Annotated in this window: 35 protein-coding genes; 22 read left to right on the top strand and 13 right to left on the bottom strand. The window is 73.4% G+C overall.

From position 1 onward, the window contains the following. Positions 1 to 3039, bottom strand: a 3039-nt coding sequence (gltB, locus tag GCL84_RS25815; RefSeq protein WP_235926721.1) for a glutamate synthase large subunit, incomplete at its 3' end; no start/stop codon positions are given. 565 nt (positions 3040 to 3604) lie between these two features. On the opposite strand from gltB, the gene GCL84_RS25810 reads away from it, so the two are divergent. Both GCL84_RS25810 and GCL84_RS25805 read left to right on the top strand, forming a co-directional pair. Beyond that, complete coding sequence (locus GCL84_RS25810) at positions 3605 to 4075, top strand: FxsA family protein (protein WP_235926720.1); 471 nt, start codon at positions 3605 to 3607, stop codon at positions 4073 to 4075. Between the two features lie 51 nt (positions 4076 to 4126). Next, positions 4127 to 4642 (top strand): superoxide dismutase family protein, encoded by a 516-nt coding sequence (locus GCL84_RS25805; protein WP_156758155.1) that lies wholly within the window; start codon positions 4127 to 4129, stop codon positions 4640 to 4642. A 22-nt stretch (positions 4643 to 4664) separates the two neighbouring features. Here the strand turns inward: GCL84_RS25805 and GCL84_RS25800 are convergent, their stop codons facing one another. Continuing rightward, positions 4665 to 5504: an NUDIX hydrolase gene (locus GCL84_RS25800; protein WP_156758154.1), complete on the bottom strand. Its 840-nt coding sequence runs from the start codon at positions 5502 to 5504 to the stop codon at positions 4665 to 4667. Beyond that, complete coding sequence (locus GCL84_RS25795; RefSeq protein ID WP_156758153.1) at positions 5505 to 8015, bottom strand: DEAD/DEAH box helicase; 2511 nt, start codon at positions 8013 to 8015, stop codon at positions 5505 to 5507. Positions 8016 to 8082: 67 nt separating this feature from the next. Between GCL84_RS25795 and GCL84_RS25790 the strand changes: the two genes are divergently transcribed. Together GCL84_RS25790 and GCL84_RS29520 are read left to right on the top strand one after the other, a co-directional pair. Beyond that, entirely contained in the window at positions 8083 to 9660 is a 1578-nt protein-coding gene (locus GCL84_RS25790) for a carboxylesterase/lipase family protein (RefSeq protein WP_156758152.1), read from the top strand. Between the two features lie 136 nt (positions 9661 to 9796). After that, the gene (locus GCL84_RS29520) at positions 9797 to 10009 is read left to right on the top strand and encodes a hypothetical protein (protein WP_197523508.1); all 213 of its coding nucleotides are present in this window, start codon (positions 9797 to 9799) and stop codon (positions 10007 to 10009) included. Positions 10010 to 10059: 50 nt separating this feature from the next. On the opposite strand, the gene GCL84_RS25780 is transcribed toward GCL84_RS29520, so the two are convergent. The 4 genes from GCL84_RS25780 to GCL84_RS25765 all read right to left on the bottom strand — a co-directional run bounded on the left by GCL84_RS25780 (position 10060) and on the right by GCL84_RS25765 (position 14109). Next, a complete protein-coding gene (locus GCL84_RS25780) occupies positions 10060 to 10896 on the bottom strand; it encodes a metallophosphoesterase family protein (protein WP_197523507.1) in 837 nt (278 codons plus the stop codon). A 56-nt stretch (positions 10897 to 10952) separates the two neighbouring features. Then, positions 10953 to 11417, bottom strand: coding sequence for a (2Fe-2S)-binding protein (locus GCL84_RS25775; protein ID WP_156758150.1), 465 nt, complete (start codon positions 11415 to 11417; stop codon positions 10953 to 10955). A 2-nt stretch (positions 11418 to 11419) separates the two neighbouring features. After that, positions 11420 to 13579, bottom strand: a complete 2160-nt coding sequence (locus tag GCL84_RS25770; RefSeq protein ID WP_156758160.1) for a molybdopterin cofactor-binding domain-containing protein — start codon at positions 13577 to 13579, stop codon at positions 11420 to 11422. Between the two features lie 131 nt (positions 13580 to 13710). After that, the gene (locus GCL84_RS25765) at positions 13711 to 14109 is read right to left on the bottom strand and encodes an ATP-binding protein (RefSeq protein ID WP_156758149.1); all 399 of its coding nucleotides are present in this window, start codon (positions 14107 to 14109) and stop codon (positions 13711 to 13713) included. 203 nt (positions 14110 to 14312) lie between these two features. Between GCL84_RS25765 and GCL84_RS25760 the strand changes: the two genes are divergently transcribed. Then, on the top strand, positions 14313 to 14675 hold the full coding sequence (locus GCL84_RS25760) for an STAS domain-containing protein (RefSeq protein ID WP_156758148.1): 363 nt from the start codon (positions 14313 to 14315) through the stop codon (positions 14673 to 14675). Here the strand turns inward: GCL84_RS25760 and GCL84_RS25755 are convergent. Beyond that, on the bottom strand, positions 14666 to 18430 hold the full coding sequence (locus tag GCL84_RS25755) for a SpoIIE family protein phosphatase (protein WP_156758147.1): 3765 nt from the start codon (positions 18428 to 18430) through the stop codon (positions 14666 to 14668). The genes GCL84_RS25760 and GCL84_RS25755 overlap by 10 nt on opposite strands. A gap of 158 nt (positions 18431 to 18588) precedes the next feature. Here GCL84_RS25755 and GCL84_RS25750 point away from each other — a divergent pair, with 158 nt between their 5' ends. The 3 genes from GCL84_RS25750 to GCL84_RS25740 all read left to right on the top strand — a co-directional run bounded on the left by GCL84_RS25750 (position 18589) and on the right by GCL84_RS25740 (position 20653). Then, complete coding sequence (locus GCL84_RS25750) at positions 18589 to 19692, top strand: sensor histidine kinase (protein ID WP_156758146.1); 1104 nt, start codon at positions 18589 to 18591, stop codon at positions 19690 to 19692. An 89-nt stretch (positions 19693 to 19781) separates the two neighbouring features. After that, complete coding sequence (locus GCL84_RS25745; RefSeq protein WP_156758145.1) at positions 19782 to 20249, top strand: hypothetical protein; 468 nt, start codon at positions 19782 to 19784, stop codon at positions 20247 to 20249. After that, the gene (locus tag GCL84_RS25740; RefSeq protein WP_156758144.1) at positions 20246 to 20653 is read left to right on the top strand and encodes an SRPBCC family protein; all 408 of its coding nucleotides are present in this window, start codon (positions 20246 to 20248) and stop codon (positions 20651 to 20653) included. The genes GCL84_RS25745 and GCL84_RS25740 overlap by 4 nt, the downstream gene beginning before the upstream one ends. Positions 20654 to 20656: 3 nt before the next feature. Here GCL84_RS25740 and GCL84_RS25735 read toward each other — a convergent pair whose 3' ends face one another. The 4 genes from GCL84_RS25735 to GCL84_RS25720 all read right to left on the bottom strand — a co-directional run bounded on the left by GCL84_RS25735 (position 20657) and on the right by GCL84_RS25720 (position 25280). Then, positions 20657 to 21163 (bottom strand): FBP domain-containing protein, encoded by a 507-nt coding sequence (locus GCL84_RS25735; RefSeq protein WP_156758143.1) that lies wholly within the window; start codon positions 21161 to 21163, stop codon positions 20657 to 20659. A gap of 140 nt (positions 21164 to 21303) precedes the next feature. Beyond that, entirely contained in the window at positions 21304 to 23139 is a 1836-nt protein-coding gene (gene recQ / locus GCL84_RS25730; RefSeq protein WP_156758159.1) for a DNA helicase RecQ, read from the bottom strand. A gap of 256 nt (positions 23140 to 23395) precedes the next feature. Beyond that, complete coding sequence (locus tag GCL84_RS25725; RefSeq protein ID WP_235926719.1) at positions 23396 to 24247, bottom strand: glycoside hydrolase family 16 protein; 852 nt, start codon at positions 24245 to 24247, stop codon at positions 23396 to 23398. Between the two features lie 25 nt (positions 24248 to 24272). Continuing rightward, a complete protein-coding gene (locus tag GCL84_RS25720; protein ID WP_156758142.1) occupies positions 24273 to 25280 on the bottom strand; it encodes a DNA polymerase domain-containing protein in 1008 nt (335 codons plus the stop codon). A gap of 372 nt (positions 25281 to 25652) precedes the next feature. Here GCL84_RS25720 and GCL84_RS25715 point away from each other — a divergent pair, with 372 nt between their 5' ends. The 6 genes from GCL84_RS25715 (at position 25653) to GCL84_RS25690 (ending at position 31128) form a co-directional block, all read left to right on the top strand. Next, entirely contained in the window at positions 25653 to 26561 is a 909-nt protein-coding gene (locus GCL84_RS25715; RefSeq protein WP_156758141.1) for an alpha/beta hydrolase family protein, read from the top strand. 101 nt (positions 26562 to 26662) lie between these two features. Next, positions 26663 to 27826 (top strand): PucR family transcriptional regulator, encoded by a 1164-nt coding sequence (locus tag GCL84_RS25710; RefSeq protein ID WP_156758140.1) that lies wholly within the window; start codon positions 26663 to 26665, stop codon positions 27824 to 27826. A gap of 13 nt (positions 27827 to 27839) precedes the next feature. Further along, positions 27840 to 28220 carry a YchJ family protein gene (locus tag GCL84_RS25705; RefSeq protein ID WP_156758139.1) on the top strand — a complete coding sequence of 127 codons (381 nt, stop codon included), beginning with the start codon at positions 27840 to 27842 and terminating at the stop codon, positions 28218 to 28220. 169 nt (positions 28221 to 28389) lie between these two features. Further along, a complete protein-coding gene (locus GCL84_RS25700) occupies positions 28390 to 29769 on the top strand; it encodes an MFS transporter (RefSeq protein ID WP_328618791.1) in 1380 nt (459 codons plus the stop codon). Continuing rightward, on the top strand, positions 29766 to 29978 hold the full coding sequence (gene rpmE / locus GCL84_RS25695) for a 50S ribosomal protein L31 (protein WP_156758137.1): 213 nt from the start codon (positions 29766 to 29768) through the stop codon (positions 29976 to 29978). Before GCL84_RS25700 ends, rpmE begins: the two co-directional genes overlap by 4 nt. A 238-nt stretch (positions 29979 to 30216) precedes the next feature. Then, a complete protein-coding gene (locus GCL84_RS25690; RefSeq protein WP_156758136.1) occupies positions 30217 to 31128 on the top strand; it encodes an NADP-dependent oxidoreductase in 912 nt (303 codons plus the stop codon). On the opposite strand, the gene GCL84_RS25685 is transcribed toward GCL84_RS25690, so the two are convergent. Beyond that, entirely contained in the window at positions 31092 to 32294 is a 1203-nt protein-coding gene (locus GCL84_RS25685; protein WP_156758135.1) for an MFS transporter, read from the bottom strand. The genes GCL84_RS25690 and GCL84_RS25685 overlap by 37 nt on opposite strands. A gap of 292 nt (positions 32295 to 32586) precedes the next feature. On the opposite strand from GCL84_RS25685, the gene GCL84_RS29515 reads away from it, so the two are divergent. Genes GCL84_RS29515 through GCL84_RS25650 form a run of 8 tightly spaced genes read left to right on the top strand, consistent with a single transcriptional unit; the run spans position 32587 to position 40759 of the window. Beyond that, entirely contained in the window at positions 32587 to 33603 is a 1017-nt protein-coding gene (locus GCL84_RS29515) for an isopenicillin N synthase family dioxygenase (RefSeq protein WP_197523506.1), read from the top strand. Continuing rightward, positions 33600 to 34886 carry an O-acetylhomoserine aminocarboxypropyltransferase/cysteine synthase family protein gene (locus GCL84_RS29510; RefSeq protein WP_197523505.1) on the top strand — a complete coding sequence of 429 codons (1287 nt, stop codon included), beginning with the start codon at positions 33600 to 33602 and terminating at the stop codon, positions 34884 to 34886. The genes GCL84_RS29515 and GCL84_RS29510 overlap by 4 nt, the downstream gene beginning before the upstream one ends. 4 nt (positions 34887 to 34890) lie before the next feature. Then, entirely contained in the window at positions 34891 to 36423 is a 1533-nt protein-coding gene (locus GCL84_RS25675; protein WP_156758134.1) for an ABC transporter substrate-binding protein, read from the top strand. Continuing rightward, positions 36420 to 37385, top strand: coding sequence for an ABC transporter permease (locus GCL84_RS25670; RefSeq protein ID WP_156758133.1), 966 nt, complete (start codon positions 36420 to 36422; stop codon positions 37383 to 37385). Before GCL84_RS25675 ends, GCL84_RS25670 begins: the two co-directional genes overlap by 4 nt. Continuing rightward, a complete protein-coding gene (locus GCL84_RS25665; RefSeq protein ID WP_156758132.1) occupies positions 37382 to 38212 on the top strand; it encodes an ABC transporter permease in 831 nt (276 codons plus the stop codon). The genes GCL84_RS25670 and GCL84_RS25665 overlap by 4 nt, the downstream gene beginning before the upstream one ends. Continuing rightward, positions 38209 to 38994, top strand: a complete 786-nt coding sequence (locus tag GCL84_RS25660; protein ID WP_156758131.1) for an ATP-binding cassette domain-containing protein — start codon at positions 38209 to 38211, stop codon at positions 38992 to 38994. The genes GCL84_RS25665 and GCL84_RS25660 overlap by 4 nt, the downstream gene beginning before the upstream one ends. Beyond that, complete coding sequence (locus tag GCL84_RS25655; protein ID WP_156758130.1) at positions 38994 to 39767, top strand: ABC transporter ATP-binding protein; 774 nt, start codon at positions 38994 to 38996, stop codon at positions 39765 to 39767. Before GCL84_RS25660 ends, GCL84_RS25655 begins: the two co-directional genes overlap by 1 nt. A gap of 2 nt (positions 39768 to 39769) precedes the next feature. Beyond that, positions 39770 to 40759 carry a P1 family peptidase gene (locus GCL84_RS25650; RefSeq protein ID WP_156758129.1) on the top strand — a complete coding sequence of 330 codons (990 nt, stop codon included), beginning with the start codon at positions 39770 to 39772 and terminating at the stop codon, positions 40757 to 40759. Positions 40760 to 41185: the final 426 nt, after the last annotated feature.

The raw sequence follows: 41185 nt of genomic DNA, 5'->3' as shown, positions 1-41185 counted from the left end.
GTTGGCGTTCTTGAGGTCGTGGATGAGCTGGGCGAGGTCCTCGATGGAGTAGATGTCGTGGTGCGGCGGCGGGGAGATCAGCCCGACGCCCGCGGTGGAGTGCCGGGTGCGGGCGATCCACGGGTAGACCTTGTTCGGCGGCAACTGCCCGCCCTCGCCCGGCTTGGCGCCCTGGGCCATCTTGATCTGGATGTCGTCGGCGTTGACCAGGTACTCCGAGGTCACCCCGAACCGGCCGGAGGCGACCTGCTTGACCGCGGACCGGCGGCGCGGGTCGTAGAGGCGCTCGGGGTCCTCGCCGCCCTCGCCGGTGTTGGACTTGCCGCCCAGGTGGTTCATCGCGATCGCGAGGGTCTCGTGCATCTCCTTGGAGATCGACCCGTAGGAGATCGCGCCGGTGCCGAACCGCTTGACGATCTCCGAGACCGGCTCGACCTCGTCGACCGGCACCGGCGGGCGCACACCCTCCTTGAACGCGAACAGGCCGCGCAGCGTCTTGAGCGACACCGACTGGTCGTCGACCAGCTTGGTGTAGTCCTTGAACACCTCGTACCGGCCCGAGCGGGTGGAGTGCTGGAGCTTGAACACCGTCTGCGGGCTGAACAGGTGCGGCTCGCCCTCGCGCCGCCACTTGTAGTCGCCGCCCACCTGCAGCTCGCGGTGGTCGGGGTGCACGCCGTCGCGCGGGAACGCCGTGGCGTGCCGCTGCGCGACCTCCTCGGCCAGCACGTCGTAGCCGACGCCGCCGAGCTTGGAGGTGGTGCCGGTGAAGCACTCGTCGACGACCTCGGCGCCCAGGCCGAGCGCCTCGAAGATCTGCGCGCCGTGGTAGGAGGCCACGGTGGACACGCCCATCTTCGACATGGTCTTGCGCACGCCCTTGCCCAGCGCCTTGATCAGGTTGCGGGCCGCGGTGTGGCTGTCGACGCCGCCCTGGACCAGGCCGCGCGCGGCCAGGTCCTCGACGGTGGCCATGGCCAGGTACGGGTTGACCGCGGACGCGCCGTAGCCGATCAGCAGCGCCACGTGGTGCACCTCGCGGGCGTCGCCTGCCTCGATGATCAGCGACACCTGCGAGCGGGTCTTCTCGCGCACCAGGTGCTGGTGCACCGCGCCGACGAGCAGCAGCGACGGGATCGGCGCCTGGTGCTCCTCGACGCCGCGGTCGGACAGCACCACCACGCGCGCGCCGTCGCGGATGGCCTGGGAGACCTCGGAGCGGATCTCGGCGAGCTGCTCGCGCAGCGCCTCGCCGCCGCCGCGCACGTCGTAGCGGCCGTGGATGGTCACCGACTGGAACTCGGGCAGGTCGCCGTCGTCGTTGGCGTGCGCGAGCTTGGCCAGCTCGTCGTTGTCCAGCACCGGGAACGGCAGCGCGATCCGGCGGCAGGTGTCCGCGTCGCCGGTGAGCAGGTTGGGCTCGGCGCCGATCAGGGTGCCCAGCGAGGTGACCAGCTCCTCGCGGATGGCGTCCAGCGGCGGGTTGGTCACCTGGGCGAAAAGCTGCGCGAAGTAGTCGAACAGCGAGCGCTGCCGGGTGGACAGGGTCGCCAGCGGGGCGTCGTTGCCCATGGACCCGATCGGCTCCGCGCCGGTGCGCGCCATCGGCTCGAGGAGCAGCGTCAGCTCCTCCTCGGTGTAGCCGAAGGTCTGCTGCCGGGTCACCAGCGAGTCGTGCGAGGGGACCTCGCGCTCGCGCGCGGGCAGCGTCTCCAGCGGCAGCAGGCCCTGCTGGACCCACTCGCCGTAGGGGTGCTCGGCGGCGAGCCCGCCCTTGATCTCGTCGTCCTCGACGATGCGGCCCTCGGCGGTGTCCACGAGGAACATCCGGCCCGGCTCCAGCCGTCCCTTGCGGACGATCGTGGTCGGGTCGATGTCGAGCACGCCGACCTCGGAGGCCAGCACGACCAGGCCGTCCTCGGTGACCCAGTAGCGGGCCGGGCGCAGGCCGTTGCGGTCGAGGACCGCGCCGATCTGGGTTCCGTCGGTGAACGACACCAGCGCCGGGCCGTCCCACGGCTCCATCAGCGTCGAGTGGAACTCGTAGAACGCGCGGCGGGCCGGGTCCATCTCGGCGTGGTTCTCCCACGCCTCCGGGATCATCATGAGCACCGCGTGCGGCAGGCTGCGCCCGCCCAGGTGCAGCAGCTCGAGCACCTCGTCGAAGCTGGCCGAGTCGCTGGCCGAGCGGCCGATGATCGGGAAGACCCGCTTGAGGTCGCCGGGGATCAGGTCGCTGGCGAGCATCGACTCGCGCGCGTCCATCCAGTTCCGGTTGCCGCGCACGGTGTTGATCTCGCCGTTGTGCGCGATGTAGCGGTACGGGTGCGCCAGCGGCCACGCCGGGAAGGTGTTGGTGGAGAAGCGGGAGTGCACCAGGCCGATGGCGCTGGTCACCCGCTCGTCGGCCAGGTCGGGGAAGAACGCCTCGACCTGGGGCTCGGCCAGCATTCCCTTGTAGATCACCGTGCGCGAGCTCAGGCTGGCGAAGTACAGGCCGGTCTCGCCGTAGGCGTGCTCGGAGCGCTTGCGCACGCAGAACGCCAGCCGCTCCAGGGCCAGGCCGGAGCAGCCGTCGGCGGCGGCGAGGAAAAGCTGGGAGAAGTGCGGCATGACCTCACGGGCCGTGGCGCCGGTGTGCTCCGGGCGGATCGGCAGCTCGCGCCAGCCCAGGACGACCGCGCCCTCCTCGGCGGCGACCTCCTCGACGATGGCCACCGCCCGCGCGCGCTCGTCGGCGTCGACGGGCAGGAAGGCCGTGCCGACCGCGTAGGCGCCCGCCTCGGGCAGGTCGAAGTCGACCACGTCGCGGTAGAACGCGTCCGGGACCTGGATCATGATGCCCGCGCCGTCGCCGGTCTCGGGTTCGGCGCCCCGGGCGCCCCGGTGCTCCAGGTTGCGCAGGGCGACGAGTGCCTTGGCCACGGTGTCGTGGGTTCTGCGGCCGGTCAGGTCGGCCAGGAAGGCGACGCCGCAGGCGTCGTGCTCGAAGCTCTCGTCGTACAGGCCACCGCGCAGGTGGTCTTGGCGGGTCGTCACAGCTAGCGGCCCTCCCATTGGTCTGGAGCGCGCACACGGGTTCTGGGTACAGCTCGAGCGCGGGAGGGGGCCGTGCGGGCGCCTCTCACCGGCTCGCCCGGTGTCGCGGTGTCGGTGAATCCGGCGACGGATCGATGCCCGGGGCTGGGCGGTGGAGCGCACCTCGTCGTGCGGGACTTCGTGGGTGGCGGTGCTGCCTCGGAGCACTGCCGCGGAGCAGGGTGTTGTTGTGGCGCACCTCGTCGTGCGCGGGTCGTGCGTGGCAGGGACCTGCCAGGATCGCGGGCGGCGGCACCGAAGGGGTCGGTGCTACGGACCGTCGCCGAGCGTAACCTCAAGCCCGGGTTCGCCGAGCGGTCTCATGACCATAGTGTGAACGCGGCGTTATCGGGATAGTCCGTTACCCGCTCGTGGTGAAGGCCACGTCACCTTGACGGGTGACACGATCGGGTGCAGCTGGCGCTGACCAGCGGGTTTGTCCGCCCGGGGACGATTCGCGGTCCCCGCACGTTGTCAGGACATCCGATGAAACACCGGGGCCGGGTGTCGACCGAGGAGCGTAATCGTGCCGATACTGTTGTTGATCCTGTTCGCCGTGGTCGCGGAGGTCACCGTCGTGGTGACCGTGGGCGGCCTGATCGGGCTGCTGCCGACCCTGGCGCTGCTCGTGGCGGGCACCTTCCTCGGCGTGTTCCTGTTGCGGCGCGAGGGGACCAAGGCCCTCGAGGCGCTGCGCCAGGCCGCTTTCGCCCGCCGCCAGCCAGAGGGCGAGCTGGTCGACGGCATGTTGATCACCGCTGCCGGGATTCTCGTGTTCCTGCCGGGGTTCCTGAGCGACATCGTGGCGATCTCGTTGCTGCTGCCGCCTTCGCGGGCGCTGGTCCGGCGCTGGGTGCTGCGCCGGGCCCAGCGTGCCGCCCCCGGTCCGGTGGTCGTCGACTCCATCGTGGTGGATGCCGAACGCGTGCGTCCCACGATGATCGTGATCCCCGCCGCCCAGCGCGCGGACGATGATCAAGGCCCCACGATCGTGTGATGGTGCGGCGCGTCCGGTTGAGAGGGTGCCCAGCAGTGGAATCATCTGGACATGTACCTCCTCACCGCCCTTGCCTTCCTGTTCTTGTCGCCCACCGCGCAGTTCTCCGAGACCGGCCCGACTTACACCTACGACCCGGACGTCGTCCCCGTTGGCGCGGCGGCCGTCGCTGTCGCCATGGAGTCCGGTAACGTCCCAGTGGAACTGGGACGGACCAGGGTCGGCCTCGCGGTCGACGGCCTGCTCCCCGACCGCACCTACGGCGCCCACGTGCACACCGGCGAGTGCGGGGCGGACCCCGCCGCCGCGGGCCCGCACACGCAGAACCGGCCCGACCCCGTTCAGCCCTCGGTCGACCCGGCGTACGCGAACCCGGTCAACGAGGTCTGGCTCGACTTCACGACGAACGCCCAGGGCGACGCGGTCGCCATCGCGCGGGTGCCGTGGTCGCTGTCGGCCCGGGAGGCGCGGTCGGTGGTGCTGCACGCCGAGGGGACGCACACCGAGCCCGGCCACGCGGGGACGGCGGGCAAGCGGCTGGCGTGCGTTCCGCTCGAGTCGCGGTGACGCCCGCGGACCTGGCCAGGGGTCAGAGGCGGTCGAGCAGCCAGCGAGGGCCCAGGACATGGGCGCCGACGTCTTCGCAGCGGGCGCGCAGGGCGCGATCGGCGGTGACCACGTAGCAACCCGGGTGGGCGGCGGCCTGGTCGACGATCGTGTCGTCGCCCTCACCGGGGGAGTCGACGACGGTGACGCCGTCGACCGAGGAGACGCCCCTGGCCTGCCCCTCGACGACCAGGACAGCCACCGGGTGCGCCGTGTCGAATCCCGCGAAATCCGGGACGCCCCCGGCCACCAGGGCGGCCAGGCCGTCGCGCAGCCGGGTGGCCGCGCCCGCGCGGTCGCGCCACCAGCCGTCCGGGCGCGAGCCCATGACGTTGGCGCAGTCGACGACGAGCACGGGCGCGGTGACCAGTTCCATCAGCTCCGACCAGGATGAGGCGAACGCCGGGAACAGCTTACGGCGGCGGACCAGCGGCACGGGGACCCACGCGGCCGCGAGTGTCTCGCTGTTGCCGGGCCCGACCTCCGGCATCGCCGAGGCGGTGGCCAGCACCGTCGTGTAGGACCAGTCGCCGTGGTCGACCACCACCTGCCCGAACGGCCGCACCAGCCGCAGGTCCAATGTGCTCTCCTCGGCCGTCTCCCGCAGCGCCGCGGTCACCGGCGACTCGTGGCTGTCGCGGGCGCCGCCGAAGGTCCCCCAGGTGCCGCCGCCGGGCGTCCACCGCGCCCGCTGCTGCAGCAGCACGTGCGCCACCCCGTCGGCGTCGTGGTGCACCGGCAGCAGGCCCGCCGCGCCGTGCACACCCCAGTGCAGGTGCCCGCGCGCGCACTGGACCACCCGGTCGCCGTCGCCGCGCGCCACCTACAGCTCGCCCGCCGCGGTGATGTGGACGACGGCCGCGCCCGCCTCGTCGGAGGCGGCCAGGTCGACCTCGGCGGTGAAGCCCCAGTCGTGGTCGCCCGCGGGGTCGTCGAAGATCTGGCGGACCAGCCAGCGCTCGGACTCCTGCTCGATGACCAGCAGCGCCGGGCCGCGCGCGTCCGGGCCGACGCCGATCTGGGCGTGCGCGTCGAAGTACGGGTCCACCGCGTCCGCCCAGGCCTCGGCGTCCCAGCCGGTGTCGGCGTCCAGGGCGCCCAGGGCGTCCCAGTCCTGGCGGGCGCAGAGCTGCACGCGCTGGAACAGGGCGTTGCGCACCAGGACGCGGAAGGCGCGCTGGTTCTTGGTGATGGCGGGCGGCGCCGCCTCGACGGGACCGAGGCCTTCCTCGGCTGTGTCGTCACCGGGGTTGCTGAGCTTCTCCCACTCGTCGAGCAGGCTCGAGTCGACCTGGCGGACCAGCTCGCCGAGCCACTCGACCAGGTCGGTCAGCTCCTCGGTCTTGGCCTCGTCCGGGACGGTCTGGCGCAGCGCCCGGTAGGCGTCGGCGAGGTAGCGCAGCACCAGGCCCTCGGAGCGGGCGAGCTGGTAGAACGAGACGTACTCGGTGAACGTCATCGCCCGCTCGTACATGTCCCGCACGACCGACTTCGGCGACAGGTGGTTGTCGCCGACCCACGGGTGGCCCTGCCGGTAGGTGGCGAACGCGGCGAACAGCAGCTCCGCCAGCGGCTGCGGGTGCTTGACCTCCTCGAGCAGCTCCATGCGCTGGTCGTACTCGATGCCCTCGGACTTCATCGCCTGCACGGCCTCGCCGCGCGCCTTGTGCTGCTGGGCGGAGAGCACCTGCCGCGGGTCGTCCAGCGTGGACTCCACCACCGACAGCATGTCGAGGGCGTAGCTGGGCGACTCGCGGTCGAGCAGGTCGAACGCGGCCAGCGCGAACGGCGACAGCGGCTGGTTGAGCGCGAAGTCGAGTTGCAGATCGACCGTCAGCCGCACCCGGCGCCCGGTCTCGTCGGGCTCGGGCAGCTCCTCGACGACCCCGGAGTCGCGCAGCCCCCGGTAGATCGAGATGGCGCGCAGGATGTGCCTGCGCTGGGCAGGCCGCTCCTCGTGGTTGTCCTCCAGCAGGTGCCGCATGGCCGTGAACGCGTCACCGGGGCGGCCGATGACGTTGAGCAGCATGGAGTGGCTGACCTTGAAGCTCGAGGTCAGCGGCTCCGGCTCGGCGGCCACCAGCCGGTCGAAGGTCGGCTGCCCCCAGGAGACCATGCCCTCCGGCGGCTTCTTGCGGACGAACTTGCGCCGCTTCTTCGGGTCGTCGCCGATCTTGGCCAGCGACTTCTCGTTCTCGATGACGTGCTCGGGCGCCTGCACCAGGACGGTGCCGAGGGTGTCGTACCCGGCGCGGCCCGCGCGGCCCGCGATCTGGTGGAACTCGCGCGCCTTGAGCAGCCGGGTGCGCACGCCGTCGTACTTCGACAGCGAGGTGAACACGACCGTGCGGATCGGCACGTTGATCCCCACGCCCAGGGTGTCCGTGCCGCAGACGATCTTCATCAGCCCGGCCTGGGTCAGCCGCTCCACCAGCCGGCGGTACTTGGGCAGCATGCCCGCGTGGTGCACGCCGATGCCGTGGCGCACCAGCCGCGACAGCGTCTTGCCGAAGCCGGAGGAGAACCGGAAGTCGCCGATCAGCGCGGCGATGGCGTCCTTCTCCTGCCGGGAGCAGACGTTGACGCTCATCAGCGCCTGCGCCCGCTCCAGCGCCGCGGCCTGGGTGAAGTGCACGACGTAGATCGGGGACTGGTTGGTGCTCAGCAGTTCCTCGAGCGCCTCGGTCAGCGGCGTCAGGCCGAACGAGTAGAACAGCGGCACCGGCCGCTCGGCGGAGGTGACCACGGCGGTGTCGCGCCCGGTCCGCCGGGTCAGGTCCCCCTCGAACCGGGCGACGTCGCCCAGGGTCGCCGACATGAGGACGAACTGGGCCCTGGGCAGCTCGATGAGCGGCACCTGCCACGCCCAGCCGCGGTCGGGCTCGGCGTAGAAGTGGAACTCGTCCATGACGACCTGGCCCACGTCGGCGTCAGCCCCGTCGCGCAGCGCGATGTTGGCCAGGATCTCCGCCGTGCAGCAGATGATCGGCGCGCCGCCGTTGACCGAGGAGTCGCCGGTCATCATCCCGACGTTCTCCGCGCCGAAGGTGTCGATGAGCGCGAAGAACTTCTCCGACACCAGCGCCTTGATCGGCGCGGTGTAGAAGCTGCGCCGCCCCTCGGCCAGCGCGGCGAAGTGCGCGCCGGTCGCGACCAGGCTCTTGCCCGACCCGGTGGGGGTGTTGAGGATGACGTTCGAGCCGGACACGATCTCCAGCAGCGCCTCCTCCTGCGCGGGGTAGAGGCTCAGCCCGCGCTCGGTCGCCCACCCGGAGAAGGCGTCGAACAGCGAGTCGGGATCCGGGGTGGCGGGCAGCCGCGAGGTCAGCGTCATGGTGGCCCGATCGTGCCAGATCCCGCGGGGGCCGGGTCACCGCGGCGCGCTCGGTACGGTGCTCGCCATGGTCAAGATGGGGGTGCGCGGCCTGCTCGGCGCGCTGGTGGTGCTCGGGGCCGCGCTGACGGCCTCGGCGAACGCGGCGGACGGGCGGGGCCCGGTCCTGGTGGGGACCGAGGGCGGACTGGTGCGGGGCGGCGCCGCCGGTCCGGTGCGGACGTTCCGCGCGATCCCCTACGCGGCCCCGCCGGTGGGCGAACTGCGGTGGCGGGCCCCGGGGCCCGTCGTGCCGTGGGCCGGGGTGCGCGACGCGACGTCGCCGGGGTCGGCCTGCGTGCAGCTCTCCCCGGGCCAGTTGCCCCCGGGCGTGCGCGAGAGCGAGGACTGCTTGAACCTGACGGTCACCACCAAGGCGAAGCCGGGCGCGGGCAAGCCCGTGATCGTGTGGGTGCACGGCGGCGGGTTCGCGAACGGCACCTCCGCCGCGGTCGACGCCACCCGGATGGTCGACCGGGGCGACGTCGTGGTGGTGGCGGTCAACTACCGGCTCGGGGCGCTCGGGTACCTGGGGCTGCCGGGCCTGGCCGGGTCCGGCACCTTCGGCCTGCAGGACCAGCAGGCGGCGCTGCGGTGGGTGCGGGGCAACATCGCGGCCTTCGGCGGCGACGCGCGGCGGGTGACCGTGGCGGGCCAGTCGGCGGGCGGGGTGTCGGCGTGCCTGCACCTGACCTCGCCGGGGTCGCGGGGGCTGTTCTCCCGGGTGGTCATGCAGAGCGGCTCGTGCGACACGAACATCTCGCTGGTCTCGCCGGGCGTCGCCGAGGTGGCGCCCGCGCGGCGGAAGTTCACCCGGCCGCTGGCCGAGGTCGAGGCGGCGGGCAGGCGCGCGGCGGCGACGCTGGGGTGCGCGGACGTCGCCTGCCTGCGCGCGCTCGACGCGGGGGCCGTGCGCGCGATCACGCCGGGCTCCGCGGTGGTGGCCCACGGGACCCCGACGCTGCCCGAGGACCCGGTGCGGGCCTTGCGGCGCGGGCACGCCGCGCGCGTCCCGGTGCTCTCCGGGGCCAACGCCGACGAGTCCAGGCTGCTGGTCAGCATCTCCCACCTCCTCGACGGCGCCCTCACCGACGAGCGGTACGCGGAGGTCCTCGCCGACGGCTTCGGCGCTCGGGCTGCCGCTGTGCGCGCGGTGTACGACCCGGCGCGGTTCCCGGACGCCTCGGGGCGGCCGAGTCCGGCGCTCGCCCTGGCGGCGCTGATGACCGACCGCGACTTCGCCTGTCCCCAGTACGAGACGAACGCCTTGCTGCCCGGTGCCCTCGGCTACTCGTACTCCGACCCGGACGCGCCCACCGGGGTGCCGTCCCATGCGCCGGGGTTCACGATGGGGACGCCGCACCTCGCCGAGCTGTACTCGCTGTTCGACATGACGCCCGCGCCGGTCCGGTCGGACGGGTCGGCGTTCGTGGCCAGTGCGGCGCAGAAAGTGTTGGCGGACAGGATGGTCGATGATTGGGCGGCGTTCGCGGCGGGGCGGGAGCCTTGGCGGGCGGGGACCACGCAGGGGTTCGCGCCGGGGGCGGTGGGGGAGGTGGACGCGTTCGCGGCGCATCGGTGCGGGTTCTGGCGGACTATCCCGTGAACGGGGGCTCCCAAGGCCACTTGCTCCGTGAATCACGCCCATATGTACCCTACCGAGCTAGGCCATATGGTCTAGCGCTGACATGAGTCGGCTGCGCATCGGAACCCGCTTCGGCGGGTGAGCAAAGGGGTATCCCATGAACGTTCGTAGGCGGACCGCTGCGACGCTGGCCGCGCTGGGCGCCACCGCCGCGCTGTCGCTGGCCACCGCAGGCGTTGCCTCGGCCGACGAGGGCCTGCTCGACAACGGTCTCGGCCTCCTCGGCGGGGGCGGCGCAGGCGGCCCCCTCGGTGGCGCCAGCGGCCTCCTCGGCGGCGGTGCTGGGGGCGGTGGCCTCCTCGGCGGCTGATCGACCCGGTCACGCGCACCGGTAGCCATCCGCCGGTGCGGGGGCCCGTTCTACACCGGCGCGGGGGTGGGGAGGATTCGCCGCAGGAGGCCGTGTGGGTGGCCGTGGCGTTTCCACTCCCGGGGGTAGCCCAGGGAGACCTCCTGGAACTTGACGCCGTCGTGGTGGGTGATGCGGGGGATGTGCAGGTGTCCGTAGACCATCGCGGCGGTGGGGTAGCGGGTGTGCCAGTCGGCGGTCAGTTCCGTGCCGCACCACTGGGCGAACTCCGGGTACCGCAGGACCCGCGTGGGCTCGCGCACCAGCGGGTAGTGGTTCACGAACAGGAACGGCACGGCGGGGTCGCAGGCGTCGAGGCGGGCGGTGGTCGACTCGACCCTGGCCCGGCACCAGTCCTCGCGGCCCTCGAACGGGTCGGGGTGCAGGTAGAACTCGTCGGTGCAGACCACGCCGGTGTTGTGCGCGTAGGCCAGCGACTCCTCCTTGGTGCGGGTGCCCGGGGCGCGGAAGGAGTAGTCGTAGCCGATGAACAGGGGGGTGACCCGGACCGGGCCACCGCCGCCCTCCCACACCGGGTACTCGTCCTCCGGGGTCACCACGCCCAGCTCGCGGCACAACGCCACCAGCGCGTCGTAGCGCTCGACGCCCTTGGCCTGCAACGAGTCCTGCTTCATCGTCCACAGCTCGTGGTTGCCGGGGACCCACACGACCTTGGCGAACCGCTCGGCCAGCAGGCCCAGCGCCCAGCCGATGTCCTCGGCCGTCTCGGCGACGTCGCCCGCCACGACCAGCCAGTCGTCGTCCGACTCGGGACGCAGGTCGCTGACGATCTCACGGTTCTCCGCGTAGGAGATGTGCAGGTCGCTGATTGCCAGAAGGGTTCCCACCCGCCGATCTTCGCATTCCCCGGCCGGGCGCGGGCACGGACCGCCTGTGGTCAGGGTCACCGGGCCCGGCGCAGCTCCGCCGCCCGCTTGATGGCCTGCCGGACCCGGAAGTAGGAGCCGCAGCGGCACACGTTCTCGATGGCGTCGATGTCGGCGTCGGTCGGGTCGTCGGTGCGCTCGAGCAGAGCGGCGGCGGCCATGATCTGCCCCGGCTGGCAGTACCCGCACTGCGCGACGTCCTGCTCGAGCCACGCCTGCTGCACCGGGTGCAGGGTGTCGCCGTCGGCCAGGCCCTCGATCGTGGTCACCGACCGCCCGGCGACCTCGGCCACCGGCGTCACGCACGGGTTGAACGCCGCGCCGTCGAGGTGGCTGGTGCAGGCCTTGCAGACGTTGATCCCGCACCCGTACTTCGGGCCGGTGACGCCGAGCTTGTCCCGCAGCGCCCACAGGGTGGGCAGGTCGTCGGGGGCCTCGACGGTGACGCTGCGGCCGTTGACCGTGAACGTGTGCTGGGGCATGGCTACCTCGGGTACGGCTCGAAGTCGACGGGGAAGACCAGCGGGAAGCTGCGCGGCTTGACGCCGGTCGCGCGGGCGTAGGCGTTGGCGATCGCGCCCACGGCGGCGGGCACGCCCAGCTCACCGGCCCCGCCCGGGTCGCCGGTGGCGGGCATGACGAACACCCGGACGTCGGTGGGGGAGTCCTTCTGCCTGGCGTAGTGGAACTGCGAGTAGCTGCCCTCCAGCGGCAGCCCGGCGTCGATGTGCAGGCCCGCGCGCAGCGTCGTGGAGATCGCGTCGGTCAGCCCGCCCAGCATCTGCGACTCCAGCCCGCGCGGGTTCACCGCCCGGCCCACGTCCACCGCGCAGGTCGCCTTGAGCACCCGCGGCGCCCGCGGGTCGCGGGCGTCGATCTCCACCAGGTAGGCCACGCAGGACTTGTACTCGTCGTGGAAGCCGACGCCCTGGGCGAACCCGGCGGGCATCGCCCTGCCCCACCGGCCCTCGGCGGCGACCTTGTCCAGCACCGCGCGCTGCCGGGCGGTCTTGAGGTGCTCGCGGCGGAAGGCCACCGGGTCCTTGCCCGCCGCCTCGGCCACCTCGTCGACGACGATCTCCTCCGCGCCGCGGGTGTTGGCCGAGTAGACCGAGCGCCAACTGCCGGTGTGGAAGCCCATCGGCACCTCCACCAGCGACTGGTTGGTCAGGCCGAAGTTGTACGGCGACTTGACCGTGGTGCGGAACACGATGTTGGGGAACGCCAGGTCGTCCGCCACGGGGAGCTGCTCGGCGTTGGCGGTGACCGCGTCGCCGACGCCGTGGCCGAAGTCGGTCTCCACGGCGGCGACGCGGTGGTCCAGGCTGAGCACGGAGCCCAGCGCGTGCACCACGCGGATCTTGTGGTGGCTGGCGGCGCGGGCGCGGCCGTGGCGCATGTCGTCGACCCGGCTCCACATGAGCTTCACCGGCATCCCCACCGCCTGGGAGATCAGCGCGGCCTCGACCGCGGCGTCGCCGAACAGCCTGCGCCCGAAGGACCCGCCGCCCTGCACGACGTGCACGGTGACGTCGTCCTCGGCCATGCCCAGCGCCTGGGCGATGCCGGACTGGACCTGGACCGGCGACTTGAGCGCCGACCAGATCTCGGCCCGGTCGGCGCGCACGTCGGCGATGGCGGAGTTGGTCTCCATCGGGGCGTGGCTGACGAAGGCGAAGTCGAACTCGGCGTCGACGGCCTGGCCCAGCAGCGGCGGCCCGCCGAAGCCCGCCGCGGCCGCGCGGAGCCTGGTCGAGACGGTCGCGTCGGACTCGCCGTCGACCGTGCCCGCCGTCCAGCTCACCACCAGCGCGTCCTTGGCGTCGAGCGCCTGGCCGAAGGTCTCGGCCACCACGGCGACACCGGTCGCGACCACGGCCACCGCCAGCACCCCGGGCATGGCCCGCACCGCCGCCTCGTTGGCCACCGCGGCGACCCGGCCGTTGATCGTCGGCGGCCTGCGCACCATCGTCGGCCGGGCGCCGGGGACGTCGAGGTCGAGGGTGTAGCGCTGCTGCCCGGTGACCATGGCGCGGGCGTCGATCCGGTTCGCCGGGGTGCCGATGACCCGCAGGTCCCGGTCCGGCTTGGTGATCACCGGTCCGACGAGCAGCGAGGGTTCGGCCGCGGCGGCGGCGAGCTCGCCGTAGCGCGCGGTGCGGCCGTCCCCGGCCACGACCAGGCCGTCGCGGGTGCGCAGGTCGACCGTGCGCAGCCGCGCCGCCGCGGCGGCGACCAGCCGCGCCCTGGCGGTGGCCGCGGCGCGGCGGACCGGGCCGTAGAGCGACCGGATCGCGTTGGAGCTGCCGGTGAGCTGGCTGGACGACAGCTCGGGGCGGGCGTCGTCCAGCTCCACGTGCACCCGGTCGAGCGGCAGGTCCAGCTCCTCGGCGACCAGCATCGCCGCGGCCGTGGTGATGCCCTGGCCCACCTCGGCGCGCGGCAGCCGCAGCGTCGCGGTCCCGTCGGTGTCGACGCGCAGCACCAGCATGTGCGCGGTGGGCGCGCCCGCCAGGATCAGCACGTCGCCGAGGTCGACCAGGTCCGCGAGCTGCGGCAGCGTGGGCACCGCGGCCTGGGCCGCCGTGGGCAGCAGCTCGCCTGCCACGGTCAGGGTGGGGGCCGCGACCAGCAGCGTGAGCATGGCCCGCCTGCGGAACCGGGTCACCAGTGCCTCCTCGAGCCAGGGGAGGCCGACTGTAGGCACGAGCGAGCCACGTCACAACTCAGAGTGACAGTTCTTTGTGGTTTTTGTCACCAACAGGGGAAAGGTGGTCACACATTGCGGTGTTTTCTCACCTCTACGTGCACGGCGCGGTCCGAGCCACCCCCCTGCCAGGTGCGGGCGTCGTCGGTCAGGGTGCACAGCACATGCCAGCCGAACGACTCCGGCGACGGCAGCCGCCCGGTCGCCGACGGCGCCCAGGCGGTGACGACGATGTCGGCGCCCGACACCCGGAACAGGCAGGTGAGCTCGGCGCCCCGGCGGGCGAGCGCGATGACCTGCGAGCACACCTCGTCCACCGCCAGGCGCAGGTCGGAGACCTGGTCCAGCGGCAGGTCCACACCCATGGCCACGGTCGCGGCGACACCGCGCACGACCGGAAGACTCCCGAAGTCCGCGGGTAACCGCAGTTCCACGTCGTCGTGATGCGCGGTCTCCGGCATGGTCATGTCGTCACGATCCCCACTCTCAGTGCCGGCGCCACCCCTCCCGGGTGACGCCAACTGCCCGGGTATTACCCCGCCCGTGCCCGGTCGACACGCCCCTGGGTGTTCTCATCGCCGCACCGGGCTCGCATCCCTTTAGTATCCCCGGGGGACGTTGAGCAGCCAGCGGCCCCGATCAGGATGATGACCCGGTCAGAAGGGCTGGCATGAGCACGTCGGAATTGTTGACGGTCGAGTCGGGTGACGACGCGGCCGCCGTGCTGCTGCGCGTGCGCGGGGAGATCGACATGGGCACCGCCCCGATCTTGCGCCGCGGCCTCGCGGGCGCCGCCGCGCGGCGCACTGACGACCGCCCCGTCGTCCTCGACCTCACCTCGGTCGGCTTCCTTGCCTCGGCCGGGCTGGCCCTGCTCGTGGAGTTCCACCAGCAGCTCGCCGACTCCGGCGCGGCGCTGCGCGTGGTCAGCGGCGGCGGCCCGGTGCTGCGCGCGATCCAGGTCAGCTCGCTGGACAAGATCCTGGCCGTGTACCCCTCGACCGAGCTGGCCCTGGCGGGCGATCACGCCTGATCGCCGGTGTGCCGGTAGATCAGCGCGGCGATGTCGTCGTCGTGGTCGTGCGGGGTCACCAGCCCGGTGATCACCCGGTCCAGCACCGCGTCGAGCCCCGGCTCCGCCGCCGCCTGGCCCAGCACCCGCAGCGCCCGGCCGATGCCCTCGTCGATGACCTCGCCGCGCCGCTCGACCAGGCCGTCGGTGTAGAGCAGCACCAGGCAGCCCTCGGCCAGCTCCACCCGGGCCTGCGGCCGGGGCATCCCCGGGGCCACGCCCAGCGGCACCGAGTTGGCCCCGTCCAACAGCGCGCCGTCGCCGTCGCCGCCGACCACGAGGCCCGGCAGGTGACCGGCGCTGCTGTACTCCAGTGTCCCGGCGCCGCGGTCGACGATCGCGCAGAACACCGTCGTGCACACCGCGCCCGGCAGCATCTCGGCGAAGTCGTCCAGTGTGGTCAGCACCTGCGCCGGGCCGATCGCCTGGCGCAGCAGCGCCCGGCAGGCGCTGCGCAACTGCCCCATCACCGACGCCGCGCGCAGCCCGCGGCCGACGCAGTCGCCGACCACCACGCCCACCCGGTGCGCGTCGAGCCGGACCACGTCGTACCAGTCGCCGCCGACCTCCAGCGGCTCCACCGCGGGCTCGTAGCGCACCGCGAAGCCCGACGGCAGCGACGTCGGGCCCAGGATGGACCGCTGCAGCGTCACCGCGACGGTCCGCTGCTCGTCGAACGCCCTGGCCCTGGTCAGCGCCTGGCCCAGCAGCGCGCACAGCGAGCTGAACAGGTACCGGTCGACGTCGGTGACCACCTGCGGCGGGTCCAGCCCCAGCCACACCGCCGTCGGCTCACCCGCGATGTCCAGCCGGGTCGCGATCCCGACCGACCGGCCGCCGCCGTCCTCGGCCACCACCCGGGTGCCCCGGGTGTGGCGGGCGCCCTCCAGCGCCCGCCGCGCCGCCCCGGGCAGCCCCTCCCACGTGCGCCCCGACGGGTCGCGCAGCACCGTGGGCACGTCGCGCTCCTCGACCCCGGCCTCGTCCGGCTCGGTCACCCACGCCGCGACCACCGCGGGCCCGGTCGACCACGCCGCCCCCAGGCCCGCCGTGCCCGCCTCCAGCACCGCGCCCACGTCGGCGGCGTCGGCGAGCCTGCCCGCGAAGGTGGCCTGGGCGGCGTCGCGCTCCGCGGCCACCCGGTCGGCGGTGACGTCGCGCATCGTGCCGACGAACCGCTTCGCCACGCCGGGGACCGCGACCTCGTTGAGGCTGACCGACAGCCACAGCCGCCGCCCCGACGGGCGCACGGCCGGGACCAGGAACCGGCCGCCGCCGTCGGTCAGGCCCTCGCTGAGCAGGGTCTCGAGCTTCTCGCCGGTGTCCGGGTGCGGCGGCACCCACGGGTAGGGCCTGGTGACCGGCACGTCCGCCGGGTCGATGCCGAGGGTCTGGGCGAAGGCGGCGTTCATCTCCAGGATCGCGCCGTCGCCGTCCATCATGAAGAACCCGTCGTCGAGCGCCTCCACCAGCGCCGCGCGCCACGCCGCCTGCTGGGTGCGCAGCCGGGCCATCTCCAGGTTCGACCGCACCCGCGCCAGCAGCTCCTGGGCGGAGAACGGCTTGCTCAGGTAGTCGTCGGCGCCGCGGGCCAGGCCCTCGATCGCGGCCTCCTCGCCCGCCCGCGCCGAGAGCAGCACCACCGGGATGTGCGCGGTGGCCGGGTCCCCGCGCAGCCGGTCCAGCAGGGTGAACCCGTCCACGCCCGGCATGACCACGTCGCTGATCACCAGGTCCGGCCGGGACCGGCGCACGACGGCGAGGGCCTGCTCGCCGTCTGCGACCGCGGTCGCCTCCCAGTGCTTGCCCAGCAGCCGCACCAGGAACCCGCGCAGGTCGGCGTTGTCCTCCACCACCAGCACCCGGGCCCCCGCCGTGCCCCTCGGGTCGGACCCGGCGGCGTGGGTGTCACCGCGCAGCGCGGGCGGCTCGTCGTCGCTCTCCTGCCAGCCCCGGCCCTCGCCCCACCCCATGGCCTCGTCCAGGTAGGCCTCGGCCGCCACCCCGCGCGGGGGCACCTCGGAGGTGGCCGGGGACTGCCCGTAGGGCAGCACGATGGTGAAGCTGCTGCCGCGTCCCGGCTCGCTGTCCACACCGATGTGCCCGTCGTGCAGCGCCACCAGCTCCGCGGCCAGGGCCAGGCCGATCCCGGTGCCCTCGCGGGAGCGGCCCGCGGCCCCGCGCACCCGGTGGAAGCGCTCGAAGAGCCTGGGCACGTCCTCGGCCGGGATGCCCAGGCCCGTGTCGGTCACCGACACCCTGGCCTGGCCGTCGCCGTCGGCCACCCGCACCTCGACCCGCCCGGCGAGGGTGAACTTCAACGCGTTCGACAGCAGGTTCAGCATGACCCGCTGCCACATGTCCCGGTCCACCGACACCGGCCGGGGCAGCGGCGGCGCGTCGAGGACCAGTTCCAGGCCCGCCCGCTCGATCGCCGGGCGGAACGAGTCGGTGATGGCCCTGGTGAACTCGGCCAGGTCGGTGGCCACCCGCTCCGGGCGCAGCGCGCCGGACTCGATCCGGGTGAAGTCCAGGAGGTTGTCGACCATGCGGCTGAGCCGGGTCGCGTTGCGCCGGATCAGCTCCACCCGCTCCCGCTGCGCACCGGCGAGCGGCTCGACCCGGTCGGTCAGCGCGTCCTCGGCCGGGCCCGCGATCAGCGTCAGCGGGGTGCGCAGCTCGTGGCTGATGTTGGCGAACAGCTCGGTCTTGGCCCGGTCCAGCTCGGCCAGCGCGCTGGTCCGGCGCCGCTCCGCGTCGTGCGCGGCGGCGTTGCCCAGCGCGGAGGACACCCCGGCGGCGAACAGGTCGAGGAAGTCGCGGTAGCCCTCGTCCACCGCCAGCATCGGGTTGACGCCTGCCACCAGCACCCCGACCGTGCCGGTCGGGGTGGTCAGCGGCATGGCCAGCGAGCGCGGCTCGCCCGCGCGGTCGGGCAGCCACGCCGCCTCGCCGTCGGCCAGCACGGTGGCCAGCACCTGGACCGCCGGGTCCGGCCGGGTCAGCTCCACCGCGGTGGGCAGCGCGCCCCGGCGCACCGCGCCGAGCAGCCGCAGCGTGTCGCGGCGCTCCTCGTCGCACAGGTACACCAGCGCCGAGGGCAGGTCCTCGGGGAACTCGCTGACCGCCGTCGCGGCCGCCCGGCCCACCCGCTCGGCGGTGTCCAGCCCGGACAGCCGGGTGCCCAGCAGGCCCAGCGCGCGCATCCGCCGCTCGCCGAGCACCCGGGCGGTGGTCTCGGTGACCAGGCACAGCACGCCCCCCACCCGGGTCCCGCCCGACCCGGGCTCGTCGACCAGGACGGGGTCGTAGGAGATGGTGAAGTAGGTCTGCTCGAGGAACCCGCGCCGGACGATGGGGAACGGGTGGTCCTCGGCCCGGAACGGCTCGCCGGAGCCCTGGACCCGGTCCAGCAGCGGCGCGAGCACCCCCCACAGCTCGCCCCAGTTCTCCTCGGCCGGGCGGCCCAGCGCCCCGGGGTGCTTGTCACCGATGGTGGGGGCGTAGGAGTCGTTGTAGAGCGCGATGCGCCGGGGGCCCCAGAACAGCACCATCTGCTGCTTGGACGACAGCATGGTGCGCACGACGGAGCGCAGTTGCGCGGGCCAGCCCGCCACGTCGCCCAGCGGGGTCGAGGGCCAGTCGACGGCCGCCATCAGCGCCGCCGCGGCGTCCGGTCCGGTGAAGACCCGTCCACCCTCGTGCTCGACCGCCACCCAGCCGCCTCCCAGCCGCCTGTTCCCCGCGCCGCGACAAGACTATCCGCCGGGACCGGGACCCCGCCCACTCGAGTTGTTCGGCCGCTGTGGGCCCGGGCGGCTACATTGGGCGCGAAACCTCGCGTCGCGGGGTGTGCGGAGAGGGGTGTGGCCGGTTGAACGACCCCTCGTACCCGGCGCGGGAGCACTCCGAGCACGACACGCCCGGTCCCGGCTCGCGCAGCGACCCGGACCGGCCCGTGCGACCGGTCCCCGACCGCGACACCGGGCCCGGCGCGCCGCCCGCCTGGGCCGCGCCGCCCGCCGACGTCCCCGCGGCCGACCGGCCCCGGCACGCCGCACTGCTCTACCGGGACACCGAGGAGTACGTCGAGGCGCTGCTGCCGCACCTGGTGGCGGGCGTGCGCGGCGGGGAGCCCGTGGTCGTTGTCGTCCCGGCCGCCCGGCTCGGGCTGCTGCGCGAGCGCTGCGCCGCCGAGGGCGTCGAGTCCGGGGTGCGCTGGCTCGACGCCGCCGAGGCGGCGGGCAACCCCGGCAGGCTCGTCCCCGGGGTGCTGCACCCGCTCATCGGGGGACCGGGGACGGTGGTCGCCGAGCTGGTCTGGCCCGGTCGCCCCGCCCCGGCGTACGCCGCGTGCGTGCGGCACGAGGCGCTGGCCAACCGGCTGCTGGCGGGCAGGCCCCTGCGGCTGCTGTGCCCCTACGACGCCGAGCGGCTCAACCCGGTCAGCCTCGCCGACGCGCTGACCACGCACGCCGACGTGCTCGACCGCGGCGACTGGCGGCCCAGCCCCGGCTACGCCCCGCGCACCGCGCTCGAGGCCTACAACCGCCCGTTCGCCGAGCCCGCGGGGGCCAGCACGCTCAGCGTCAGCCCGGGCGGGCCCGGCCTGGCCCCGGCCCGGGCCCTGGCCGCGGGCCTGGCCGAGGACCTGGGCTTGGACCCGGAACGCGTCGGCGACGTGGCCCTGGTGGTCACCGAACTGCTCACCAACGGCGTGCAGCACGGCGGCGGCGTCGCCACCCTGCGGGTGTGGTCCGACGCCGAGGGGGTCACCTGCGAGGTCAGCGACACCGGGGTGCTCTCGGACCCGCTCGCCGGGCTGCGCCCCGCCCCCGCCGACCAGCCCAACGGCCGCGGCCTGCTGCTCGTGCACACCCTGGCCGACCTGGTGTCCTTCCACATCGGTCCGGCGGGCACGACCATCCGCGTGCTGTTCTCGACGGAATCCGGTCCGGCCGCCGCACCGGATGCTTGACGCCCGGTCGGATCGGGTACATCCCGTTGCATAGAGGGTGGCCGCGCCCGCGTTGGCGACCACTGGACGCGATCGGGAGGACCGAGGAGATGACTGAGCACCCACGCGGTGTCGCCCGCAAGCTCGTTGCCGTCACCAGGGGCGGGAACATGAACCCGGGTGGCAGCGAGAGCGCGCTGGACGTGCTCTCCGGCCCCGACCACCACGACCGCCTCGCCGCGGTGTTGCGCGAGCTGGTGACCGCCACCGCGGACATGATGCTGTGCCGCGCCGAGACGCCGTTGGCGGACAAGGCCTTCGTGCTCGACCTGCGCGACGAGGAGGGGGAGCCGGTCGTCGTGGACGACCTCGACCCGCCGGTGCGCGCGCTGGTCCGCGCGCTGCTCGCCGAGCTGAACGGCCGCCCGGAGGACGCCGAGTTCCAATTGGAGCTGGCCCTGCGGGACGATCCACGCTTCGACCCGGTCGACGTCCTGGTGCTGTGCCTGCTGTGGACGGTCGGCTCCATCGAGTGGTGCGAGCAGCACGACGCGCCAACCCCGGGGTGGTTGGCATGACCGCCCTGGAGAGTGGCCCCCAGTGCCACTACACGCACTCGGCCACCGCGGCGGTGCCCGCCGCCGAGGCCTTCGCCTACGTGACCGACGTCGACCACCTGCCCGAGTGCATCCCCGGCCTGGTCTCCGCAGAACCGGTCGACGGCGCCGAGGTCGAGGTCGAGGCCGAGGTGGACGGCGAGCGGTTCGCGGCCAAGGCGTGGATCCTGGTCGACGTCCCCAACCGCTCCCTGCGCTGGGGAGCCGACGGCCCGAACGACTGCCACGGGACGTTGACCGTCAACGACGCGGGCGCGCAGGAGTGCGAGATCGCGGTGTCGCTGACCACCACGCGGCTGGATTCCGCTGTGCAGCAAGGCATCGAGACCACGGTGGCCAAGCTGACCGAGGCCGTGGAGGACTGATTGTCAGGCGGGGGCTCGCGCGAACAGACCGTCGAGGAACTTGTCCAGGTTGATGCGCACCCGCAAGATCTTGTCGTCCGTGCTGAGTGTCTCGGTGGGCTGGACGATCTCCGGGCGGCGCTTGCCGCGCAGGTACAGCGAGCAGGCCAGGTCTGAGCAGATGTAGGTGCCACGGGTGTTGCCCTGGCGACCCGCGGCTCCCGCCTTGCGCGCGGTGAAGAGGGTCACGCCGGTCGAGCTGTGCGCTGTCAGGCAGAGGGCGCAGGTGCTGGTTCGGATCATGCTCTTGGTGCCCTTGGGGGGCACGCGGAGGGTGATGCCGACCATGCGGTCGTTCCAGCTCGCGACGAGGTAGGCGTGTTCGGGGGAGCCCTGGTCGATCCAGCCGAGGTAGTCGAGGTCTGGCCAGGGGATGGCTTCCAGGGGTTTGGGGACGGGCAGGCGTCTGGCCTCGCCCTTGGTGCAGTTGATGAAGCTGGCGCGGATGTCGGGTTCGGTGAGCGGGTGCATGGTCCTTGGGGGTGAGCTGTCGGTGTGGGCGACGGTAGCTCACGGGGGCTGTGGGATCGAGCGGCTTTTCAGGCCGGGATGTTGCTGGGGCGGCTCGTGGGGGTGGGCGCGCTGCTCAAGGGCAGGTGTGGCCGGGGGCTTTACCCCTCGGCGAGGGTGGCGAGGATCCCCTCGCCGTACTTGGCCAGTTTGTTCTCGCCCACGCCGCTGATGGTGCCCAGGCCTGCGAGGTCTGTCGGGTGTTGGGCGGCGATGGTGCGCAGGGTGGCGTCGTGGAAGACGACGTAGGCGGGGACGCCTTGTTCCTTGGCTGTGGCGGCGCGCCAGGCCCGTAGTTTCTCGAAGAGGGGGGCGGCTTCGGGGGAGAGGGCGGTCTCGGGGGTGGTGGAGACGCGCTTGGTGCGTGTTGGCGTGGTGCGTTCGGGCTCTCGGCGGAGCATGACCTGGCGGTTCTGGCGCAGGACCTCGTCGCTGGTCTCGGTGAGGTGCAGGACCCCGTAGTCGCCGATGACCGCCAGGAGGCCCTGGGCCAGGAGCTGGCGGACCACGCCGCGCCACTCCTGGTCCTTGAGCTCGGTGCCCTTGCCGAAGGTGGCCAGCTCGTGGTGGCGGTGCTGGGTGACCTTGTCGGTCTGCTTGCCCAGGAGGATGTCGATGACCTGTCCGGCGCCGAAGTGCTGGCCGCGTTCGCGGTCGAGGCGCCACACGGCGGAGAGCAGCTTCTGGGCGGGGACGGTGCCGTCCCAGGTCTGGGGCGGGGTCAGGCAGGTGTCGCAGTTGTCGCACTTGTCGCCGGACTGGCTGAAGTAGTTGAGGAGCTGGACCCGGCGGCACTCGACGGTCTCGCACAGCGCCAGCATCGCGTCCAGGTGGGCGCTCAACCGGCGGCGGTGGGCGAGGTCGCCCTCGGACTGCTCGATCATCTTGCGCTGCTGCACCACGTCGGCCAGGCCGTAGGCCAGCCACGCCGTCGACGGCAGGCCGTCGCGGCCCGCGCGGCCGGTCTCCTGGTAGTAGCCCTCGACGGACTTGGGCAGGTCCAGGTGCGCCACGAACCGCACGTCCGGCTTGTCGATGCCCATGCCGAAGGCGATGGTGGCCACCACGACCAGCCCGTCCTCGCGCAGGAACCGCGACTGGTTGCGCGCGCGGGTGCCCGCGTCGAGGCCCGCGTGGTAGGGCACCGCGGGGACGCCGTTCTGCGACAGGAACTCCGCGGTCTTCTCCACCGAGGCGCGCGAGAGGCAGTAGACGATGCCCGCGTGGCCGTCGTGCTCGGTGCGGATCAGGTCGAGCAGCTGCTTGGCGGGGCTGGCCTTGGGCACGATCCGGTACTGGATGTTGGGCCGGTCGAAGCTGGCCACGAAGTGCTTGGCCGAGCCCAGGTCCAGCCGCTCGGCGATCTCGGCGTGCGTGGCCTTGGTGGCCGTCGCGGTCAGCGCGATGCGCGGGATGTCCGGCCAGCGCTCGTGCAGTTGCGACAGCGCCAGGTAGTCGGGTCGGAAGTCGTGCCCCCACTGCGACACGCAGTGCGCCTCGTCGATGGCGAACAGCGCGACCGTCCCCCGGCCGAGCAGGTCGATCGTGGAGTCCATGCGCAGCCGCTCGGGCGCGAGGTAGAGCAGGTCCAACTCACCGGCGAGGAAGTCGCGCTCGACCTGCCTGCGCTGCCCGAAGTCCTGTGTGGAGTTGAGGAACCCGGCGCGCACGCCCAGGTTGCGCAGCGCGTCGACCTGGTCCTGCATCAGCGCGATCAGCGGCGAGATGACCACCCCGGTGCCCTCGCGGACCAGCGACGGGATCTGGTAGCACAGCGACTTGCCGCCGCCGGTGGGCATGAGCACCAGCGCGTCGCCGCCGCCGACCACGGTGTCGATGATCTCGGCCTGCTCGCCGCGGAAGGCGTCGTAGCCGAACACCCGCGACAGCACCTGCGCGGGCGTCTCCGGCTCGCGGGGGCGCGCCGGGACCGCCACGGCCGTGGGCGCCGCGGTGTCGGGGACGGGCTCGTCCGGGTAGTCCGGCTCCTCGAACTCCTCCGGCTCCGATGGGAGCGGGAAGTCTGAGGAGTCGGAGAAGTCGGAGAAGTCGGAGAAGTCGTTGTGCAGGTCGGAGGGGGAGGACACGGCCGCGATACTACGGCGAATGGCCGACAGCCCGTCCAGCGCCGCGCCCCGGCCTGTGGACAACCGACGTCGTCGCAGGTCGGGGGCGCGGTGCGGGCTGGGACGGTCAGACGGTGACGCGCACGTAGTCGACGACCAGGGTGTTGGGGAACCGGGTCGACCCGTCCGGGTCGCCGGGCCAGTGGCCGCCGACCGCGAGGTTGAGGATCATGTAGAAGTCGTGGTCGAAGACCCACCGGTCGCCGCCGACGTCGGCCGGGGTCTTGGTGGAGTAGACGACGCCGTCCACCGACCACTGGACGCGCTCCGGCGCCCAGTCCACCGCGAAGGTGTGGAAGTCGTCGGCGAACCGGCCGTCGATGTCGTACCCGGCGCCGATGCCGTCGGCCCCGGAGTAGCCGGGGCCGTGGATGGTGCCGTGCACGGTGGCGGGCTCGAAGCCGACGTTCTCCACGACGTCGATCTCGCCGGACACCGGCCAGCCGACCTGGTCGATGTCGGCGCCCAGCATCCAGAACGCGGGCCACATGCCCTGGCCGTGCGACATCTTGATCCTGGCCTCGAACCGGCCGTAGGTCTGGGTGTGGGTCCGCGCGGTGCTCAGCCTCGCCGAGGTGTACTCGCACGGCCCGTACCAGCACCGGTACCCGCCGGGGTTCTCCTTCTTGGCGGTGATGACCAGGTTGCCGTTCCCGTCGAGCGCGGCGTTGTCGGTCCCGTCGGTGTACCACTGCCGCTCGTGGTTGTTGACGTTGTCGCCGGTCTCGAACCGCCACTTCGACCCGTCGACCGGCCCGCCCGCCGGACCGTCGAAGTCGTCCTCGAACGTCACGACCACCGGCTCGGCCGCCGCCGGTGGGGCGCCGGTGGCGGAGAGGGGGACGAGCACGGCGGCCACGGCCGCCGCCACCCAGGAGAGCGCGCCACGCCCGCGGGAGTGGGACGACTTCGCTGTCACCGTGTCACCTCGTTCGGGATGCCGCTCATGTCCCCGAGTCGCCGCCCTCGGTCTCGGCGGCCTTCGCCGCTGCCCGCTTGCGGCGTTTCCCCTCGTGCATCGCCTGCACCCGGGCGACCGGGATGGTGTGACCCTCGGCGATGAGGTCCTCGGGCAGCGCGACCGCCTCGGGCATCGACTCCGCCCACCGGTCGCGCCCGTCCAGCAGCGCCGCGGCGTTCTTGACCGTGAAGTCCGCGGGCCGCACCGAGTCCAGGTCGTCCCACGGCACCGGGAACGACACCGGCGCCCCGGGGCGCACGCGCGGGCTGTAGGCGGCCACGACCGTGGCGCCGTGGGCGCGGGTCGAGTCGAGGAAGACCTTGCCGCCGCGCTCGTCGCGGATGAACGCGGTGGTCGCCAGGTCGGGGTCGAGCCGCTCGGCCCGCGCGGCCACCGCGCGCATCGCGGCGGCCATGTCGTCGGCGGCCTCGGCTTCGACGACGGGCACGAAGATGTGCAGCCCCTTTGCCCCGCTGGTCTTCACCGCGCCCGCCAGTCCGCAGTCGGCCAGCGCCTGGCGCACCAGTCGGGCCGCGCGCACGGCGAGGGCGAAGTCGCCGCCCTCGGGCGGGTCGATGTCGAGGACCAGGTGCGTGGGCCGCAGCGGCCTGCTCGCGGTGGCCACCGTCGGGTGGTACTCGACGGCGCGCTGGTTGCCGAACCACAGCAGGGGCTTGCGGTCGTCGCACAGCGCGTAGGAGATCTCGCGCCGGGACGACTCCGCCCACACCGCGACCGTCTTGACGTAGTCCGGGGTGTACTTGGGGACGTTCTTCTGCATGAACGCCTCCTCCCCGCCCCCGCGGCCCCGGTTGGGCAGCACGCGCACGACTGACAGCGGCCGGTCGGCGAGGACGGGCAGCAGCAGGCCCGACAACGCGTCGAGGTGGTCGAGCAGGTCGCGCTTGGTCGCCCCCGCGCCGTCGAAGAGGTTCTGGTCCAGGTTGGTCAGGGCCACGCCGTCGCGTGTCTCGCCCTTGGCCCCGCTCATGGGGCCACCCTGTCACAGGCGGGCGCTGTGACAACTCGAGGTCGCGGGCGCCCGGCCCGGGGGAGGTCTTCCCTTTCCCGGGAAAACCCGTTCGGAGGCAGCGGCAAGACTCGGGTACGCAAAATTATCTGAACATGACAACGGTAGACCGGTACACCGCCGGTGTTCCCCATTCGCTACCTGTGACCAGCGGTAACATCAAACTTGAAGTCGCGCCCAGGGGTTTCGCTCACCTCCATGAGTGTTTCAGAACGCGGAATCTGACAGTTGGCACGCTCTTTCCGACACGATGTTTTCCGCGCTGTGAAATTCCTTTAACCTTCGGCCTCAACACCCTGTGGCTGAACCCGTGAACAACGTCGAGGAGTTCGAGTGCGACGGAGCAACACCAGAATCGGCAAGAAGGTCGGCATCGTCGCGGCGGCGGTGGCGGTCGCGGGCACGGCCCTCCTCGGCCCCCAGGCCTTCGCGGGCCAAGACCCCGTTACCGCGGCCGTGCAGGTCGGCACGCTCGCCAAGGGGCCCGCCCCCACCGAGCAGTCCGTGCGCGCCGAGCGGGGCCCCTTCGCGGTCAAGAAGCAGATCGTCGCGCCCCAGTCCGGGCGGGCGTTCAACAAGGGCACCATCTACTACCCCGACGACACCTCGCAGGGCGACTTCGGCGCCGTCGCGGTCATCCCCGGGTTCCTCGAGCCGGAGTTCACCACCTCCTGGTACGGGCCCACCCTGGCCTCGCACGGCTTCGTGGTCATCACCCTCGAGCCCATCGCCATCACCGACTTCCCCGACCCGCGCAGCAGCCAGCTCCTCGCCGCGGTGCGGTGGCTGGCCACCCAGTCCCCGGTCGCCGACCGCGTCGACCCCGACCGCCTCGCGGTGATGGGGCACTCGATGGGCGGCGGCGGCACGCTGATCGCCGCGTCGAAGAACCCCGACCTCAAGGCCGCCATCCCGCTGGCACCGTGGAACCTCAACCCCGACTTCAGCGACGTCACCGTGCCGACGCTGATCGTGGGCGCCGACAACGACTTCATCGCCCCCGTGGCGATGCACGCCGACCCGATGGCCGCCTCCCTGGCGGGCAAGCCGAACCAGGGCTACATCAAGCTCAAGGGCGCCAACCACTTCACCACCAACGGCTACACCCCCACCGTCACCAAGTTCACCGTCTCGTGGCTCAAGCGCTACGTCGACGAGGACAGCCGCTACACCCAGTTCCTCTGCCCGAACCCGCAGCCGGACAACACCTTCGTCAGCTTCGCGCTGACCTGCCCGGTCTGACCCGGCACGCCAGGGGGCGGACCGGACGACGTCCGGTCCGCCCCCCGCTTTTGACGGACCGCTTTTCCTCGACCCCTGATCCCTGGAGGTGCGAGTTCCCGATGGCCGCCCCGAGAGGCACGCTGACCGTCCCGGCCGACGACCACGCCCGGCTGGCCTCCGCCGCCCGACACCGGCTCACCCACCTCGTCCGCGCGGCCGTGGGCGCCATCGCCGAGGTCTCCGGCCCGCTGCCGCAGTGGCGGCTGGCCACCGTGGTGCGCACCGTGGAGGTGGTCGTCGTCGCCGCGATCGACTCGGCCACCAGGACCGGCCCGGGCCCCGGCTCCGACGCCTGGCGCGGGGTCCTGCGGGACCTGGGCGCCGCCGAGCGGCGCGCGGGCCGCGGCCTCGAGCACGTCGAGGCCGCCACCCGGGCCGCCACCCGCGCGGTCTGGCACGGCCTGGTGGACCTCGGCCAGCGCGCCGAGGTCCACCCCGGCACCCTCGTCGCCGCGGTCGACGCCCTGTTCGGCTTCTCCGAGGCCGCCTGCGCCGCCGCCCGCGAGGGCCACGAGTCCGCCGCCGTCCCCGCCGAGCCCGCCCGCGCCCGGCTGCTGGACCTGCTCACCGGCCCCGGCCGGGCCCCCGACGCCGCCGAACTGGCCACCCTCGCCGCGGCGGCGGGCTGGCCGGTGCCCGAACGCGTCACCGCCCTCGTCGCCGAGCGCCCGGTGCGCCCCGTCCCCCTGGACACCCGGGTGCTCGCCAGCGGCGACGACCGGGTGTTCCTGCTGCCCGCGGGCATGGAGCCGCCCGCCGCCCTAGTCGAGCGGCCCGACACCCCCGGCCGCGGCGTCCGCTTCGCCCTCGGCCTGCCCGTCCCGGTCACCGAGGCGGGCCGCTCGGTCGACTACGCCAGGCGCCTGCTCGACCTGGTCGCCCGCGGCGCCCTGCCCCCCGCCCCCGTCACCCGCGGCGCCGACCACCTGACCGCCCTGCTCACCGCCGCTGACGACGGCCTCCTGCGCTGGATCCGCTCGGTCAACCTCGGCCCCCTCGCGGAGCTGTCGGAGGCCCGCCGGGCCAAGCTCCTCACCACCCTGGCCCTCTGGCTCCGCTTCGACGGCGACGTCCGCGAGGTCGCCAAGCGGGTCCAGTTGCACCCCCAGTCGGTCCGCTACCGCCTGCACCAGGTCCGAGACCTCCTCGGCGAGTCGGCCCTCGAGGGCGAGCGGCGCTTCCTGCTCCACCTGGCCCTGCGCACCCGCACCATCCGCCGCTGACACACTCTTCGGCGTGACCCCCGCGCACTGCCCCTGCGGCACCGGCCTCCCCCTGTCCGACTGCTGCGGCCGAGTGCTGGCCGCCTCCGCGCCTGCCGCCACCGCCGAAGCGCTCATGCGTTCGCGCTTCACGGCGTTCGCGGTGGGGGACCGGGCGCACCTGCTTCGCAGTTGGCACCCGGACACCCGGCCCCAGCGGTTGCGGTTGGACGGCTCGACGCGGTGGGAGCGTCTTGAGGTCGTCGGCAAGACCGGTGGGGGGATGTTGCACGCGGAGGGCACTGTGGAGTTCCGCGCGCATTATCGGGAGGGTGGGGAGGTTGGGGTGATGCACGAGCGCAGTCGGTTCGTGCGGCACGAGGGGGCTTGGGTGTACTGGGGCGCGCTGTCCTGATGTGCGGATGCGGAAAAGCTTTTGTTGGAGTGAACCGGTGTTGCTAGCTTCTCGGCGTGCTTGAGCGCCGTCCCGCCGCCAAATACGCGGTCTAGCTCCGCGGACACAGCCCACCCGCGATAGCGGGTGGGCGGATACCTCCTGTCCGCGGAACCTTTGCGAGGGACTCGTGCCTGGTGCTCGTCCGGCGGTCGTGGCCGCCGTTGTTCTGACTTCTGTTCTTCTCTTCCCCCTGACGATCACCGGCGCATCGGTGGCGTTGCCGGACGTCGGGGCTGATCTGGGGGCCTCTGGCTCCGGGGTGCGGTGGGTGGTCACCGCTTACAACGCGGCCTTCGCCGCGTTCTTGGTCTTCACCGGGTCATTGGCCGATGTGGTGGGTCGCAGGCTCGTCTACGCGGGCGGGCTCGCGGTGTTCGCCGTGGCCGGTCTGGTGAGTGCGTTGGCCACCGATGTGGTTGTGCTCGACCTGGTCCGGTTCGTCGCGGGGGTGGGGGCCGCGGCGGCGGTGACCGGGGGGCAGGCGATTCTCGCGGCCGCGTTCGAGGGGGCCGGGCGGGCTCGGGTGTTCGGGCTCGTGGGGGTCGTGCTGGGCGCCGGGCAGGCGTTCGGGACGGCGGTCGGCGGGGTGCTGGTCGACGTGTGGGGGTGGCGCGCGGTGTTCGTCGTGCCCGCCGCGGTCGCGCTGGTGGCGCTGGGGTTGGTGCCGCTGCTGCCCGCGTCGGTGGGGGAGCGGGGGCGGCGGGTCGACTGGCTGGGCGCCGGGTTGTCCATCGCCGCTCTGGTCATGGTGATCGCCGCCTTGACCGAGGAGGCGCTGGGGTGGCTGGCGCCCGCGGGGGTGGTGGCGGTGGTGTTCGTGCTGGTCGAGCGGCGGCGGGCGGAGCCGTTGTTCGACCTCGGGCTGCTGCGGGACCGGCGGTTCGCGGCGTTGGCGCTGGCGGCGGGGGTGTTCATGGTCGTGCTGGTGCCGCTGGTGGTCTACCTGCCGTCGTACCTGATCGAGGTCGTCGGGCTCGGTGGTGGCGAGGCGGGGGTCTGGCTGCTCGCGCTCACCGGGCCGGTTGTGGTGTTGCCGCTGGTCAGCGCCGTGTTGGTGCGGCGGGGAGTGGGGCGGGTCGTGGTCGGGGCGCTGGCGTTGACCGGGGTGGGCGCGTTGGTGCTGACCGCCGCGCGGCCCTCGGTGGGGTGGTGGCTGGTGGCCGCCTCGCTGCTGGTCGGGATCGGGGTGGGGCTGACGATGGGGCTGCTCGACGGCCAGGCGCTCGGCCTGGTCGCGCCCGAGCAGGTGGGGGCGGCGTCGGGGCTGTTCAACACCGCGCGGCTGGCCATGGAGACCATCGCCCTCGCCGGGGTCGGGGCGCTGCTGGCGGGTGGTCCCAGCCTGGTCGGGACGGCTGGCCTGCGGCTGTCCGGGCTGGTCCTGGGGGTGGTGGCGCTGGTCGCCTGCGTGCTCGTCGCATGCGCCTGGCACAATGGGTCGCACACCGGTTTCGGTTCACCCCGCGCAGGGGACCCGACGACCACTGGACGAGGAGAGACACCATGAAGAGCGGCATCCACCCGGAGTACGCCCCGATCGAGGTCACCTGTAGCTGTGGTGTCAAGTTCACCACCCGCAGCACCAACACCTCGGGCTCGCTGTACGTCGACATGTGCTCGAACTGCCACCCGTTCTACACCGGCAAGCAGCGCATCATGGACACCGGCGGCCGGGTCGCCCGCTTCGAGAAGCGGTACGGCAAGCGCGCGAAGTGACTTTCCCCGAACGGCGCCCGACCACCCGGTCGGGCGCCGTTCGGCGTTTCCGGGCCCTGAACGCCCACGGAGCAGCGGGCGTCGAGGAAAGCGCGGCCCGGCGCACTCGCCGGTGGGGACGCGGTCGCTGTTCGGCGCGTTGCCGGTCTCGGAGTCCGAAGCGGATCGAGCCGTGCGCTCGGCCGTTCGTGCTTTCCTGGTGTTGCAAAGGGGATGAGCAACAGGGGGTGGGGACCTCGTGACGAGGGCTGTCGCGCTGTCGGCGTACGGGGGGCCGGAGGTGCTGGGCGTGATCGACGTCGAGTCTCCGGTGCCCGGGGCGGGGCAGGTCGTTGTCGATGTCCGCGCGGCGGGGGTGAACCCAGTCGACTGCAAGATCCGGGCGGGCTGGTTCGCCGCGGACGGCGATGTGTTCCCGCAGCGGCTGGGCAACGAGTTCGCGGGCGTCGTCACGGCGGTGGCGCCCGATGTGGACGGGGTGCTGGTCGGGCAGGAGGTGCTCGGCTTCACCGCGCCGCAGGCCTACGCCGAGCGGATCGCGGTCCCCGCCGGCGCCGTCGTGGCCAAGCCCGCCGCGCTCGGGTGGGCGGCCGCCGGGTCGCTGTCGGCGGCCGGGCAGACCGCCGCCACCGGGGTGCGCGACCTGGGGGTCGGACCGGGCGAGACGTTGTTGGTCCACGGCGCCGCAGGGGGTGACGGCGGCCTGGCGGTCCAACTCGGCAGGCTTGCGGGCGCCACGGTCATCGGCACCGCGAGCAGGGGCAACCACGACCACTTGGCCGACCTGGGGGCCGTCCCCGTCGAGTACGGCCCGGGGCTGCTCGACCGGGTGCGCGCGCTGGCCCCGGCGGGCGTGGACGCCGTGCTCGACCTGGTGGGCGGCGATGCCGTGCTCGTCTCGCTGGACCTGGTCGCCGACCGCGCCCGCATCGGCACGACCGTGGACGACGCCGCCGTGGCCGAGCATGGCATCCGGCGGGTGCGCGGTGCGCGGTCGGCGGCGCTGCTGGCTCGGCTGGCCGGACTGGCGGCCGCTGGGCAGGTGCGCCACGTGGTGTCGAAGACCTTCCCGCTCACCGAGGCCACCGCCGCCCACCGCGAGGTGGAGACCGGTCACACGCGCGGCAAAGCGGTGCTGCTGGTCGACTGACCCCTGGGGAAGGTCCGCCGCGACACCAGCACCACCAACCCGCTCAGCGCGGCGACGACCGCCGCCAGCGGGGCCACCAGGTCGAGGCGCCCCCCGCCGACGAGTTGTTCGCCGACCCAGGCCCCGGACCCGATCCCGACCTGGAACGCCACCACGTACACCGCCGACGCGGCGTCCTGCGCGTGCGGCGCGACCCGCAGCACCGACGCCTGCAACGACACCGGCACCCCGGCGAACCCCACGCCCCACAGCAGCACGGCGGCCGTCGTCGCGACCGGGCCGTCGACCAGCGCCAGCACGGCCAACGCGGCGGCCACCGCGAAGGTCGACCCGGCCAGCACCACGCCGGGGCGGCGGTCCACCACGTGCCCGACCGCGACCGTGCCCAGCAGGCCGACCACCCCGTAGCCGAGCAGCAGCGCGCTCAGCGCGAACCCGTCGAGCCCACCGGACTCGCGCACCAGCGGCGCGATGTAGGTGTACGCGGCGAACTGCCCCACCACGACCATCACGGTGATCGCGCAGACCACACCCATCCCGGGCGAGCGCACGACGGCCGCCGCCGCCCGCGGCCGCGCCCCCGTGCCCGACCCCGTCGACCCGGACAGGACGGGCAGCAGGACCAGCAGCGCCACCGCGCTCACCGCCCCGGCCGCGGCCAGCGTCCCGACCGCCGTGCGCCACCCCGCCGCCTGCCCCAGCGCGGTGCCCAGCGGCACGCCCAGCACCAGCGCCGCCGAACTGCCCACGAACACCAACGACGTGGCTCTCCCCGCCTGGCCAGGCGGTGCCAACCGCGCCGCGACCGGGGCCAGCGTCGACCAGAACACCCCGTGCGCCAACGAGGTCACCAGCCGGGTGGCCACCAGCACCTCGAAGGTGGGAGCCACCGCCGCAGCCGCCTGGGAGACCGCGAAGACCAGCGCCAGCACGACCATCAGCCGGTGTCGCCGCACCCGCATCGTCAGCGCGGTCGCCTGGATGGTGGTGATCGCGGCGAGCGCGGCGTAGGAGGTCAGCAGGAAGCCGACGCGCGCCTCGGACACGCCCACGCCCTGGGCGATCTCCGGCAGCAGCCCGACTGGCAGGGTCTCGGCGGTGACGAAGATGAAGGAGGAGGTGGCCAACGCGGCGATCGGGGCGCGTTGAACGCGGGTGGGGGGCACCCGGGCGAATGTAATGGGGGTCCGATCGTGGGCGAGCTGCGCGGGCACTGCCGCGCTGGTCCCGCCGACCCCGGTCTGACCAGGGCAAACGCCGTGGGCACCGGCACCGGTGCGGCCACCGGACCCAGCCAGTGACCGGCAGGCCGGGGCGACCTCGAGAGAGCCGAGGATCACCCCGGTTGACGGGGCCACGCCCAGTCGGGCTGGGTCTTCCGTGGTTGGCGCCGCTGTCGTGGGTCCGGCATGTGGGAGGCGGTGAGACGGCCGCCAGCCGGGGTCCTAGGGTCTGGGTATGAGCGGTTCGCAGCAGGTGGCGGCTCTGCCGTTGATCGACGTCTCCCGGTTCCGGGGTCCGGACCGGGCCGCGTTCCTGGACGAGTTGCGGCACGCGGCGCACGAGGTCGGCTTCTTCTACGTCGTCGGCCACGGTGTCGACCCAGGTCTGACCGAGGGCGTCTTCGCCGCGGCCAAGGAGTTCTTCGCCCTGCCCGAGGAGCGCAGGCTGGCGATCGAGAACGTCAACTCGCCGCAGTTCCGCGGGTACACCCGCACAGGCCACGAGTACACCGCGGGCGCGCGGGACTGGCGCGAGCAGATCGACATCGGCCCCGAGCGCGCGGTCGTCGAGCGCCCCGAGCACGACTGGCAGCGGCTCATCGGCCCGAACCAGTGGCCGGCGGAGCTGCCCGGCCTGCGCGCGGTCGTGCTGGCCTGGCAGGCCGAGGCGCTGCGGGTCAGCCGCGAGGTGCTGCGCGCGCTGGCCGCCGCGCTGGGCGCCGCCGAGGACCACTTCGACCGGTGGTTCGACGAGGAGGCCTCCACCCACGTCAAGATCGTCCGCTACCCGGGCAGGCCCACCGCCGAGGCCGAGCAGGGCGTCGGCGCGCACAAGGACTACGGCTACCTGGCGCTGTTGCAGCAGGACGAGGTCGGCGGGCTGCAGGTGCAGCGCGCGGACGGCTCGTGGCTCGACGTCGCGCCGGTGCCGGGCAGCTTCGTGTTCAACATCGGCGAGATGCTGGAGGTCGCCACCAGCGGCTACCTCACCGCCACCAGGCACCGGGTGCTCAGCCCGCCCGCCGGGGTGGAGCGGTTCTCCGTGCCGTTCTTCCTCGGGCCGCGCCTCGACGCGGTGGTGGAGCCGATCGAGCTGCCCGCCGAGCTGGCCGCCCGCGCCCGCGGGGTCAGCGACGACGCGGACAACCCGCTGCACGCCGCCTTCGGCGCCAACGCCGTCGTGGGCTGGCTGCGGTCGCACCCCGAGGTCGCCGCGCGCTGGTGGTCGGACGTGCTGGGGGAGCGCCGGTGAGCGGGCAGCACCGGTTCGAGACCAGGCAGGTGCACGCGGGCGCCCAGCCGGACCCGGCGACCGGCGCCCGCGCCACCCCGGTCTACGCGACCACCTCGTTCGCCTTCCGCGACACCGAGCACGCCGTGGCCGCCTTCGAGCTGCGCGACCGGCAGACCCACGCCTACTCGCGACTGTCCAACCCGACCACCGCCGTGGTCGAGGCCAGGGTCGCCGACCTCGAGGGCGGGGCCGGGGCGGTCGCGGTCGCCAGCGGCCAGTCCGCCACCACCCTGGCGCTGCTGAACCTGGCCAGGGTGGGCGAGCACGTCGTCGCGGGCGCCTCGCTCTACGGCGGCACCCGCACGCTGCTCGAGCACACCTTCGCCGACCTGGGCATCGAGGTCTCCTTCGTCACCGACCAGGACGACCCCGGGGCGTGGCGGGCGGCGCTGCGGCCGAACACCCGCGCGGTCTACGCCGAGACGATCGGCAACCCGGGCGGCAACGTCCTCGACATCGCCGCGGTGGCCGAGGTCGCCCACGCGCACGGGGTGCCGTTCATCGTCGACAACACGATCCCGACGCCGTACCTGTGCAGGCCGCTGGAGCACGGCGCCGACATCGTGGTGCACTCGACCACCAAGTTCCTCGCGGGCCACGGCGCGGTGATCGGCGGCGTGGTCGTCGACGGCGGCCGGTTCGACTTCACCGCCGACCCCGCCCGCTGGCCCCGGCTGACCGCGCCGGACCCGACCTACCACGGCCTGGCGTTCAGCGAGTTCGGCGAGGTGGCCTACGCGATGCGGCTGCGCACCAGGCTGGTCCGCGACCTCGGCCCGGCGGTGTCGCCGTTCAACTCCTTCCTGCTGCTCAACGGGATCGAGACGCTGTCGCTGCGGCTGGAGCGCCACAGCGCCAACGCCGCCGCGGTCGCGCGCTGGCTCGCCGCGCGCCCGGAGGTCTCCCGCGTGCACTACGCCGGGCTGCCCGACAACCCGTGGCACGCCGCCGCGCGGCGCTACCTGCCGCTCGGCGTCGGCGGGGTGCTCTCGTTCGAGCTGGCGGACCGGGCGGCGGGGCAGCGGCTGGTGGAGCGGCTTGCCCTGTTCAGCCACCTCGCCAACATCGGCGACCTGCGCAGCCTGGTCATCCACCCGGCCTCCACCACCCACGCCCAGCTCGACGAGGCGCAGCAGCGCGCCGCGGGCGTCACGCCCGGGCTGGTCCGGCTCTCGGTCGGCCTCGAAGGCGTCGCCGACCTCATCGCCGACCTGGACCAGGCACTCTCCCCGAGGAGCTAGCACGATGCGTCCCCTGCTCTGGCTGACCGCCGCACTGCTCGCGGCCACCACCGCCACCGCCTGCGGCACCGGTGGCGGCGGCGGTGAGACCGGCCCCGGCGCCTCCCAGGCCGCCACGCCGCCGGACGACCAGCTCGACCTGGACGCCGTCGTCACCGTCCGGATGATCCTGGAGCCGGTCAGCCTCAACCCGTTCCCCACCTCCGGGGTCGCGGTCGACCAACTGCTCCTCGACAACGTCTACGAGGGGCTCGTCAGCGTCGACGACGGCGAGGTCGTGCCCCGGCTCGCCAGCTCGTGGGAGGTCTCGCCGGACGGGCTGGGCTACACGTTCGAGCTGGTCGACGGCGCGACGTTCCACGACGGCTCACCGGTGACCTCCGCCGACGTCGTCTGGTCGTTGCGGCAGCAGATCGCACCGGGCTCGACGGCGCTGCGCGCGGCCGAGTTCGCCTCCGTCGCCGGGGTGTCCGCGCCGGACGCGGCGACGGTGCAGGTCGACCTCAAGCAGCGCGACACGTTCCTGCTGTGGAACCTGACCCAGCGCGGCGGCATCGTCTACAAGCAGGGCACCGACTTCGCCGCGCTCGACGCGAAGGACAACGGGTCCGGCCCCTACACCATCAGCGCCTGGAACCGCGGCGCGGACATCACCCTGACCCGCTTCGACGGGTACTGGGGGGCCACGCCCAAGAACTCCAAGGTGGTCCTGCGCTACATCCCCGAGGCCAACGCCGCCAACAACGCCCAGACCACCGGGCAGACCGACGTGCAGACCGCCGCCGACGCGACGCTGCTGCAACCGTTCGAGGGCAACCCCGGCTTCACCGTCTACAAGGGAACGACGACGGACAAGTTCACCCTGGCCCTCAACAACAAGCGCGCCCCGTTCGACAACCCCGACGTCCGCCACGCCTTCCGCAAGGCGATCAACAAGGACGACGTGATCGCCGCCTACGGCGCGGGCATCAAGATCGGCGGGCCGGTCCCGCCGCAGGACCCGTGGCACACCGACCTCACCGCCACCGACTCCCACGACCCGGCCGCGGCCAGGGAGCTGCTGGCCAAGGCGGGCCAGTCGAACCTCGCGGTCACCCTGGACATCCCGAACGTCTACCCGCGCGCGATCGCCGACGTGCTGGTGTCCAACCTCAAGGAGGTCGGGGTCACCCTGACCGTGCGCCAGGTCGAGTTCCCCACCTGGCTGACCCGGGTGTTCACCAACCACGACTACGAGCTCAGCGTCGTCAACCACGCCGAGGCCCGCGACATCGGCAACTACGCCAAGCCGGACTACTACTTCGGCTACGACAACGCGCAGGTCCAGGCCGACTACGCCGCCGCCCGCACCGCCGCCTCCGACGGCGAGCGCGACGCGCTGCTGCGCAAGGTCGCCAAGCAGGCCTCCGACGACGCGGCCACCGACTGGCTGTTCCTCAACGAGACCCGGACCGTGGTCCGCGCGGGCGTCTACGGCGTGCCCACCGCCGAGACCACCAACCGGTTCCCGGTGAGCGGCATCGCGGTCGGCGAGTGAGCTTCTGGCTCGTGCGCAGGGTGGCGCTGTTCGCGGCGGCGCTGCTGACGGCCAGCGTGCTCGTCTTCGCGCTGCTGCGGCTGCTGCCCGGGGACGTCGCCGCCACCATCGCGGGCATCGACGCCACCCCGGCGCGGCTGGCCGCCATCCGCGCCGAGCTGGGGCTGGACCGGCCCCTGGTCCAGCAGTACTGGGCGTGGCTGACCGGGGCGCTGGGCGGCGACCTCGGCACCTCGCAGCTCAACGGCGCGTCGGTCAGCGCCGAACTGGGCCGCAAGCTGACCGTCACCGCCCCGCTCGTGCTGGGCGCGGCGGTGCTGGCGGTGCTGATCGCGGTGCCGTTCGGGGTGTGGGCCGCGGTCGGCAACCGCACGGCGCTGGGCACCGGGATCAGCGCGGTGTCCCAGGTCGGCATCGCCGTCCCGGCGCTGTGGCTGGGCCTGGTGCTCGCGCTGGTGTTCTCCGTGCAGCTCCGGTGGCTGCCCGCCCAGGGCTTCCCGCCGGTCGGCTGGGACGACCCGGTCGGCGCGGTGCGGAGCCTGGTGCTGCCGTGCGTGGCGCTGGGCCTGACCGAGGGCGCGGTGCTGCTGCGGTTCGTGCGCTCGGCCGTGCTCGGTGTGCTGCACTCGGACTTCCTGCGCACCGCCCGCGCCAAGGGGCTCACCCGGGGGCAGGCGCTGCGCGCGCACGGGCTGCGCAACGCCGCGCTGCCGGTGGTGTCCGTGCTGGGCGTGCAGTTGGCGACGCTGATCGTCGGGGCGGTCGTGGTCGAGCGGGTGTTCACGCTGCCGGGGGTGGGCAGCATGCTCGTCGCCGACGTGGGCAACCGCGACCTGGTGAAGGTCCAGGGCGAGGTGTTCCTGGTGGTCGCCGCGGTGCTGCTGATCAGCCTCCTGGTGGATGTCGCGCACCGGCTGATCGACCCCCGGTTGCGGGCCACGAGGTCCGGGGCGGTGCGATGACCGTTCTGCTCTCAGTGCTGCGCAGACCCGCGGGCGCGTTCGGGCTGATCTGGATCGGGCTGCTGGCGGTGGCCGCGATCGTGTCGACGTTCTGGACGCCGTTCGACCCGCTGCGGACCGATCCGGGCAAGGCGTGGCTGCTGCCGTTCACCGACGGGCACGTCCTCGGCACCGACCGGATCGGGCACGACCAGTTCAGCCAGTTGCTCGTCGGCGCGCGCGAGACGATGGTCGTCGCCGTGTGCGCGGCGCTGGTCGCGGCGGTCGTGGGGTTGCTGCTCGGGCTGCTCGCCGCGCTGGGCCCCGGGTGGGTGAGCGGGCCCGCGGTGGGGTTGATCGACGTGCTGATCGCCTTCCCGACGCTGCTGCTGGCGATGGTGCTGGCGGCGGTCTACGGCAGCTCGCTGGGCACCGTCGTCGTCGCGATCGGCACCGGGTTCGGCGTGGCCGTCGCCCGGGTGGCGCGGGCGGAGATCGCCTCGGTGCGGGGCTCGGACTACGTGCTGGCCGCGCGGGTCGGCGGGGCGGGCACGGCGCGGATCATCCGGCGGCACGTGCTGCCCAACATCGCCCCGACGCTGATCGTGCAGCTCTCGCTGGTCATGGCGCTGGCCGTGCTGGTCGAGGCGGCGCTGACCTACCTGGGCTACGGCAGCTCGCCGTCGTCGCCGTCGTGGGGCGGGATGCTGCACGAGCAGCAGGCGCACATCGCCGCCCGCCCGCTGCTGGTGATCTGGCCCGGCCTGGCCGTCGCCCTGACCGTCCTGGCCTTCAACCTGCTCGGCGACGCGCTGCGCGAGGCCACCGACCCGAGGCTGGCGCGATGACCCTGCTGGCAGTGCGCGACCTGACCGTCGGCATCGGCGGCGCGGTCCTCGTCGACGGCGTCTCGTTCACCCTGGACCCGGGCGAGCGGCTGGGCCTGATCGGCGAGTCCGGCTCCGGCAAGTCGCTGACCGCCCTGGCCGTGCTGGGCCTGCTCCCGGCGGGCGCGACCGTCACCGGCTCGATCACCCTCGACGGCCGGGAACTGGTCGGCCTGGGCGACCGACGCCTGTCCGCGCTGCGCGGCCGGAAGCTGGCGATGGTCTTCCAGGAACCGCGCACCGCCCTCAACCCCCTCATGCGCGTCGGCCGCCAGGTCGCCGAGCCCCTGCACCACCACGGTCTGCTCACCCGCCGCGCCGCCCGGACCAGGGCCGTCGACCTCCTCGCCGACGTCGGACTCCCCGATCCAGCCCACACCGCCCGCGCCTACCCCCACCAGCTCTCCGGCGGCCAGCTCCAGCGCGTCGGCATCGCCGCCGCCCTGGCCTGCGGCCCCGCGCTGCTGCTGGCCGACGAGCCGACGACCGCCCTGGACGTGACGGTCCAGGCCGAGATCCTGGCGCTGCTGGACCGGTTGGTCGACGAGCACGGGACGGCGCTGGTGTTCATCACCCACGACATGGCCGTGCTGGCCAGGGTGGCGCGGCGGGTGCTGGTGCTGGGGAAGGGGAAGGTGTTGGAAGAGGGGGAACTGGACAGCGTGCTGCGCGCGCCCGGGCACGAGTACACCCGCACGTTGCTGACCGCCGCCCGCGCCGCGTCCTTCCGCCGGGAGGCCTGATGCTGACCGCTTCCGGGCTGACGCGCTCGTTCCGGCTCCCGCGCCGGTCCGTGTTCGGCCCCGCCGCCGTCCGCCACGCCGTCCGCGACGTCTCGCTGGCGTTGGCGCCGGGGGAGCGGCTCGGGGTGGTGGGCGAGTCCGGCTCCGGCAAGTCGACGTTGCTGCGGCTGTTGCTGGCCCTGGACCGGCCGGACGCGGGCGAGGTCGTCTTCCGCGGCCGACCCGTGCGGCCCGGCGGGGGCCTGGGCTGGTTCCGCCGCGAGGTGCAGATGGTGCCGCAGGACCCCTTCGGTTCCCTCGACCCGCGCATGCGCGTCGGCGACAGCGTCCGCGAGCCGCTGGAGTGCTTGGCGGTGCCGGGCGACCACACCGCCAAGGTGGCGGAGCTGCTGGCCTCGGTCGGCCTCGACGCCGACGCCGCGAGCCGGTACCCGCACCAGTTCTCCGGGGGGCAGCGCCAGCGCATCGCCATCGCCAGGGCGCTGGGGCCCGAGCCCGCCGTGCTGCTGGCCGACGAGCCGTTCTCCGCGCTCGACGTGGTCGTGCGCGCCCAGGTGCTGGCGCTGGTGCAGGACCTTGTCGACCGGCTCGGGCTCGCGCTCGTCCTGGTGTCGCACGACATCGGTGTGGTGCAGCAGCTCTGCGACCGCGTCCTGGTGCTCAAGGACGGCGTGGCGGTCGAAGCGGGCGCGACCGCCGACGTCCTGCGCGCGCCCGAACACCCCTACACCCGGGCGTTGCTCGACGCGGTGCCCCGGCTACCGGAGGTCTGACCATGCGCGCGGGTGAGCACAACGACCTGACCGACGTCCCCGGTGTGCTGGTCGGCCAGAGCACCCGCGTCGGCGGGGGAGCGCTGACCGGGTGCACCGCCGTGCTGCTGCCCGAGGGCTCGACCGTCGTCGTCGACGTGCGCGGCGGCGGCCCCAGCACGCGCGACACCCCCGCCCTCGACCCGCGCCGCGACGGCCCGTCCGTGGCCGCGCTGCTGCTCACCGGTGGCAGCTCCTACGGCCTGTCCACCGCGCACGGCGTCCTGGACTGGGTGACCCGCCACCGCCCCGGCGCCGACCCCGTCGTCCCCACCGCCGCCCTGTTCGACCTCGGCCGCGGCGGCGACTTCACCGCCCACCCCGGCCCGGCCGACGGGTTCGCCGCGGCCGGGGCGGCGGGGTCCGGGCCGGTCGCGGTCGGCAACGCGGGGGCGGGCACGGGCGCGCTGACCGCGCAGATGAAGGGCGGGCTGGGCGCCGCGTCGGTGCTGCTCGACGACGGGACGGTGGTCGGCGCCGTCGTCGGGATGAACTCCCACCACCCGGCGGTCGACCCGGTCACCGGGCTCCCGCTGGGCGTCGCGCACGGCCTGCCCGGCGAGTTCGCCCTCGCGCCGCTTGACGTCGAGGTCGTCGCCGAGGGACAGCGGCGCCTGGCCGACAGCGTCGCCGCCCGCGAGTTCCGCGCGCCGCTCAACACCGTCATCGGCGTCGTCGCCACGTCCGCGCCGATGACCAGGGGGCAGGCCGCCCGGTTCGCCGAGACCGCGCACGACGGGCTCGCGCTGGCCATCCGGCCGTCGCACGGCCTTTCCGACGGCGACACCATCTTCGCCGCGGCCACCGGGTCCGGCGGGGAGGCGGAGTCCGCCATCGCCGCCGTGCCGGCGGTTTTCGCCCGCGCCATCGCCCGCGCCGTGCTCGCCGCCGAGACGGTGTCCACGCCGTGGGGCGACCTCCTGGCCTACCGGGACTTGTACCCGCAACCCTAGATCTGTAGCGGAATCCCGGTTCCCCCTTGACCAACAAGCGCGCGGGATGGCATCATTCCTGCCATGCGCCTCTGAGAACACGAGACCTCATCCCCGATGACGGACCACTAGCGTCCCAGGGGACTCTCGTCGACACCCGCCACCGAGCCGGTGTCCCTCGCATGCACTCCATCCGACCACGCGATCGCGCGCCAGGTCGTCCCAAGCCGCACCCGTCGTGAGCCCACGCTGCGTGGCGCTCGCCGGACGGCGGTTGATGACCAGCCGCGTCAGCGGTCGCGCCATGCACCCCTCATGGAGGCCTGCCTTATGGCTGCCAAGAAGAATCCCGCCGCGTCCCTCGACGACGTGAAGAGCCGCTTTTCCCAGGTGTTGGCGCAGAAGAGTGGTGGTTCGCACCCGACCGCGGGTCACCGTGGCAAGGGT

The sequence above is a fragment of the Actinokineospora pegani genome (genome assembly GCF_009745975.1).
Lineage (GTDB): Bacteria > Actinomycetota > Actinomycetes > Mycobacteriales > Pseudonocardiaceae > Actinokineospora > Actinokineospora pegani.
The sequence above is the reverse complement of the archived record's forward strand: the minus strand, read 5'-3'. Positions and strand labels throughout refer to the sequence as shown.

Coding starts and splice junctions, on each gene's coding strand:
- GCL84_RS29520 (WP_197523508.1), top strand. CDS start 9,797: ATGAACGTTCGTAGGCGGACCGCTGCGACGCTGGCCGCGCTGGGCGCC.
- GCL84_RS25650 (WP_156758129.1), top strand. CDS start 39,770: ATGCGCGCGGGTGAGCACAACGACCTGACCGACGTCCCCGGTGTGCTG.
- GCL84_RS25710 (WP_156758140.1), top strand. CDS start 26,663: ATGGCCGCCCCGAGAGGCACGCTGACCGTCCCGGCCGACGACCACGCC.
- GCL84_RS25720 (WP_156758142.1), bottom strand. CDS start 25,280: ATGAGCGGGGCCAAGGGCGAGACACGCGACGGCGTGGCCCTGACCAAC.
- GCL84_RS25675 (WP_156758134.1), top strand. CDS start 34,891: ATGCGTCCCCTGCTCTGGCTGACCGCCGCACTGCTCGCGGCCACCACC.
- GCL84_RS25735 (WP_156758143.1), bottom strand. CDS start 21,163: ATGCACCCGCTCACCGAACCCGACATCCGCGCCAGCTTCATCAACTGC.
- GCL84_RS25740 (WP_156758144.1), top strand. CDS start 20,246: ATGACCGCCCTGGAGAGTGGCCCCCAGTGCCACTACACGCACTCGGCC.
- GCL84_RS25805 (WP_156758155.1), top strand. CDS start 4,127: ATGTACCTCCTCACCGCCCTTGCCTTCCTGTTCTTGTCGCCCACCGCG.
- GCL84_RS25770 (WP_156758160.1), bottom strand. CDS start 13,579: ATGCTCACGCTGCTGGTCGCGGCCCCCACCCTGACCGTGGCAGGCGAG.
- GCL84_RS29515 (WP_197523506.1), top strand. CDS start 32,587: ATGAGCGGTTCGCAGCAGGTGGCGGCTCTGCCGTTGATCGACGTCTCC.
- GCL84_RS25655 (WP_156758130.1), top strand. CDS start 38,994: ATGCTGACCGCTTCCGGGCTGACGCGCTCGTTCCGGCTCCCGCGCCGG.
- GCL84_RS25790 (WP_156758152.1), top strand. CDS start 8,083: ATGGTCAAGATGGGGGTGCGCGGCCTGCTCGGCGCGCTGGTGGTGCTC.
- GCL84_RS25795 (WP_156758153.1), bottom strand. CDS start 8,015: ATGACGCTGACCTCGCGGCTGCCCGCCACCCCGGATCCCGACTCGCTG.
- GCL84_RS25665 (WP_156758132.1), top strand. CDS start 37,382: ATGACCGTTCTGCTCTCAGTGCTGCGCAGACCCGCGGGCGCGTTCGGG.
- GCL84_RS25660 (WP_156758131.1), top strand. CDS start 38,209: ATGACCCTGCTGGCAGTGCGCGACCTGACCGTCGGCATCGGCGGCGCG.
- GCL84_RS25765 (WP_156758149.1), bottom strand. CDS start 14,109: ATGACCATGCCGGAGACCGCGCATCACGACGACGTGGAACTGCGGTTA.
- rpmE (WP_156758137.1), top strand. CDS start 29,766: ATGAAGAGCGGCATCCACCCGGAGTACGCCCCGATCGAGGTCACCTGT.
- GCL84_RS25745 (WP_156758145.1), top strand. CDS start 19,782: ATGACTGAGCACCCACGCGGTGTCGCCCGCAAGCTCGTTGCCGTCACC.
- GCL84_RS25775 (WP_156758150.1), bottom strand. CDS start 11,417: ATGCCCCAGCACACGTTCACGGTCAACGGCCGCAGCGTCACCGTCGAG.
- GCL84_RS25760 (WP_156758148.1), top strand. CDS start 14,313: ATGAGCACGTCGGAATTGTTGACGGTCGAGTCGGGTGACGACGCGGCC.